This is a genomic window from Parafannyhessea umbonata (assembly GCF_900111255.1).
GTDB lineage: Bacteria > Actinomycetota > Coriobacteriia > Coriobacteriales > Atopobiaceae > Olsenella_J > Olsenella_J umbonata_A.
Genome location: NZ_FOGP01000001.1, coordinates 1 through 56,008, shown reverse-complemented (window position 1 = coordinate 56,008; position 56,008 = coordinate 1). Strand labels below are relative to the sequence as shown.

Annotated in this window: 56 protein-coding genes and 1 riboswitch (1 of these 57 cut by a window edge); of the genes, 25 read left to right on the top strand and 31 right to left on the bottom strand. The window is 63.9% G+C overall.

Annotation, left to right across the window (positions count from 1 at the left end):
- Positions 1-450: the 5' end (the start) of an aminotransferase class I/II-fold pyridoxal phosphate-dependent enzyme gene (locus BMY31_RS00280; RefSeq protein ID WP_091007269.1), read on the bottom strand. Its footprint begins 837 nt before the window's first position; 450 of the gene's 1,287 nt are visible here — the first part of the coding sequence; its start codon is at positions 448-450; its stop codon lies beyond the left edge, outside the window.
- A 242-nt stretch (positions 451-692) separates the two neighbouring features.
- On the opposite strand from BMY31_RS00280, the gene BMY31_RS00275 reads away from it, so the two are divergent.
- Complete coding sequence (locus BMY31_RS00275; protein WP_078686296.1) at positions 693-971, top strand: hypothetical protein; 279 nt, start codon at positions 693-695, stop codon at positions 969-971.
- Positions 972-1,046: 75 nt separating this feature from the next.
- Here BMY31_RS00275 and nhaA read toward each other — a convergent pair whose 3' ends face one another.
- Entirely contained in the window at positions 1,047-2,555 is a 1,509-nt protein-coding gene (gene nhaA, locus BMY31_RS00270) for a Na+/H+ antiporter NhaA (RefSeq protein WP_078686716.1), read from the bottom strand.
- Between the two features lie 334 nt (positions 2,556-2,889).
- On the opposite strand from nhaA, the gene BMY31_RS00265 reads away from it, so the two are divergent.
- Positions 2,890-3,759: a DegV family protein gene (locus tag BMY31_RS00265; protein ID WP_091007266.1), complete on the top strand. Its 870-nt coding sequence runs from the start codon at positions 2,890-2,892 to the stop codon at positions 3,757-3,759.
- Positions 3,760-3,851: 92 nt separating this feature from the next.
- Here BMY31_RS00265 and BMY31_RS00260 read toward each other — a convergent pair whose 3' ends face one another.
- From BMY31_RS00260 to BMY31_RS00245, 4 genes are read right to left on the bottom strand one after another with little or no spacing between them, the layout of a single operon-like run.
- On the bottom strand, positions 3,852-4,343 hold the full coding sequence (locus BMY31_RS00260) for an S-ribosylhomocysteine lyase (protein ID WP_078686294.1): 492 nt from the start codon (positions 4,341-4,343) through the stop codon (positions 3,852-3,854).
- Positions 4,344-4,394: 51 nt separating this feature from the next.
- Positions 4,395-5,114 carry a 5'-methylthioadenosine/adenosylhomocysteine nucleosidase gene (locus tag BMY31_RS00255; RefSeq protein ID WP_091007262.1) on the bottom strand — a complete coding sequence of 240 codons (720 nt, stop codon included), beginning with the start codon at positions 5,112-5,114 and terminating at the stop codon, positions 4,395-4,397.
- A gap of 57 nt (positions 5,115-5,171) precedes the next feature.
- Positions 5,172-5,942, bottom strand: coding sequence for a mechanosensitive ion channel family protein (locus BMY31_RS00250; RefSeq protein WP_091007259.1), 771 nt, complete (start codon positions 5,940-5,942; stop codon positions 5,172-5,174).
- Between the two features lie 10 nt (positions 5,943-5,952).
- Positions 5,953-8,619: an ATP-dependent helicase gene (locus BMY31_RS00245; protein ID WP_091007256.1), complete on the bottom strand. Its 2,667-nt coding sequence runs from the start codon at positions 8,617-8,619 to the stop codon at positions 5,953-5,955.
- Positions 8,620-8,818: 199 nt separating this feature from the next.
- Here BMY31_RS00245 and BMY31_RS00240 point away from each other — a divergent pair, with 199 nt between their 5' ends.
- Together BMY31_RS00240 and BMY31_RS00235 are read left to right on the top strand one after the other, a co-directional pair.
- Positions 8,819-9,994: a cation diffusion facilitator family transporter gene (locus tag BMY31_RS00240; RefSeq protein WP_078686290.1), complete on the top strand. Its 1,176-nt coding sequence runs from the start codon at positions 8,819-8,821 to the stop codon at positions 9,992-9,994.
- A 185-nt stretch (positions 9,995-10,179) separates the two neighbouring features.
- A complete protein-coding gene (locus BMY31_RS00235; RefSeq protein WP_091007254.1) occupies positions 10,180-10,683 on the top strand; it encodes a DUF2798 domain-containing protein in 504 nt (167 codons plus the stop codon).
- A 115-nt stretch (positions 10,684-10,798) separates the two neighbouring features.
- Here BMY31_RS00235 and BMY31_RS00230 read toward each other — a convergent pair whose 3' ends face one another.
- The 4 genes from BMY31_RS00230 to BMY31_RS00215 form a co-directional block, all read right to left on the bottom strand.
- Positions 10,799-11,314, bottom strand: coding sequence for a low molecular weight protein-tyrosine-phosphatase (locus BMY31_RS00230; RefSeq protein ID WP_078686288.1), 516 nt, complete (start codon positions 11,312-11,314; stop codon positions 10,799-10,801).
- Between the two features lie 18 nt (positions 11,315-11,332).
- Positions 11,333-11,734 (bottom strand): hypothetical protein, encoded by a 402-nt coding sequence (locus BMY31_RS00225; protein ID WP_143802903.1) that lies wholly within the window; start codon positions 11,732-11,734, stop codon positions 11,333-11,335.
- A 46-nt stretch (positions 11,735-11,780) separates the two neighbouring features.
- Positions 11,781-12,308: an NUDIX hydrolase gene (locus BMY31_RS00220; RefSeq protein WP_091007250.1), complete on the bottom strand. Its 528-nt coding sequence runs from the start codon at positions 12,306-12,308 to the stop codon at positions 11,781-11,783.
- A gap of 112 nt (positions 12,309-12,420) precedes the next feature.
- Positions 12,421-13,362 carry an undecaprenyl-diphosphate phosphatase gene (locus tag BMY31_RS00215; RefSeq protein ID WP_078686285.1) on the bottom strand — a complete coding sequence of 314 codons (942 nt, stop codon included), beginning with the start codon at positions 13,360-13,362 and terminating at the stop codon, positions 12,421-12,423.
- Positions 13,363-13,634: 272 nt separating this feature from the next.
- Between BMY31_RS00215 and BMY31_RS00210 the strand changes: the two genes are divergently transcribed.
- Positions 13,635-14,084, top strand: coding sequence for a universal stress protein (locus tag BMY31_RS00210; protein ID WP_078686284.1), 450 nt, complete (start codon positions 13,635-13,637; stop codon positions 14,082-14,084).
- Between the two features lie 124 nt (positions 14,085-14,208).
- Here BMY31_RS00210 and BMY31_RS00205 read toward each other — a convergent pair whose 3' ends face one another.
- Positions 14,209-15,207 carry a DMT family transporter gene (locus tag BMY31_RS00205; RefSeq protein WP_257612281.1) on the bottom strand — a complete coding sequence of 333 codons (999 nt, stop codon included), beginning with the start codon at positions 15,205-15,207 and terminating at the stop codon, positions 14,209-14,211.
- Between the two features lie 179 nt (positions 15,208-15,386).
- Here BMY31_RS00205 and BMY31_RS00200 point away from each other — a divergent pair, with 179 nt between their 5' ends.
- The gene (locus tag BMY31_RS00200; RefSeq protein ID WP_091007247.1) at positions 15,387-18,350 is read left to right on the top strand and encodes an insulinase family protein; all 2,964 of its coding nucleotides are present in this window, start codon (positions 15,387-15,389) and stop codon (positions 18,348-18,350) included.
- Positions 18,351-18,392: 42 nt separating this feature from the next.
- Here BMY31_RS00200 and BMY31_RS00195 read toward each other — a convergent pair whose 3' ends face one another.
- Complete coding sequence (locus tag BMY31_RS00195) at positions 18,393-18,647, bottom strand: DUF1653 domain-containing protein (protein ID WP_078686282.1); 255 nt, start codon at positions 18,645-18,647, stop codon at positions 18,393-18,395.
- 181 nt (positions 18,648-18,828) lie between these two features.
- On the opposite strand from BMY31_RS00195, the gene eno reads away from it, so the two are divergent.
- Entirely contained in the window at positions 18,829-20,118 is a 1,290-nt protein-coding gene (gene eno / locus BMY31_RS00190; protein ID WP_091007244.1) for a phosphopyruvate hydratase, read from the top strand.
- A gap of 40 nt (positions 20,119-20,158) precedes the next feature.
- Here eno and BMY31_RS00185 read toward each other — a convergent pair whose 3' ends face one another.
- The 4 genes from BMY31_RS00185 to BMY31_RS00170 all read right to left on the bottom strand — a co-directional run bounded on the left by BMY31_RS00185 (position 20,159) and on the right by BMY31_RS00170 (position 22,988).
- Positions 20,159-20,923, bottom strand: a complete 765-nt coding sequence (locus tag BMY31_RS00185) for an SGNH/GDSL hydrolase family protein (protein WP_180363862.1) — start codon at positions 20,921-20,923, stop codon at positions 20,159-20,161.
- 52 nt (positions 20,924-20,975) lie between these two features.
- Entirely contained in the window at positions 20,976-21,455 is a 480-nt protein-coding gene (locus tag BMY31_RS00180; protein WP_078686280.1) for a deoxycytidylate deaminase, read from the bottom strand.
- Between the two features lie 162 nt (positions 21,456-21,617).
- Positions 21,618-21,848, bottom strand: coding sequence for a hypothetical protein (locus BMY31_RS00175; RefSeq protein WP_078686279.1), 231 nt, complete (start codon positions 21,846-21,848; stop codon positions 21,618-21,620).
- A gap of 210 nt (positions 21,849-22,058) precedes the next feature.
- Entirely contained in the window at positions 22,059-22,988 is a 930-nt protein-coding gene (locus BMY31_RS00170; RefSeq protein WP_091007241.1) for a putative ABC transporter permease, read from the bottom strand.
- A gap of 204 nt (positions 22,989-23,192) precedes the next feature.
- Here BMY31_RS00170 and BMY31_RS00165 point away from each other — a divergent pair, with 204 nt between their 5' ends.
- Together BMY31_RS00165 and BMY31_RS00160 are read left to right on the top strand one after the other, a co-directional pair.
- Positions 23,193-23,792, top strand: coding sequence for a GNAT family N-acetyltransferase (locus tag BMY31_RS00165; protein WP_078686277.1), 600 nt, complete (start codon positions 23,193-23,195; stop codon positions 23,790-23,792).
- A 28-nt stretch (positions 23,793-23,820) separates the two neighbouring features.
- Positions 23,821-24,621, top strand: coding sequence for a CPBP family intramembrane glutamic endopeptidase (locus tag BMY31_RS00160; protein WP_091007238.1), 801 nt, complete (start codon positions 23,821-23,823; stop codon positions 24,619-24,621).
- Here the strand turns inward: BMY31_RS00160 and BMY31_RS00155 are convergent.
- From BMY31_RS00155 to BMY31_RS00145, 3 genes are all read right to left on the bottom strand, one after another.
- Positions 24,618-24,998: a winged helix-turn-helix transcriptional regulator gene (locus BMY31_RS00155; protein WP_078686275.1), complete on the bottom strand. Its 381-nt coding sequence runs from the start codon at positions 24,996-24,998 to the stop codon at positions 24,618-24,620. The genes BMY31_RS00160 and BMY31_RS00155 overlap by 4 nt on opposite strands.
- A gap of 132 nt (positions 24,999-25,130) precedes the next feature.
- Positions 25,131-25,718, bottom strand: a complete 588-nt coding sequence (locus BMY31_RS00150) for a GNAT family N-acetyltransferase (protein ID WP_078686274.1) — start codon at positions 25,716-25,718, stop codon at positions 25,131-25,133.
- A 27-nt stretch (positions 25,719-25,745) separates the two neighbouring features.
- A complete protein-coding gene (locus BMY31_RS00145; protein ID WP_180371309.1) occupies positions 25,746-27,197 on the bottom strand; it encodes an alpha/beta hydrolase-fold protein in 1,452 nt (483 codons plus the stop codon).
- A gap of 156 nt (positions 27,198-27,353) precedes the next feature.
- Between BMY31_RS00145 and BMY31_RS00140 the strand changes: the two genes are divergently transcribed.
- Entirely contained in the window at positions 27,354-28,292 is a 939-nt protein-coding gene (locus BMY31_RS00140) for an HAD-IIB family hydrolase (protein WP_159443944.1), read from the top strand.
- Positions 28,293-28,325: 33 nt separating this feature from the next.
- On the opposite strand, the gene BMY31_RS00135 is transcribed toward BMY31_RS00140, so the two are convergent.
- Positions 28,326-29,324 carry a threonine ammonia-lyase gene (locus BMY31_RS00135; RefSeq protein WP_078686271.1) on the bottom strand — a complete coding sequence of 333 codons (999 nt, stop codon included), beginning with the start codon at positions 29,322-29,324 and terminating at the stop codon, positions 28,326-28,328.
- A gap of 480 nt (positions 29,325-29,804) precedes the next feature.
- Here BMY31_RS00135 and BMY31_RS00130 point away from each other — a divergent pair, with 480 nt between their 5' ends.
- On the top strand, positions 29,805-30,146 hold the full coding sequence (locus BMY31_RS00130; protein ID WP_078686270.1) for an arsenate reductase family protein: 342 nt from the start codon (positions 29,805-29,807) through the stop codon (positions 30,144-30,146).
- Between the two features lie 8 nt (positions 30,147-30,154).
- On the opposite strand, the gene BMY31_RS00125 is transcribed toward BMY31_RS00130, so the two are convergent.
- Positions 30,155-30,787 (bottom strand): flavodoxin family protein, encoded by a 633-nt coding sequence (locus BMY31_RS00125; protein WP_078686269.1) that lies wholly within the window; start codon positions 30,785-30,787, stop codon positions 30,155-30,157.
- 261 nt (positions 30,788-31,048) lie between these two features.
- Here BMY31_RS00125 and BMY31_RS00120 point away from each other — a divergent pair, with 261 nt between their 5' ends.
- A complete protein-coding gene (locus BMY31_RS00120; RefSeq protein WP_078686268.1) occupies positions 31,049-31,825 on the top strand; it encodes a hydrolase in 777 nt (258 codons plus the stop codon).
- A gap of 123 nt (positions 31,826-31,948) precedes the next feature.
- Here BMY31_RS00120 and BMY31_RS00115 read toward each other — a convergent pair whose 3' ends face one another.
- The 4 genes from BMY31_RS00115 to pepI form a co-directional block, all read right to left on the bottom strand.
- Positions 31,949-33,592 (bottom strand): aminotransferase class I/II-fold pyridoxal phosphate-dependent enzyme, encoded by a 1,644-nt coding sequence (locus BMY31_RS00115; protein ID WP_091007232.1) that lies wholly within the window; start codon positions 33,590-33,592, stop codon positions 31,949-31,951.
- A gap of 520 nt (positions 33,593-34,112) precedes the next feature.
- Positions 34,113-34,892, bottom strand: a complete 780-nt coding sequence (locus BMY31_RS00110) for an alpha/beta hydrolase family protein (protein ID WP_180371308.1) — start codon at positions 34,890-34,892, stop codon at positions 34,113-34,115.
- Positions 34,893-35,433: 541 nt separating this feature from the next.
- Positions 35,434-35,853, bottom strand: coding sequence for a peptide deformylase (locus tag BMY31_RS00105; RefSeq protein WP_078686265.1), 420 nt, complete (start codon positions 35,851-35,853; stop codon positions 35,434-35,436).
- Positions 35,854-35,960: 107 nt separating this feature from the next.
- The gene (gene pepI, locus BMY31_RS00100) at positions 35,961-36,848 is read right to left on the bottom strand and encodes a proline iminopeptidase (protein WP_257612278.1); all 888 of its coding nucleotides are present in this window, start codon (positions 36,846-36,848) and stop codon (positions 35,961-35,963) included.
- Between the two features lie 123 nt (positions 36,849-36,971).
- On the opposite strand from pepI, the gene BMY31_RS00095 reads away from it, so the two are divergent.
- Positions 36,972-37,610, top strand: coding sequence for a tRNA (cytidine(34)-2'-O)-methyltransferase (locus tag BMY31_RS00095; protein ID WP_180371307.1), 639 nt, complete (start codon positions 36,972-36,974; stop codon positions 37,608-37,610).
- 31 nt (positions 37,611-37,641) lie between these two features.
- Here the strand turns inward: BMY31_RS00095 and BMY31_RS00090 are convergent, their stop codons facing one another.
- Positions 37,642-39,621: an elongation factor G gene (locus BMY31_RS00090; RefSeq protein ID WP_257612276.1), complete on the bottom strand. Its 1,980-nt coding sequence runs from the start codon at positions 39,619-39,621 to the stop codon at positions 37,642-37,644.
- A gap of 194 nt (positions 39,622-39,815) precedes the next feature.
- On the opposite strand from BMY31_RS00090, the gene BMY31_RS00085 reads away from it, so the two are divergent.
- On the top strand, positions 39,816-40,577 hold the full coding sequence (locus tag BMY31_RS00085) for an alpha/beta hydrolase-fold protein (RefSeq protein WP_143802902.1): 762 nt from the start codon (positions 39,816-39,818) through the stop codon (positions 40,575-40,577).
- 2 nt (positions 40,578-40,579) lie between these two features.
- Here BMY31_RS00085 and BMY31_RS00080 read toward each other — a convergent pair whose 3' ends face one another.
- On the bottom strand, positions 40,580-41,221 hold the full coding sequence (locus BMY31_RS00080; protein WP_180371306.1) for a metal-dependent hydrolase: 642 nt from the start codon (positions 41,219-41,221) through the stop codon (positions 40,580-40,582).
- Between the two features lie 201 nt (positions 41,222-41,422).
- A riboswitch (ZMP/ZTP riboswitch) is annotated at positions 41,423-41,507 on the top strand.
- 68 nt (positions 41,508-41,575) lie between these two features.
- Here BMY31_RS00080 and BMY31_RS00075 point away from each other — a divergent pair.
- The gene (locus tag BMY31_RS00075; RefSeq protein ID WP_091007221.1) at positions 41,576-42,217 is read left to right on the top strand and encodes an IMP cyclohydrolase; all 642 of its coding nucleotides are present in this window, start codon (positions 41,576-41,578) and stop codon (positions 42,215-42,217) included.
- A gap of 19 nt (positions 42,218-42,236) precedes the next feature.
- Entirely contained in the window at positions 42,237-43,418 is a 1,182-nt protein-coding gene (locus BMY31_RS00070; protein WP_219334841.1) for a phosphoribosylaminoimidazolecarboxamide formyltransferase, read from the top strand.
- Positions 43,419-43,494: 76 nt separating this feature from the next.
- Here BMY31_RS00070 and BMY31_RS00065 read toward each other — a convergent pair whose 3' ends face one another.
- Complete coding sequence (locus BMY31_RS00065) at positions 43,495-44,532, bottom strand: Gfo/Idh/MocA family oxidoreductase (RefSeq protein ID WP_180363860.1); 1,038 nt, start codon at positions 44,530-44,532, stop codon at positions 43,495-43,497.
- 240 nt (positions 44,533-44,772) lie between these two features.
- On the opposite strand from BMY31_RS00065, the gene BMY31_RS00060 reads away from it, so the two are divergent.
- Positions 44,773-46,170 (top strand): MATE family efflux transporter, encoded by a 1,398-nt coding sequence (locus BMY31_RS00060; protein WP_091007218.1) that lies wholly within the window; start codon positions 44,773-44,775, stop codon positions 46,168-46,170.
- Positions 46,171-46,198: 28 nt separating this feature from the next.
- Here BMY31_RS00060 and BMY31_RS00055 read toward each other — a convergent pair whose 3' ends face one another.
- The 3 genes from BMY31_RS00055 to BMY31_RS00045 form a co-directional block, all read right to left on the bottom strand.
- Positions 46,199-47,152 (bottom strand): L-lactate dehydrogenase, encoded by a 954-nt coding sequence (locus BMY31_RS00055; protein ID WP_091007215.1) that lies wholly within the window; start codon positions 47,150-47,152, stop codon positions 46,199-46,201.
- 78 nt (positions 47,153-47,230) lie between these two features.
- Entirely contained in the window at positions 47,231-47,968 is a 738-nt protein-coding gene (locus BMY31_RS00050) for a ZIP family metal transporter (protein WP_078686257.1), read from the bottom strand.
- Between the two features lie 27 nt (positions 47,969-47,995).
- Complete coding sequence (locus tag BMY31_RS00045) at positions 47,996-48,394, bottom strand: ArsR/SmtB family transcription factor (RefSeq protein WP_091007212.1); 399 nt, start codon at positions 48,392-48,394, stop codon at positions 47,996-47,998.
- A gap of 199 nt (positions 48,395-48,593) precedes the next feature.
- Between BMY31_RS00045 and BMY31_RS00040 the strand changes: the two genes are divergently transcribed.
- From BMY31_RS00040 to BMY31_RS00005, 8 genes are all read left to right on the top strand, one after another.
- Positions 48,594-49,739, top strand: coding sequence for a CobW family GTP-binding protein (locus tag BMY31_RS00040; RefSeq protein ID WP_091007209.1), 1,146 nt, complete (start codon positions 48,594-48,596; stop codon positions 49,737-49,739).
- Between the two features lie 116 nt (positions 49,740-49,855).
- Complete coding sequence (locus tag BMY31_RS00035) at positions 49,856-50,485, top strand: lactate utilization protein (RefSeq protein WP_091007207.1); 630 nt, start codon at positions 49,856-49,858, stop codon at positions 50,483-50,485.
- A 240-nt stretch (positions 50,486-50,725) separates the two neighbouring features.
- Positions 50,726-50,929 carry a helix-turn-helix transcriptional regulator gene (locus tag BMY31_RS00030; protein WP_255375249.1) on the top strand — a complete coding sequence of 68 codons (204 nt, stop codon included), beginning with the start codon at positions 50,726-50,728 and terminating at the stop codon, positions 50,927-50,929.
- A gap of 4 nt (positions 50,930-50,933) precedes the next feature.
- The gene (locus tag BMY31_RS00025) at positions 50,934-51,500 is read left to right on the top strand and encodes a hypothetical protein (RefSeq protein WP_078686253.1); all 567 of its coding nucleotides are present in this window, start codon (positions 50,934-50,936) and stop codon (positions 51,498-51,500) included.
- Positions 51,501-51,627: 127 nt separating this feature from the next.
- Positions 51,628-52,365 (top strand): Crp/Fnr family transcriptional regulator, encoded by a 738-nt coding sequence (locus BMY31_RS00020; RefSeq protein WP_257612273.1) that lies wholly within the window; start codon positions 51,628-51,630, stop codon positions 52,363-52,365.
- Between the two features lie 253 nt (positions 52,366-52,618).
- Positions 52,619-53,350, top strand: a complete 732-nt coding sequence (gene pflA, locus BMY31_RS00015) for a pyruvate formate-lyase-activating protein (protein WP_078686252.1) — start codon at positions 52,619-52,621, stop codon at positions 53,348-53,350.
- A gap of 30 nt (positions 53,351-53,380) precedes the next feature.
- Positions 53,381-55,654, top strand: coding sequence for a formate C-acetyltransferase (gene pflB, locus BMY31_RS00010; protein ID WP_078686251.1), 2,274 nt, complete (start codon positions 53,381-53,383; stop codon positions 55,652-55,654).
- A gap of 105 nt (positions 55,655-55,759) precedes the next feature.
- On the top strand, positions 55,760-56,008 hold a 249-nt coding region (locus BMY31_RS00005; protein WP_143802901.1), incomplete at its 3' end, for a helix-turn-helix domain-containing protein.

The following is a 56,008-nucleotide window of genomic DNA, read 5'->3' as shown; positions in this document are numbered from 1 at the left end:
CAGGTGGGCCGTCACGGTGAAGTGGCGGTCATAGCCGGGGGCCGGGCACAGCCACTTGACCTGGCCCTGCTGGCACCAGGGCTTGTTGCCGGCGACGCCGTTCGTGAAACCATGGGTCACGACGTCGTGCATGAGGTTGAGGCTGGACGAGCCTGAAACCACGATGTTCGCGGGTTCGACGCCCAGAATCTGGGCCGCAAGGGCACGGGCAGAGGGAAGTCCGTCGGGCGTTCCGTAGTTGTCGACGATGGCCGCGCCGTCTTCCAGCTTGGTCTCGGAGGTCAGGAGGTCGAGCATCGGACGTGCGAGCGCCGTCTGCTCTGCCGACGGCTTGCCGCGAGCCATATCGAGCGAGACGTTCTGCGCGCGAATCTCGTCAGCCTGCTTTTGAAGGTGCTCGATCTCGGCATCGAGCGCCTCAGTCGTCATGTCTTCGTACACGTTAGCCATGCTACCTCCCGATTACATAGTTGTATGAGTGAGTATATCCCCATACCCGCGCGAACAAACATACGGTAATCAGATGGCAAGGCATCAAGGTGCATATGCAACACGCCGGTGCGCAGCATCAGGAAAGCTCGCATTCAGCCGCCGCGCCCAGCCCGCGCGCGGCGGCTCGTGGCCCCATGCGGGCAGGCACGTAGCCGCAGACCCGCTACAATCGAATGCGTACCCAGAGAGATTGGAAAGCCATGGCCACCAGGACACCCGCACCCTCGGGCAGCACGCCCGCGCCCGAGTACGGCGACCTTCAGACGCTCGTGAACGAGCTCTACGCACGCAAGCCCTCGGGCTACGTCACCAAGCTCGAAGCCATCGAGCGCGCAGAGATCGACGACCTCAACGACGACCTGCGCGAGGTGATCGACCTCCTGCCCGGCGGCAAATACAAGCGCGCCACCCTGTGCGACCAGATGAACTCGATCATCACGGCTCACGGATGGGCCTACGTCTACGGAACCGTAGAGTGAGGGGCCGCGGGCAAGACAAGAACGCGGGATAGGAAAAGAGGGCGAGAAGGACGCATGTCCTTCTCGCCCTCTTCGCTATTCGTCGAAGAAGTCGTCGTTCGGGGAAAGGTCGACCTCCTTGCGCGCGGGCAGCTCGGTCTGCTTGGCCGCGGCCCCCTCGCCGGAAGCCTCCTTCTGGGCCCGCCCCTTCGGCGTCGCGCCAACCTTTATGAGGTCATGCACGCGTACGAACAGGATGCCCAGGAGGGCCGCCGTGAAGGAGCCCGCAAGGATGGCGCACTTGGCAGCCATGACCTCGGCCGGGTTGGGGAACGCGAGCCCCGCGATGAGGATGGACATGGTGAAGCCCATGCCTCCCATGATGCCCACCGCGATGATCTGGTCCCAGGTGACGTGTCTCGGGAGCTTGGCAAAGCCGATCTTCACCAGCAGCAGCGTCACCAGGATGATGCCGATGGGCTTGCCGACCACCGCGCCGAGGTAAGCGCCCTGGGTGACGGGGTCGTGCACGATCATGCCCAGGTCGGCGCCAACCAGACGAACCTGTGCGTTCACGAAGGCGAACACCGGGAGGATGAAGAAGTTGACCATGGTCGCGATGTAGCGCTCGACGCGCTGCAGGGGCGGCGTCACGTGATGCATCACGCGCTCGACCTGGTTGGCCGCCTCAGTGAAGTCGTGCTGGCCCAGGACGTGCGCCGTGTCGTCGTAGTCGTCCTCGAGGTCGCGCGCCTTGCTGTTGAGCCAGTCGCGCAGGTTGCTCAGGCGCACGTCGGACTTCGCAGGCAGGAAGAACGCCAGGATGACGCCGGCAAGCGTGGCGTGGATGCCCGAATTGTACATGCAGAACCACAGCACCAGACCGATGAGCACGTAGTACTTTGCCGTGTAGACGCGGGCGCGATGGATTCCGGCAAGCACCAGGATCACGAGCAGGGAGAGCGCGCACCACGCAACGTTGGGGCTCTGCCCGTAGAAGACCGCCAGGACCACGATGGCCAGGATGTCGTCGGCGATTGCCAGGGTCTGGAAGAACACCTTGGTCTCGGGGGCAACACGGTCGCCCAGAAGGGACATAACGCCCAGGGCGAAGGCGATGTCGGTGGCGATGGGGATGGCCCAGCCGTTGGCGGCTCCGGCATGGTTGAAGAACAGGAAGATGAGGGCGGGAACGGCGACGCCGCCGACCGCCGCGAGCATGGGCAGCGCGGCCTGGCGAGGCTTGCGCAGCTGGCCCACGGTCATCTCGTACTTGAGCTCGATGCCCACCAGCAGGAAGAAGATGGACATCAGAAAGTCGTTCACGAAGCCCTCGAGCGAGATTCCCATGTGGACGGAACCGATGTCGAGGCCGAGCGGCATCGACAGGAAATGGTGCACCGGCTCAAAGAGAGGCGAGTTCGCAACCACCACCGCAAGGAGAGCGGCCCCCACCATTACGGCCGCGGATATGGTGCCGTTCGACGTGACGGTCGACACGACGCTCCTGACCGCAAGCCTGCTGACGACGGCGTCCTCGCGAATGATCGCGGACTTCTTCGTCTGCTTGGAGCTGCGACGGCCATACCGCCTGCGCTTGCCCATCTTCTTTTTTCGTACCTCGCTCATGCTACGATGCTCTCCTCCCAGCTCGCGGCCAGGTCCCCAAGTGACCTGCTGGGCCGCGGCACTTTTGTCCTACTAAGAGAATACGGCATGGGCATGGTCAATGCGGTGTTCCGTCGCCCAAACAACGCCTCCTTCGCAAAGGGGACCAGACCACCCGGGGAAGCGTTGCGCTCGAGCCCTGGCCAGGCGCTGTGCGACATGCTTTTTGCGACGCTGGCCCCTCGGAGGTGTGGCCCGGATGCTTTTGGGGTACCAATACCTCAGGCGTCGCCGCACGCGATCACGGATGAGACGGCTTCGGAGGGGAAGCATGAACGACCAGCGCATTGCCATCATCACCGATTCGGGTACCGACCTTGACCGCGAGTACTGCGTCGAGCACGACATCCGCGTCGTGCCGCTGCGCATCAACTACTCGGACGGCTCGTCGTTCCAAAGCGGTGTGGACATCACGGCGGACGAGGTCGTCGCTCGCTTCGAGGAGGAGATCCCCCGCACTTCTCTCCCCTCGCCCGAGCAGATCAAGAACGCGCTCGAGCAGGCACGTGAGGACGGCTACCAGAGGGCCGTCATCGTCACCATCGCATCCGCGCTATCGGCAACCAACCAGACCGCCCAGATGATCGCCGACCAGATGACGGATGTCATCCCCACCTTGGTAGTCGACACCCGCTCGATCGGCCTCGTCGCAGGCATGGTGGTCGAGCGCGCAGTCGACTACATCGAGCGGGGAGTCCCCTTCGAGGAGCTCGACGCGCGCCTCCAGGTCGTGGTCGCCCAGACCGACATCTACTTCGGCGTCAGGTCGCTGGACAACCTGTACAGGGGCGGGCGCATCAACAAGCACATCTATCGCATCGGCAACGCGCTCAACATCAAGCCCGTCCTCACCTGCAACGAGGAGGGCTACTACACCATCGCCAAGAAGGCCCGCGGATGGGACCGCTGCCTCGACACGATTGTCAAGCTCGTCGCCGACAACGCCGCCCAATACGAGTCCGTGCGCATCGGCCTGTGCTGCTCCACCGCGACCAAGGCCCTCTACAAGCCGCTCGAGCAGCGCCTGCGCGAGGCGATTCCGCACGTGGCCCAGATGTTCACCCGCGACATCAAGGCAGACCTCGTCGTCCACACCGGCCCCAACATCGTGGGCGTCGGCGTGCAGAACGCCGCCGTCTAGCCAACGGGCCCCATCGCCCGCAAGCAGAGCGCCGCTCGTCACTGTCGACGGGCGGCGCCCCCTAGCTTGCGCTTGCGTGAATGCGAGGCGACCTAGTCCTTGGTCGGATAGGTCATGTGTGCCTCGTCGATGCCGTAGAGCGTGCTGTCCAGGTAGCGACGGGCAAGCCAGTTTGCCATGCCCAGGTTCTGGTCGAGGTAGTTCCCGCACTCGTCAGGCTTGGCGCCGGGAATCTCGCCCTCAAAGTCGCGCACGAACTCGAACATGCGCGTCACCAGACCAATGACGTCCTTGGACTCGTACTGGCCGAAGAGCACGAGGTAGCAGCCAGTACGGCAGCCCATGGGACCAAAGTAAACCACACGGCTCGACCACTCCTCGTCGTTGCGGAGGAACGTCGCGCAGAGGTGCTCGATGGTATGCAGCTCGGCGGTGTTCATGACCGGCTCGCGGTTGGGAGCGGTCATGCGCAGGTCGAAGGTGGTCACGACGGCACCGGTCGCCGCATCCTTGTCGATGCGGCTCACGTAGACGCCAGGCTCGAGCTTGATGTGGTCGATAGTGAAGCTTGCGATCTTCTCCATGGATGACCCTTTCTTCTGGAAGACGAAACGCCGGGCGAGAAGAGCATGCGTCTAGCGCCGGACGAACTTCGCGAGCATGTGCTCGACGATCTGCGCGCAGTGGCGCGCCGCGACCTTCTCGAACGTGGGGTAGTCGACGCTCGAGCTGCCATCGGCCTTGTCGGAGATGGCGCGAACGATTACGAACGGGACGCCGTTGAGGTAGCAGGCATGGGCGATGGAGGCACCCTCCATCTCGCAGCAGCGGCCGCCGAAGACGCTGACGATGCGACGCTTTTCCTCGTCGGTGTGAACGAACTGGTCCCCCGACGCGACGCGGCCCTCGAACACGCCGATCTCGGGAGCCGCGCTGCGCACCGCCTCGACGGCGGCCGCACGGAGCTCGGGGTCGGCCGGGAACGCCAGTACGTCGATGTCAGGCACCTGGCCCGGCTCGTAGCCCACGTTGGTCAGGTCAAAGTCGTGGTGAACGGCATCGACAGACACGACCACGTCGCCGATGTTGATGGCACTGTCGAGCGAGCCCGCAACGCCCGTGTTGATGACGTGCGTGACGTCATACAGGTCGCAGAGAACCTGCGCGCAGATGCCGGCATTGATCTTGCCGATGCCGCACTTGACCACGACGACGGGGACGCCGCCGAGGACGCCCTCGTTGAACTCCATGTTGGCGCGCTTGGTGACCCTAACGTCCTCAAGCTGCTCCTTGAGGTATTCGACCTCGACCTCCATGGCGCCGATGATGCCGATCTTGGTATGCGTGAACCTCATGGTCCTCCTTACGTCTATCCCGCGCCGGCCGAGCCAGTCGCGACGATTGTGGACGCGCTATTCCTCTTCGAGGGCAAGCGTAGCCGATGCCAGCCAGCTGCTTCCGGCAAGCGCGCGCACCAGCTTGTCCCTTTGCGCGTCAAGGCCGACACCGCCCTTGACGTGCAGGTGTACCGTACAACGAATGCCCATCGAGGTGAGCTCGGTAAAGTAGACCTCCACCGTGTGTCCAGGAACCAAGACGTCGCGCAGCGCCTTGTGGGCTTTGCTGTGGATGGTGCGCTCGACCTCGGCGAGGTCCGCGTCGGCGCACACGACCAGCTTGACCGCGCAGTCACTTGCGTCCCACGGTACGAGCTTGGTGACGGCGTTCTTGTTGAGCACCGAGTTGGGGATTACGACGGTGGTGCCTCCGCGCGTGCGCACGACCGTGGCGCGCCAGTTGACGTCGGTCACCACGCCCGACACCCCGTTGACGCTCACGACGTCGTCAGGCACGACGGCCTTGCTGACCATCAGATTGAGTCCGCCAACCACGTTGGAGACCGTGTCCTGCAGGCCAAACGAGATCACGACGGACGAGACGCCCAGGGCGGTCACGAAGGCGGTCGGCTGGACGCCGAAGACGGGCTGGAGCACCGCCAGGAGCGCGAAGGCCCACACGACGCCCTTCGCCAGGTTGACGAAGATGGACGCCGAGGGCACCCGTGACGCGTCGAGCATGCGCCTGAGCATCCTCGAGAGCAGGCGGGCGGCCAGCGCTGCCGCAACCGCGACGACTGCCAGAAACGCGCACTTCCAGACGATCTCTGAGCCTAGGAAGTCCATGCACTTCTCCCTACTGGACCTTGACGATGGGGGCAAAGCCCTTCATGAGCTTCTTGGTCTTGCCCGTGCGCGTGAAGTAGACCTCGATGGTGTCGCCCGAGGCCGCCTTGACCACGCCGGGACCGAACGTCTTGTGCGAGACGCGGTCCCCCGCCGAGAAGGACTCGGCCTCCTTGCTGCGGTCGCGCTTGACGGGCGCACTCGCCGCGCCCGAGGCGCCGGCGGAGGGACGGGTGGCCGTGGAGCCGGTGGGCCTTCCCGGCCAGGAGGGGAACCCCGTTCCCGTCGAGGCGGGACGACCGGCACTTGGGCGAGCGCCTCCGGTGGAGCGCGTGCGGCTGCCAAAGACGTGGCCACCGTAGACCTCCGAGCCGCGACCCGAGCCATAGGTGCCGTGGCGGTCACCGCGCTTTTCCCAGCCGACGCCCGAGAAGCCCGACGACCCGACGCCGATGGCGTTGATCTCCTGCTCGGGAATCTCGTTCACGAAGCGACTGCGCGGGTTGGCCTGGGCCGACCCGAACATGCGGCGCGTGACCGCGTAGGTGAGGTAGAGCTTCTTTTCGGCGCGCGTGATGGCGACGTAGGCCAGGCGCCTTTCCTCCTCGATCGAGGCGGGGTCCTCCTCGTGCGCACGGTGCGGGAAGATGCCCTCCTCCATACCGGCGACGAAGACGACGGGGAACTCGAGGCCCTTGGCGGAGTGGATGGTCATCATCGTGATGGCGCTCGACTGGCCCGCAAGGGAGTCGAGGTCGGAACGCAGGGCGAGCCACTCCATGAAGGCGGGGAGCTTCTCGGCGGCGACCTCCGGGCGCGCCATCTCGGGCGTGGCGAGGCTCGCCTGGGCGCCCGGGGCCGCGGGAGGAGTCACCAGCGCGTCGGCAAAGTAGCCCTGGGGCACGGAGACCTCGGGGACCTCGTCCGCCTGGGCGTCGGCCATGCCGGCCTCGCGCAGCTGTCGCAGACTCTCGAGCGTCTCGGCCACGTCGTCGTGCGTCTCGTCGAACTCCTGCGCGACGCTGAAGAACTCTCGGATGTTCTCGACGCGGCTGTCCGCCTCGACCGAGTTTTCCGCCTGGAGCGACCTGATGAGGCCGGTGCGGTCGATGATGGCCTCGACCACGCGCGAGAGCTCGCCGTCCATGTGGCGTGCGGTCTCGATGGTGTTGGTGAACTCGACAAGCGCGTTGCGGCACTTGGTCGAGAGGATCCCCGACTCGGTCGCGCAGGCCTGGGCGGCCGAGAAGAACGAGATTCCCGCCTGGGCGGCGTAGTCTCGGATCTTGTTGACGCTGGTGGTGCCGATGCCGCGGCGCGGGGTGTTGATGACGCGCAGCGCGCTCACGTCGTCGTCAGGGTTGACGACCAGCTTGAGGTAGGCCGTCACGTCACGGATCTCCGCGCGGTCGAAGAATCGCGTGCCGCCCACGATCTTGTAGGGGACGCCCGCGCGCAGGAACATGTCTTCGAGCGTACGGGACTGCGCGTTGGTGCGGTAGAAGACCGCGATGTCGTCATAGCTGGTGCCCGCGTCGTGCAGCTTCTCGATCTCGGAGCCAATCCAGCGCCCCTCGTCGCGCTCGTCCGCCGCCTGGAAGAGCTGGACCTTCTCGCCGTCTCCCCTATCGGTGAACAGGCGCTTCGCCTCGCGGCGCATGTTGTGGCGCACGACCGCGTTGGCCGCGTTGAGGATGTGGCCGGTCGAGCGGTAGTTCTGCTCGAGCTTGACCACCGTCGCGTTGGGATAGTCCTTGCGGAAGCTCAGGATGTTCTTGATGTCGGCGCCACGCCAGCTGTAGATGGACTGGTCGTCATCGCCGACGACCATGAGGTTCTGGTGCTTGCGCGCGAGCAGGTTGGTGATGGCGTACTGAACGCCGTTGGTGTCCTGGTACTCGTCGACGCTGATCTGGCGGAAGCGCTCCTGGTAGTGGTCAAGCACCTCCGGGTACTTGGAGAGAAGTTCATACGTCTTGACCAGCAGGTCGTCGAAGTCCATGGCGTTGGCGCGCTCGAGGCGCTGCTGGAGGGCACGGTAGACGCGCGCGGCAGCGTGCTCGACGGGCGACTTGGCGGAGCCCTCCATCTCGTCCGGATAGACGAGGCCGTTCTTGGCCTGGCTGATCTTGGAGCGGATCGAGTTGATGGGGCACTGCTTCTGGTCGATGTTGAGGTCGCTCATGATGGACTTGACCAGGCGCTTCGAGTCATCGTCATCGTAGATGGTGAAGTTGCCCTGGTAGCCCAAAAGCTCGCCGTCCTCGCGCAGCATCCTCACGCACATGGCGTGGAAGGTGCATATCCACATGCCGCGCGTGCCGTCGGGAAGGATCTTGCCCAGACGCTCGCGCATCTCGGCCGCGGCCTTGTTGGTGAAGGTGATGGCCAGGATCTGCCAGGGACGGACGCCCTCGTCGTTGATCATGTGCGCGATGCGGTAGGTGAGCACGCGGGTCTTGCCTGAGCCGGCGCCCGCCAAGACCAGCAGCGGCCCGTGCGTGCACTCGGCCGCCTGGCGCTGGGCCGGGTTGAGCGTGGTGAGGTCCACCACGGGCGCGGCCGCAGGCGCGGCTTCGGGTTCGACGGCGGGAGCCGCGGGCACAGTCGCGACCTGAGGCTCGCGGTCCTGAGCAGGGGTGCCGAACGAGAACAGTTGCTGCTGGTCAGATTGCATGTACTTCTCCCTGGGCTTGTGTTTGACTACAAGAGTCTAGCGCGGGTTTCCGACACTTACTCGCTCGCGGGGAGAGTTCCAGAGGATGAGTGCAAGCACCCAAAAGTGGGTAGACTCAACCCCACTAGTGGTTTTCCCCTAGCGGCATTTGAACATCGCCAATGGGTCCGCCGAGGACCCGCCCGAAGGAAGTCTTCGTATGCTCGAGGCATTCATTCGCACGTTCGTCCCAAACGCGGACCAGACCGAGCTGCCCGCCGTGCGCAACTCGTACGGCACCTTCGCCAGCATCGTCTGCATCGTCTGCAACGTCTTGCTGTGCGTCGGCAAGGGGGTCGTCGGCGTGCTGTCCGGCTCGGTCTCCATCGTAGCCGACGCCGTCAACAACCTGTCGGACGCCTCCAGCAACATCATCAGCCTGATTGGGTTTCGCCTGGCCAGCAAGCCCGCAGACGAGGAGCACCCCTATGGCCACGGGCGCATAGAGTACCTTGCCGGCGTGGCAGTGAGCGTGCTGATCATGTTCATCGGCATCGAGCTGATCAAGACGTCGGCCCAGAAGATTGCCGAGCCGTCGCCAACGGACTTCTCCCCCGTCATTGTTGGGATCCTCATTGGGTCGATGCTGGTAAAGCTTTGGATGGCTCACTTCAACCACGTGCTCGCCCAACGCATTGACTCCGTCGCGCTCGAGGCGACGTCGGTCGACTCGCGCAACGACGTCATCACCACGGCGGCGGTCCTGGGGGCGGCCGTCGTCTCGGCGCTGACGGGATTCGACCTCGATGGCTGGGCCGGTCTGGTGGTCGGCGCCTTCATCGTCGCAAGCGGCGTGGGGCTGGTTCGCGACACGCTGAACCCGCTGCTGGGCGAGGCCCCGGACCCGGCGCTCGTCAGGCACATCCACGACAAGATCCTGAGCTACCCCGGCGTGCTGGGAACCCATGACCTCATGGTCCACGACTACGGACCCGGTCGCCAGTTCGCCAGCGCCCACGTCGAGATGGCTGCGGAGGTCGACCCCATGGAGAGTCACGACACCATCGACAACATCGAGCAGGAATTCCTCTCGCAGGACAACCTGCATGTCGTCCTCCACTATGACCCCATCGTAACGGACGACCCCAAGGTCACGAATCTCAGGAACTGGATCGCCCAGCAGGTGACGATGATTCACCCCAAACTCACGATCCACGACCTGCGCACCGTCCCCGGTCCCACGCACACCAACGTTATCTTCGACTGCGTCCGACCCCACGAGCTCGAGATGTCCGACGACGAGCTGCGCGGCACCATCAACGGCATGGTCCGCGAGAAGCACCCCACATACAACTGCGTGATTACCATCGACCAAAGCTACGTCAGCTCGAAATAGGCCTTTGAGGCGCCGGCACTTATCGCGTATTTGTGAACGCGCTTACGAAGACGCGCACTTCTCTGCTAGGGTTTCCTTCAATTATTGGTAGTCGCAGACAGCTTGGCTGATCGAGATGAAAGATTCTCGGTCAGCCATTTTTTGTGTCCAGGCTCCATGCGACAAAAGAAAGGACTGCTCAAGCAATGCCGAAGAACAAATTCGAAAACGCAGTATTCACCGCGCTCATGGCACTCCTGATGGTGTACGGCATGATCTGCTACAACATCGCCCTCAACCTTGGCGCCATGACCAACGAGGTGTTCGTCGTGGCCCTGGGAGAGCTCAAGATCATGTGGCCCGTCGCCTTCGTGCTGGAGCTCTTCGTCGTGGGACGCATCGCCCCCGTGCTCGCCTTCTCGTTCATGCGTCCGTCCGACCGAACGCAGTTCATCACCTACGCGATCTCGTTCTGCATCTGCTCGCTCATGTGCCCCCTCATGAGCCTCATCGCGACGTTCCTGTTCAAGCAGCCCAGCCTGGCGACCTTCGCGCAGACCTGGGCCATGAACCTGCCCGCCGCATTCCTCTGGCAGTTCGTGGTGTGCGGCCCCGTAGTCAGGCTCGCGTTCCGCCTGGCCTTCCGCAGGGTAGAGGCCCCGCAGGAGGAACCGACGGCCGACGTGCAGGCCGCCGCAAGCAAGGCGTAACGACAGCGCGACCATCAATAGAGGGCCTCCCCCGAATTAGTCCGTGTGGAGGCTCCCTGCATTTGGCATCTGTTGCGGGCACAGTCGAAGCCACCGCTCCTACTTCGTTACGCTCCTAATTCGTTATCTCCTTCAGCAATGCGGTGCAGCCCAGAAGCACGTCGTCGTAGGTAACGTCGAAGTTGCCCGTATACCACGGATCGGCAACGTCTCGGTCGACCCCCGCCCACGAGAGAAGACGCGAGACCTTCTCCTCGGGATCGGCACGAGAGATCTCGGCGCCGGACACCGGATCCCAGCTCCATCCGTAGCCCTTCTCGCCCAGGAGGAGACGGTAGATGCCATCCATGTTGTCCTGGTCCATGCCCACGATGTAGTCGAACGACTCGTAGTCTGCCGGCCCCATCTGTCGGGAGACATGGTGGCCACAGGGAACTCCCATCTGGCCGAGCTTGCCGCGCGTGCCGGGGTGCACGTCGTTCCCCAACTCCTCTTTGCTGGTCGCCGCGGAGTCGACGCGAATGGAGTCGGCAAGACCAGCCTGCTCGACAAGGTGCCTCATGACGAACTCCGCCATGGTCGAGCGGCAGATGTTGCCGTGGCAGACGAACAGAATGCTGGTACAACCCATGGTGTTCCCCCTCATGTGCTACGAACGCTCCCCCGTCACCCAGGCGTTGTAGGCAGACCGCTCGACAGTCTGGTGGTCAAGGCTTCGATACGACTCGACGGAGGAAGCCAGCTTTGCCTCATAGGTCGCCAAACAGGATAGGAGTCCCTTCGCGTGCCCGCGGTGCCACTCCGCGCAAACATGAACCGAGCCGTTGCCTCGGTCGATGTACACGAGGTACTCGTGGCTGCCCCAGGGGTCGTGCGTGATGCCGCGCTCGAGGATGTCTCCGCTGTAGAACGTGAGCTCTCTGCTGACGTAGTCGGAGTATTCCTCCCGGGCAGCCCTAGCGCGCCTGACCGTACTGCCCATGATCAGGTACATGGCGGCAACGGCGAGACCCGCCGCAAGAATGACCACCATGGGCAGATATGCTTCCATCAACCAAATCCTCGCTCGCGTCCATCGACGCCGGCAACCGCCGGCACTACGCGCGCGCAGCCTCCCTCTCGGCAGCCAGCGCATCTTGCAACCGTCGATAATGGAGGAATATTCCCTGTTGGTCAAGCTGCGCAATCTCGTCCCATGTCACAAGTCGCGCGTCGATGGCCTCGCGCGCCTGCAGGCTAACGTCGGCTAGCGAGAAGTCAAAGCGCAGGTGATAGATATCGACAAAGTAGTTGTCGCCCCGCGGGAGATCGATGTTCTTGTAGCCGTGTATGGGCTTTTTGACGAGATCGTCCACGCTCAGGCCAACCTCCTCGCGCACCTCGCGCGCAATGGCCTGGGCCGAGGTCTCGCCGGCACTCACGCCGCCGCCGGTGACCTCCCACCAGCCGGCGGCCCACTTCTTGTCCAGCGTGCGACGTGTTATGAGCACGCGTCCGTCGAGGTCCTCAAGGATGGCAAGCACATAGAGCATGTACTGCCCCTCGCCCAGGAAGGCGCCCTTTCGCTCGACGCGCTCGCCCGTAGGCTGGCGGTTGTCGTCGTAGATGTCTATGAGCTCGGCCATCTGTGTTCTTCTCCACTCATTGGTTTGTGAGAGTATATCGCCGCACGCGGACTCGCAGGGGTCTGCGGGCCAGAGTGCGGCGAAGGCGTAACAAGGCCATGCGCTGCGGTCCCTAGGCGATGGGATTCAGGGCGAAGTAGACGATGACCGCGATGCCCAGGAGGATTCGGTACCAGCCGAAGGGCTTAAAGTCATGCTTCTTGATGAAGCCCATGAGGAAGCGGACGGCGGCAATCGAGACCAGGAAGGCCACCAGGCAGCCGACGCCCAGAATGGCAGCCTCGGCCCCCGTGAATGAATTGCCCTTGAGGAAGAACTTGACCAGGCGAAGTCCGCTGGCGCCGACCATGACGGGGACGGCGAGGTAGAAGGTGAACTCGGCCGCAACCGTGCGCGAACAGCCCAGAATCAGGCCGCCGATGATAGTCGAGCCGGAGCGCGAGGTGCCCGGGACCATCGAGAGCACCTGGAAGAGGCCGATGCCGATGGCGGTCTTCCAGTCGAGCTCCGATATGTCCTGCACGCGCGCGTCGGTGTCGGCAAGCTCTGCCAGGGAGCGTTCCGGCGCGGCGGAGCTCACGCTCATGTGCCTGGGGGCAGCCGCGGAAGAGATCTCCTGCGCCACCCTCCGGGCCCTGCGGGAGCGCAGGTTTTCGATAACGACGAACGCCACGCCGTAGGCGATCAGCGTCGTCGCGATGACGAGGGGGCCGCCCAGGTGGTCCTCCATCCAGTCATCCAGCGGGATGCCGATGGCGGCGGCGGGAAGGCACGCGACGACGATCTTCGCCCACAGCCCCCAGGTGCCCCTGCGCTCGTCCGGCGTCTTCCCGGGCGAGAGGGGATTCAGCTGGTAGAAGAACAACACGCACACGGCGAGGATGGCGCCCAGCTGTATGACCACCAGGAACATATCCCAGAAGTCCTTGCTGACGTCCAGAGTGACGAAGGGCTTCAGCAGCAGCATGTGACCGGTGCTCGAGATGGGCAGCCACTCGGTTATGCCCTCGACCAGGCCGTACAGGGCGGCCTTGAGCAGCTCGACGAGTTCCAAAACAAAAACCTCCTAGCGAGCGGACGGCCATCGCGGTGCGACGGCCGGACGACAGCGTGCTTGCGATTCGGTGCTTGCATCATTATGCGAGCGTCCGCCATCACGGGGGCTCGGCCCACAAGAAAACCGTCGCAGGCGCGGGGCAATCGCGCGCAACGCTCGCGTGAGAAACCGTTCACAAAAAGATAAAGCGCTGCTCATCTACGTCGCCAGAGTCATGGGTAGACTCAAACCAAGCCGGTGACCCTACATCCGAAACAGGAGGTGTCCCCATGACAAGCTTTCAGGACCTGGGATACGACAAGATCTTCGTCGCCCTCGACGGAACCGACGCGCAGCATGAGGTTCTTGACCGCGCAATCATCGTTGCCGCCAACAACAACGCGGAGCTCTACGTCGGACACGTGATTGACTCCACGGCCCTCGAGACCGCCGGCACCTACCCCATGGACCTTGTCGCCTCGCTCGAGAAGGACTTCCGCGCCTCGATTGAGGACCAGATCTCCAGGGCAGAGGCAACGGGCAAGATTCCCAAGATCGAGGTGGTCGTCAAGGCGGGCCGCATTCGCGAGACCCTGAAGGACGAGATGATCGATGAGATCAAGCCCGAGCTCATCATCTGCGGAGCGCGCGGGCTATCGTCCATCAAGTACGCACTTCTGGGGTCCATCTCGACCTTCCTCACGCGCAACGCCAAGTGCGACACGCTGGTACTCAAGTAGCGACGCAGCTCGTAGCGCCTTGTCCATGCATGACGAAGGGCGGCCCGCTGGGGTCGCCCTTCTCGTTTAGCGTATGTTTGCCGGCCTCACGTGCCCGACATCTGCGGGGCGGACGGAGCGGGGGCTATGCGGTGAGGAACACCATCACGATGATCATCGCAAATCCAAGGAGGTCGGCAGGGCTGAACACCGCACCCAACCAGACGATCGAGCTCAGCGTCGCCATCATGGGCTCGGTGGTCGCCAGCATAGAGCCGCGGACGGACCCTACCATCTTGGTCCCCTGCAGAAACAGCGCATAGGCGCCGAAGGTCCCCATCAGGATGGAGCAGCACAAAAGGGCGATGCCCGTGGGATCGATCTGGGGCACGTTGGCCCATGGCTGGACAAACGCCGCAAGAATCAGGCCGGAGAACAGGAAGGCCAGGCCGTTTACGGTGAAGTTGCCCCATCGGTCGATCATGCGGATGGGCTGGATGGCCAAAACGGCAGCCGCAGCGGCGCAGCCCAAGCCCCACGCCAGTCCCTCGACCGGAAGCTGGAGTTTGCTGGGGTCTCCGCCCGTCGCAACGAGGAAGGTTCCGGCGAGCGCCAGCATCAGGCCGGCGATCTCCCTCTTTCGCGGGCTTCGGCGGTTGACGAGGCACACGTAGACCATGACCAGCACGACCTCGAGGCTCTGCAGGATGGTCGCCGTCGCCGAGTTGGTCCAGTGGATGGCCTCAAGATAGGCAACCTGCGAGAAGAGGATCGAGAATAGCGCGATGCTCAGAATCGACAGGAGCGACCGGCCGTCGGAGAGGGCGCCCCTGAGGCGATTGGGCGAGTGGACTCCCGCCGCGATCAGAAAGAGCCAGCACGCCGAGAGCTCGCGCACGCAGGCGAGCCACAGCGGGGCCACGCCGTAGCCGTCCATCAGGACCTTTGAGATCGTCCCGTTCATGCCCCACATCGCACCGCCCAGGACCGTGAAGACGATGCCACGCACCAGGCCGTCGGACACCTTCCTAGGCTTTTCGGCAGACTCTGCCGCAGGCGTGCCTTCGGCCTCGCCCAAGACATCCGAAGATGCATCAATATCTTTGTCGACTTCGGTCTTCCCGACGATGGCGGTTTCGCTCACTCTTACCCAACTCTCCTGTCCATCCGCAGTTGGATGGGTCGTTCTGTGGACTTGTACGATGTGTCATGCACAGAGCATTGAATCACACAAGACGGGTAAAGTTAGCGTCAGAAACGAATCGACACGAGGCACAGAATCTGGTGCCTGGAACATGACACCACCGCCCCAAAGGAGCGCACATGAGCGACACCCCACAGACCGTTCCCTACACCGCAGCAGACCCCGCGCTTGCCGTCGGCACGCACCATGCCGGCTTCACCGTGACCAAGGTCGAGCCTCTGCCCGAGCTCTCCGGCATGGCCTATGTCATGCGCCACGACGCGACGGGGGCCCGCGCGCTGTGGCTCGCCATCGACGACAACAACAAGTCCTTCTCGATAGCCTTCAAGACTCCCCCGGCGGATAACACCGGCGTGTTCCACATCCTCGAGCACTCGGTGCTCTGCGGAAGTGAGCGCTTCCCGGTCAAGGAGCCATTCGTGAACCTGCTGAAGACCTCGATGCAGACCTTCCTGAACGCCCTGACCTTCCCCGACAAGACAATGTATCCCGTGGCGTCGACGAACACGGCCGACCTCGAGAACCTCATGGACGTCTACCTCGACGCCGTCCTGCAGCCCGCCATCTACAAGCGCCCGCGCATCTTCGAGCAGGAGGGCTGGCACCTTGAGCTCGCCCCCGCAGAGGAGGGAGCGGACGAGAAGTACGGTCCCCTGAGCTACAACGGCGTCGTCTTCAACGAGATGAAGGGCGCCCTGAGCGATCCCGACGACGTGCTGTTCCAGGCAATCGGCTCCCAGCTGTTCCCGGACAGCGCATACGGCTTCGAGTCAGGCGGTAACCCACGTGCCATTCCCACGCTGAGCTACGAGGGCTTCCTCGACGCGCATGCGCGCCACTACAACCTGGCGAACAGCTACACCATCCTGTACGGCAACCTGGACATCGACCGGGAGCTCGCCTTTATCGGCGAGCGCTTCGCACAGGCGCCCGTCCGTACGGCGGGCGCGCCCAACCCTCTGGTCCTGCAGCGCCCCGTCACGCCCGCGCTCAAGCGGATCGAGATGGCGACCGCGCCGGAGAACGCCAGCGTCGGGCTCGCCTATGTCATCGGCACCGCAGACCAGCGCGAGCGCGTGCTTGCCACCGACGTCCTTCTGGACACGCTTGCCGGCTCCAACGAGTCTCCCCTCAAGCGCGTCGTGCTCGACTCCGGCCTGGGCGACGACTTCAGCGCGACGTTGATCGACAGCGAGCTTCAGCCGCAGGTCCTGTTCGTCCTCAAGGGCGCCAAGCCCGGCGTCGCGCAGCGGTTCCGCGAGCTTGTCGAGTCGGCCTGCGCCCAGATGGCAGACTCGGGCATCGACCGCGAGCGCCTGAGCGCGTCGCTCGCGCAGTGCGAGTTCAACCTGCGCGAGAACGACTGGGGCTCGTACGGAGACGGCGTTGCCCTCTCGATGCAGTCGCTGGCCAGCTGGCTCTACGACGACGAACGCCCCGTCGACTACCTGCGCTACGAGGACGCGATGGACTCAATGCGCGCCGGGCTCGACGACGGGTACTTCGAGAGGCTCCTGCGCGAGCTCGTTTGCGAGAGCTCCCACAACGCCCTCGTCGACCTGGTGCCCGTCCAGGAGGGCTCCGCGACGGAAGAGGCGGCCGAGCTTGCCGAGCTCAGGTCGCACATGAGCGAGGCCGAGCTCGACCACGTCGCGAGCGAGGTCGCGGCGCTTCGCGCGGAGCAGGAGACCCCCGACTCTCCCGAGGACCTCGCCAAGCTCCCCCAGCTCACGGTCGCCGACATCGAGGACGCACCCGAGGAGGCGCACGCGACGAAGGTCGAGGCACCTCTCCCCTGCCTCTACCACGCCCTGCCCACGCACAAGATCGACTATGTCTACCACTACTTCGGACTGGACGACCTCGCCTTCGAGGACCTTCCCTACGTCGGCGTCCTCTCGGCGCTGCTGGGCAACCTGGACACCGCAACCCGCAGCGCCGCAGAGCTCGACACCCTGGTCGAGAAGAACCTGGGCAACCTCGACTTCTTCAGCGAGACCTACGCCGTAGACGATGACCTGGATGACGCCCGTCCCTATCTCGTGGTCGGCACCAGCGCGCTTTCGGAGCGCATCGGCTCCGCGGCGACCATTCCTAGCGAGGTCTGGTCGAGCACGCAGTTCTCAGACACCGATCGCATGCTTGCCCTGCTGACCCAGAAGCGCATCGCCCTCTCGCAGTATTTCGTCGGCTCCGGGCACGCGGCCGCCATGAAGCGCCTGACCGCGCACTACGCGAAGTCGGCCGTCGTGGCCGAGGCGCTTGGTGGCATCGACTTCTACTTCTTCCTGAAGGACCTGCTCGCCAACTGGGACGCGCGCAAGGACGATCTGCGCGCAAGGCTCGACGACCTCTCGAGGCGCATCTTCACCAGCGACCACGTGCTGGTCAGCTTCACCGGGTCGCGCGAGGACCTCGAGGCGTTCTGGAAGTCCGCGGGCGCGCTGGGCCTCAAGTCCTTCCAGGGGCAGAGGCGCTCGCTCCAGGTTCCCGAGCCCGTCGCCGACGACGAGGCGTTCGTCATCCCCTCGAACGTGAGCTACGTGGCCGAGGGCGCCGGCGCACGGCCCAAGGTGGCCAGCGTGGGCACTTGGCAGGTCGCGGCGCGCGCCCTCTCGTTCGACTACCTGTGGAACGAGGTTCGCGTCAAGGGCGGCGCCTACGGCACGGGCTTCCGTCACACCGTCTCGCAGCTCGACCAGTTCTGGTCGTATCGCGACCCCAACGTCGACGCGACGCTCGACCGCTACGAGGCCGCCGAGTCCTACCTCAGGGACTGGAATCCCTCGCCGGCGGAGCTTGACGGCTACGTCGTGTCCGTTGTCGCGGCGCACGACGCACCGGCCAAGAGCCGAGCCATCGCCCGCAGGCAGGACGGCGAGCACTTCATCGGAAGGCCCGCGACCTGGCGCGCCGACGTTCGCGACCAGGAGCTTGCGGTGAGCGCCGAGGACGTTCGCGGTGCCGCGGCCTCCCTAGCGGGTCTGCACGACTCCCGCTCGCTGGTGGTCTTCGGGCCGCGCGAGGCGATCGAGGCGTCGGGCACGAAGTTCCTCGTTCGAGACATGATGGACTCCGAGTAGCCCAGATCAGACCATGGGGGCCGGCCGCAAGACCGGCCCCAACTAATGTCCCGCGACGCTCGGGATCTCCTGGAGCTCGAAGCGGTAGCGCTGCCTGGCGTCCGGGTACTTCTGGCGATCGACCTCACCCATGAACATCTGCCTGGGGCGCACCCAGAGCGAGCAGTCGCCGTAAAGCTTTCGGTAGATCACCAGCTCCTCGCCGGTCTCGCTGTGCCGCGCAACTCCCTCTACCAGGTAGTGGTCTCCCTTGAAATGCCGGTAGATCTTGCCCACCTGCAGCTCTCGCTCAGCCATCGCGCCTCCCCAACCTCGCACGGTACGTCCTTCTCCATTGTCTACCGCAACGTGGTCATTGGGTCGCGCGGGACGCATTTCTCTCCATGCGCGCGAAAGGAAGTTAGCTTGGGTATACTTATGTAAGTAAACCGTGGCTTACTTAAAGCGAGCCATGCCAAGCATCCGAAAGGGGCATCACATGAGCAAGATCGCAAGCGTCTATGCGCGAGAGGTACTGGACTCCCGCGCCAACCCCACCGTCGAGGTCGAGGTAACCCTGGAAGACGGCTCCTTCGGCCGTGCCATCGTTCCCTCCGGCGCGTCCACCGGAGAGTTCGAGGCCGTCGAGCTGCGCGACGACGACGCAAAGCGCTATCAGGGCAAGGGCGTCCAGACCGCCGTCGGCCACGTCAACAACGAGATCCGCGAGCTTCTGGTGGGTCGCGAGGCCGCCGACCAGCGAGGTGCCGACTACGCAATGATCGCCGCCGACGGCACCCCCAACAAGGGCAACTTCGGCGCCAACGCCATCCTGGGCGCCTCCCTCGCCGTCGCGCGCGCCGGCGCCCAGAGCGCAGGCCAGCCCCTCTACGCGTACCTTGGCGGCGTGGGCGGCCACACCCTTCCCGTCCCCATGATGAACGTCCTCAACGGCGGCGTTCACGCCGACAACAACGTGGACTTCCAGGAGTTCATGATCATGCCCGTCGGCGCACCCGACTTCAGCACCGCGCTGCGCTGGTGCTCGCAGGTCTACCACACGCTCAAGGGCGTCCTCAAGGCGGCCGGCCTCAACACCGGCGTCGGTGACGAGGGTGGCTTCGCCCCTGACCTCAAGACCAACGCTGAGCCGTTCGAGTACCTCATGAAGGCCGTCAGGGAGGCCGGGTTCGAGCCAGGCGTCGACTTCATGTTCGCCATGGACCCCGCGACCTCCGAGGTCTACAACAAGGAGACCGGCATGTACGAGCTCAAGGGAGAAGGACGCACCCTCTCGAGCGAACAGATGGTCGACTACTGGGATAAGCTCGTCTCCACCTACCCCATCATCTCCATCGAAGACGGCCTCGCAGAGGAGGACTGGGACGGTTGGGTGAAGCTCACCCAACGCATTGGCAAGAAGGTCCAGCTCGTGGGCGACGACCTCTTCGTCACCAACACCAAGCGCCTTGCCAAGGGCATCCAGCTGGGCGCCGCAAACGCCATCCTGATCAAGGTCAACCAGATTGGCTCGCTCACCGAGACCCTCGAGGCCATCGAGATGGCAAAGCGCGCTGGCTACACCGCCATCGTCTCGCACCGCTCCGGCGAGACCGAGGACACCACCATCGCCGACCTCGCCGTCGCGACCAACGCCGGACAGATCAAGACCGGCGCCCCCGCCCGCACCGACCGCGTGGCGAAGTACAACCAGCTCCTCCGCATCGAGGATGGGCTCGGCGACTCCTCCGAGTACCTCGGGAAGAACGCCTTCTACAACCTCGCCTAGCCCCGACGCAACGCGCCAGGCGCCAAAGCGGGCCGTCGCATCACCTGGTGCGGCGGCCCCTCTTAACGTTTAGCGGCTCCGAAGCCCCTTGGGACAGCCCCCCAGACGCCGGCGGGTTGCGCCATGCGCCGGCAATCGCACGCGCGATCACGTCCGCGGCAAGAAGTGCCCCCACCTCGCTGGGATGGACCCCATCGGACGAATAGGGCGAACCGACGCCATGGTACTCGACAAACGCAGAGCCAACGTCTGCCAGCACCGCCCCGCCCTCACGCGCGGCCGCAGCGAAGGCCCTGTGCATCAGCCCGTGCATCCCCATGCAGGGCGCAAAGCCGTCCGTGACGCCAGGCCCCTCACGGCGGACGTCGCTATGGGGGCAGTGGATGCAGGCTCGCCCGCAGGCCTCCGGATGCCTTTCCACCAGCCTCGCGAGCGCCGCAGAATCCCTCTCGTAGGCCCAGGTGCCATAGATGACGGGACGCGCACCCGCAGATCGCGCCAGCTCGCACAGCCCGGACGCCGCGCGCAGATATGCCTCGGGCGTCGTCGCCGGGGCATGCGACATCTCCTGGAGCACCACGAAGTCAAGGCCAGCCTGCCGCTCGCCGCACAGCCGACCGAGCGCGCGAAGCGTACGCGCCCCGTTTTTGGTCTTCGGGTTGAGGTGCTCGGACAGCCTCGCTCCCCCGCGCGCGTGGACGACGACCTCCACCTTGGCGCCGCAGCGCTCTGACAGTCGTGCCAAGAGCAGCCGAGGCAGGTCATGGGCGGTCGTCAGGCTGTTGCCCAGCATCAGCACGCGCATGATAGCACCTCGCCCCTCACCTGCACCGAGGCCGCAAACGGAAGAAGGGTCCCTAGCCAAGGCCGTGGGTCATCTCGACCTTGCGATAGTTGACGCCGCAGGAATCGAGAACGCGCTTGCTGATCTGGTTGTCGACCGTTCCGTCGTACTTGTCATCCAGGTAGACGACCTCGCCGATTCCCACCTGAACCAAGAGCTTCGCGCACTCGTGACAGGGAAACAGCGTGACATAGACCGTCGCGTCCTGCATGTCCTTCAGGCTGCCGCGAAAGTTCAAGATGGCGTTCGCCTCGGCATGGACGACGTAGCTGTGCTTGTCGTTCAGGGGGTCGTCGGTGGTGCCCCAGGGGAACTCGGCGTCCGATATGGCGTGAGGCGTCCCGTTGTAGCCGACCGTGAGGATGCGGTGGTCCGTGTCGGCGATGCAGGCCCCCACCTGCGTGTTGGGATCCTTGCTGCGAAGCTGCGCCGCAATCGCGACACGCATGAAGAACTCGTCCCAAGAGATAACGTCTCTGCGCTCGTCTGCCATGAAAGCTCGCTCCTTATTGCTGACGCGCCATACGCGCGAGCGCACGCCGCCTGGCGGAGGCAGTCGATTCGCACGCGCCGGTTTCGCAGCTAACCATAATACAAAACGCGGACTGGGCGGCAGGCGCCCAGTCCGTAGACAGTCAAAGCATGGGGCCAACGGCTAGAAGGACTCGCCCTCCGCCTTGGTCAGGGGACGAATGTCCTCCTGGGGATACGGAGAATCGGGACCGCCGACACCGTCGATAAAGTACAGGCCGCCCTTGGTCTTGTACAGCGTCTCCTCATAGCCGGCCGGATCGCCGAACTCTCCGAAGCAGCGGTTTCCGACGGCCTCGGCCTTGGCGGTATCGTACACGTGACGCTTGCCCTCGAAAGTCTTAGTCTTGCGCATACTCAATCCACTCCTCGCTACACGGCGAGCGGATCGTGGGGCGTCCACTCGCACACTCCGATATGAAAATAGTAGCCAAATTGCAGCTCGCGGGTCACTTGAGTCTTGGGCGCGCGCCTAAATGGAAACGTTTTTTAACATATGTCAAAACTACGGCATCGGCAGAGACAACTCGCAGAAACCGTCCCGGGGCACGAGGGGGACATCCGACTAGTCCTCGCCCTCTATGACCATGTTCTCGAAGCGGTTGCTCATGAACTCGTTCGAGTAGTGCGTGTCTATCCATACCTCAAACCCGTTGGCCGGCGGGATGCCGTGATCTCGTGCCGCGCGCCTCGCAAAGCACGCCGTGGTCATAAACACGTCCAGACCCAGGTAGACGGCAAGAATCAGCACGAACACCACCTGGCGCCTCGTCGTCGGCTCGCCAATCAGGTCAAGCAGCCACGGCGTCACGACGTCGGCCCAGATCAGCCCCAGGATTCCCCAGAACAACAGGAACGGCACCGCCACCCACTTGGTGATGGCGCCCGGCACGGCCGAGTAGTCCCACGAGACGGCGCCCATGAGGGTCTCCATTCCCCATCCCGTGATCTGCTCCAGAAGCCCGCCGACGATCATCGCGGCAAGAAACGTCTGCCACCACGTCGCGTTCCTGCGGCGCAGCTTGAGCGAGATGATGGTCAGCAGCGCGCAGCCCACTCCGTACAAAGGCGAGAAGGGCCCCCACACAAGACCGTAGCGCCCCTCGGTGAGGCCCGTCGTGATGAACATCCAGACCTCTTCCAGGGCGAGGCCCGCGACCGATCCCACCAGAAACAGTATGACAAGCTGGTACCAGCCTATCATCATGTGGTTCACGCGGTCGTTTCGGACCAGGCGCTCGGCCCTGGCAATGACCTTCAGTTGCGCGCGCGTAAGCCTGGTGGGCTTGCCAATCTCTTCTCGGTATCCCTTGAGGCGGTAGTAGTAGTCGAGTCCGGCGGCCGCCTTGCGAACGTCTTCGGGCAAATCGCGGTTCACGGCGGCGCGCTCGATGGGCTTGCCACGCCCAAGCCACGCGAAGAAAGCCCTTATAAGGCTGTAGATGACCCTAAGGGCCGCAGCCAGGAGCAAGAGACTGACAAGTGACCAAAACATGGGCCCACCTCCCAAGAGAACAAGACGACGTTCATAGCTAACGAACAACATGATGACACAGGTGGGGAGACCGCGCCTGCCGGCACCGCGCACCTCCCGCCCCCCGCCGCACCCGACTCCTTTGTTTCATCCCGACGCGCATCCCCACGAATCTTTCGCTCGTGGCATATCATGTGTAGGTTGCTTATTGTCGATCGGAGAAGAATGCACATCAGAGTCGCCACGGTGGATGACGCGCCGGAGCTCCTAGCGATATATGCGCCCTACGTCGAGGGAACGGCCATCACGGCGGAGTACGAGGTACCCACAGAAGACGAGTTCCGCGGGCGCATCGCCCACACGCTCGAGCGCTATCCCTACCTCGTCGCCGTCTCTGACGAATCTGATCTCGCAGGCGTCGACAGTCAGGGACGCATCCTGGGATACTCCTACGTCAGCCCCCTCAATACCAGGGCGGCGTACGACCAGTCGGTAGAGACCTCGATCTACGTCAGCCGGGATGCACGCGGCAGGGGCGTGGGACGCGCGCTGCACGACAGGCTGGTCAAGATTCTGACCTCGATGAACGTCACCAACATGTGCGCGTGCATCTCTGCCACCCAGGCGCAGGACGACCCATACCTGACCGACGCGAGTATCCGCTTCCACGAGCGCATGGGATACCGCATGGTCGGTCGCTTCGACGGATGCCAGAACAAGTTCGGCCGCTGGTACGACATGGTCTGGATGGAGCGCGTCATCGCACGCCACGTCATTCCCGCGCCCAAGTTCAAGCCGTTCCCGACAATCAAGTCAATCGCATAGGTCCCCAACCATCACCACGGAGAAGTGCATGCGTTCCACGCCCGAACTCAAAAGCCCGGCGCGACTAGCCCGTTATATAGCCACCTCCTTCGCCATAACCTGGTCGTGCTGGGGCCTCAGGGCCATCATCTCGAACCTCGGCGTCGCATCCATAGCAGACCCGCTGCCGAGCACGCTCTGGCTTGTAGGCGGGTTCGGGCCCGCCATCGGCGCAATCGCGGCCCTTCCCTGGCGCGACAAGTCGACGCTTCACAGGCTGTTCTTTAGCGCGCGGCCCAAGACGGCAAACCGCCTCATCATGTTCGCCGTCATCATCGTCGCAACGCTCGCCCTTTCCGCCGGGTTTCGCATCAACCCAAACGTCTCGCCCGCGCTGCTCCCCCTCATCTGGCTCGCGGCGACGGTCTGGGCGGGCGGAAACGAGGAGGTCGGCTGGAGGGCAACCATGCAGCCCCTGCTCGAGCACATAACGGGATCGTGGCTTCTCTCGACCATGGGGACGGGCGCCACCTGGGCAATCTGGCACCTGCCGTTCTGGTTCACGCCAGGGGACCCGCACCTCTCGACGCCCTTCTGGGCGTTCGCCCTCATGGCAATAGCGCTGTCGCTCCCGCTTTGCTCCCTGTACGCGACGACGGGTTCGGCGACCTACTGCGCCATCCTCCACGGCACCATCAACACCTTCATGTCGCTCTTCGGTCTCAACCCCAACGAGATGCTGGCACTGGGCCTGATCGTGTTGGTCGTCACGTCCCTCTGGCTGCTCGGCCACGCCGAGGCGCAGGAGCTCCGGTCGGACACGGCGGCCAACGGCCCGATCGGGAGCTAGTCCCGCAAGGACGACGCGAGGTAGGACTCGCCCCACAAACGCATGCTCTCGATAACGGGCCTGATGCTCTCGCCCGTCTCGGTAAGGAGATACTCGACGCGAGGCGGAACCTCCGGGTACACGCGCCGCGCGACCAGTCCCGCGTCCTCAAGCTCGCGAAGGTTGCCAGTCAGCACCTTCTGCGAGATGCCTGTCACCGACTTGCGCAGCTCGCCGAAGCGCTTCGTACCTTCCAGAAGGTCACGCAGAATGAGGATCTTCCACTTCGTTCCCATCAACTGGGCGCAGACCTGCACAGGACACGAGGGCAGGTCCGCCCTGTTGGGACGATTGCCGTTGCGAAACTCAACGTAGCCTTGCCCGACCGCATCAGCCATGGTCCACCTCTTTCGTTTCCAAAGGGAAGCTGCCTCGCCCTACGATATGTTATCACCTCGAGGGCACTTCTCTCCCCTTAGGGCAAATGCGTCTGTGCGACGGTCAAATGACCGCCCCAAACGGCAGCCCCCCTATCGGCGACCGGATGCATGCATCTCCTCAGGGTGAAGCGTCCAATCCGAGTCCTGGCACGCGAAGGTCGGCCTGTAGAGGCCGCCAGACAGGAGCAGGATGAGCCGGCGCACCCTGTCGGGAGCCAGGTCGGGATCGGTCGAGATCACGCAGTGGAGTCCGTCCGGCTCGATGGTCCTGATGCCGGTGTCTCGCATCCCGTTTCTCCTGAAGAACGCGTTGCGCCTGCGTCGCTGCTCCGAGTTGCGCGCATCCTCGTCGGGCTCCTCGACAATAGCGACCACGGGCTTCTCGCAGGCGATCATCTTGACCTGCGTCATCATCTTCCTGCCAAAGCCCTGCGACCTGCAGGTGTCGCTCACCGCGAGGTAGGGCATGTACATGCCGTCGTCGCAGTTGACCAGGTAGACGAAGCCCACGAACGTCTCGTCCTCGTAGAACGCAAGCAGGAGGACCGAGCTTCGGATGGTGTTGAGCCGCAGCCGCCAGAAGGGCAGCATCTCGGTCGCCGGAAACGACGCCCTCAGCAGGCGGTAGACGTCCCGGAAGCTCCGGGAGACGAGTCGCAGCCTCTTTTGCCTCAGCATCGTCTCTTCCTCACTCGAGCGGGCGCGCTACTTTGCGCCCCTGGCTGCCTTGGGCGAAGCCTTGCCGCCCTTGGCGCCCGAGGTGCCGGTTGTCTTCTTGGTCGTGGCGGCCTTCTTGGCCGCGGGCTTCTTCGAGGCGGCCTTCTTGGCCGCGGGCTTCTTCGTGGCGGCCTTCTTGACCGCGGGCCTCTTCGTGGCGGCCTTCTTGGCCGCGGGCCTCTTCGCGGCGGCGACCTCTGCGTCCGCCTCGGCCCTGACCGCGCTCAGCGCGCTGGCCGCAGCGGCACTCGCCGCCTGGGCCGCTTCGACGGCCGCCTCGCACTCGGCGATCCTCGCCTCTGCGGACAGCCTGTTCTGGGTTGCGTGCTCGACCGCGGCCTTCGCCTCGCCGGCAATCCACTCGGCGTCGGCGCGGTCGTGTGCGGCAGCATCTGCCTGGCCCTGGACGTCACGCGCCTTGCCCTCGGCCTCCGCAAGGAGGGCGGCCACCCGGTCGCGCTCCTCCCAGAGCTTCGCGGCCTTGGCCATCAGGTCGGCCTCGCGCCCGCGCTTCTGCTCGACAGAGGCGTCCTCGCGCTGGACGCGCGCCGCAGTGGCCTCGGCGTCCTTGATGGCAATCTTGAGTGCGTCGCGGGCTGCGGCCAGGCGCTCGCGCGCATCCGTCAGCGCGGCACGGGCATGCTCGTCCTCGTTTGCCGCATATGCGACGCGGGCCGAGACCCTGCGCTCCTCCAGCCCACCCGGGCTCAGGATCGCGGGAAGCAGCTGCCTAGTCTCCTCGAGCCACCAGCCCCAGCTGTGCGAGACGTCATAACCCCAGTACTCGAAGGTCGCCTTGACCCCCTTCTGGGCAAGCGCCTCCTCGAGCGTCTTCTGGGAGGCGATGCCCGACTCGCTCTGCTCCTGACCGCAGACGAACGCCAGGCGAAGCCTCTTGAGCTCCTGAGTCGCCTTGGCGCGCGGTCCAAGAGCGTCCACCAGCGAGAGGGGCGAGACCTTCTCCCAGAGGGCCGAGGGCTCACCGTTCACGAAGGCGCGAACGTCGTAGCTTCCGGAGAGCGCGAGTAGGCCACCAAAGGACGCGGGGTCACGCAGCACGGCGAGCGTCGCATTGAGGGCGCCCATGCCGGCACCAAGCGCGACAGGCGCCGCAGGCGAGGCCGCGTGCGCACGGACGAACGGCACGAGCCCGTCCTTAACGAACGAGAGGTAGCCCTCGATGTTGTCCACGCGGTACTCGTCGATGGCAAAGCGCGAGTACCAGCCAAGGTCGTCGGCGGAGTCGACGCAGAACAGCTGGACCGCGCCGTCGTCCATCAGGCTCGCAAGGCCGTCGATCATGCCTGCCTCCTGCCAGCTGGCAAACGACGAATCCCCCTCCGGGAAGACCAACACGGGCGTGCCCGATTCACCAAACACGGCGACGTCGAAGCTTTTCTGCAGGTCCTTGCTCTCGAGGGTGAACATCTGAGCCTTCATGCGACTCTCCTTTTGCTGGCAGGGGAATTGACGTTTTGACTGACATTTTAATAGTTCTGTCCATGGAGATAGCGCACGCAGGCCGTTGTCGTGAGGCAAAAGTTCATCTTCGCCCATAATGAGCCTCGTCACACCGAAGAAGCAGAGGAGAAGAACGTGATCAAGCTCATCTTGAGCGACCTAGACGAGACCCTCATCCACTTTGGCCTGGAGCACGCGACCGACCACGCGCTAGACGGCATCCACGCGGCACTTGACGCGGGCGTTCACTTCTCGGCGATCACCGGGCGCGTCTTCGCGGGCGTCCTCAGCGCGTTCGACGGAGACGAGCGCTGCTGCGCAACGGCAGCCTTCTCGAACGGCCAGGTCGTGCGCGCGGACGGCAAAATCCTGCATCGCGAGACCCTTGACCCGGCAGGCCTGCAGAAGGTCGCCGACCTCCTGAGGGACGAGCCCGACTTCGTCATGTGCCTCACCTTGGGAGTCGAGCGCGAGCACGCCCAGAGGTTCGTCATCTCCTCCGACCCCACGGACGCGCGCCACGCCGTCTCGCAGGGCGGCGACGAGATAACCGTCTGCACCACGCTGCCCGACGCACCCGTCGTAAAGGCGAACATCCGCGTCCTGGCGGACCCCGAGCGCATGGAGGCCATGCGCCGGCGCCTGAGCGAGCACGTCGGGGGGTTGAGGTTCTTCTCGCCCGGCCCGCAGGTTCCCCTGCTCGACATCGCCCCCGAAAACTGGAGCAAGGCCATGGGCGCCGAGGTCCTGCGCAGGCACCTGGGGCTCGAGCCCGAGGAGGTCGCGGTCTTCGGCGATGCCGAGAACGACCTCGAGCTGATTGACCTGTACCCCAACTCCGTGGCTGTTGCGAACGCGACGGACGAGGTGGCAAGGGCCGCCCGCTGGCACATCGGCGCGTCGGCCGACGACGCCGTGGCCGACGCCATCGCACAGATTGCCCGAGCCACCGCGGACGGCAGGATGCCGGAGTTCATGTGCGAGGAGGAGAACGAGCGCGGTCTGGCCATGCGCAGCCGTCCCACGGGAGACCGAAAGGTCGAAAGCCTTCCCATCTTCACCCCGAGGGGCTAGCCGGCAGTGACGCTCCGTGCGCAGGGAATCCCACTAGGCGTCGGGGAACTCGTTCAGCACGCGCGCGAGGGCATCTCCGTCGATGTTTCCGCCGCTCACGACCAGGGCGACGTTCCTTCCGCCAATCTGTTCGGCATGGTTCATGACTGCAGCCACGGCGAGGCAGCCAGCCCCCTCACATAGGAACTTCTCGCCCCGTGCCATGAACGCGACCGCGCGGCGCACGGTCTCCTCCGGCTCAACGAGTATGCCGTCCAGAAGATCGCGGTCGAGCTCGTAGGCAAGCCTGCCGACGCCGCCAACCGTCGCGTCACAGATGGTCTCGCCAATGGTCGGGTACTCCTCGTACATCACGCCATCGCGATACGATGCCACGAAGGCTGGCGAGGCCTCCGTCTGCACGCCGAAGACGCGCACGCCGGGCCTTGCGTGCTTGGCGGCCGTCGCCACACCCGTGGCCAGGCTTCCGCCACCCATGGGACAGATGATGGTGTCGATGTCGGGGTTCTGCTCCATAATCTCGAGGCCCACCGTGCCCTGCCCGCCGTAGACCTTCGGATCCTCGTCGCACGAGTCAATCAGCGTAAGCCCATGCTCGCGGATGTAGGCGAGCCCCTGAACGTGCGCGCCGTCGTAGTTGTCTCCCATCAGAAGGACGTCGCCGCCGAAGTAGCGAATCTTGTCCAGCTTCGACTGAGGCGTGGTTGAGGGCACGATGATCTTGGGCGCCTTGATGCCCAAGATGGACGCGGCGTATGCGACCGAGCTGCCGTGGTTTCCCGACGAGACCGCAGCCACCCCGCGGCGGACCTCCCCGGGCGTGAGCGTCAGCATCTTGTTCAGGGCACCACGAATCTTGAAGCTCTTCGCGCGCTGAAGGCACTCGAGCTTGAAGAAGTAGCGGCGCCCGGTCTTCGGGAACCTGCCGCCCAGGCCCGTTCCCAGGTAATAGGATTCCTCGAGCGGGGTCTTCCGCACGTAGCCGCGAATGCGCTCGCGAGCCTCCCAAACCTCCTGGAAATCGAACGGCATGCGCCACCACCCCTTAATCCGAGGCTAAAGCCTTTGCCACTAGTATAGGTATCTAGCTGCGACTTTGACGGACGCAACCGCTGGTTGTCAAAAAGTCGGGCCCGGTTGGCGGCGGCAACCGGGCACCGGGAGCTACGTTCGTGTCCAGACGGGAGCCCCGGCGCGCCGGCCCCGCACGACACGGGGATAGTCTGATACGTTTGTAGCAGGCGCGCCGAACAAGGAGTGCATCATGATTCTGGAGCAGGATGACCAAAGCCGCGCGGGCAGGGCATCCACCGAAGCCAACGGCCGGAAGGCAGTGCTCTGAATCGCCGCGACCGCCCTCTGCCTTGGCGTCGACTTCTGCACGGGAGTCTGGGACGCAGCCTGATTATCTGGCTCGTTGCAGCTGCGGCCACGTCGCCCTCGACCAGACGTTCAAGAGCAGGCGCAGGTAGCCGACGCGCGACCGGGTCACAAGACAAGATTGGAGTCACGATGAACGTTCAGATTTTCGGCAGCAAGAAGAGCAACGACTCCAAGAAGGCCGAGCGCTGGTTCAAAGAGCGCCGCATCAAGTTCCAGTACATCGACATGCGCGAAAAGGGGCTCTCGAAGGGAGAGCTGAACTCCGTCGCGTCTGCCGTCGGCGGAATCGCCCAGCTTCTGAACCCACAGTGCAAGGACGGCTATGCACTCGCCCTGGTGCAGCACACGCCGAAGTCCATGCTTGTCGACGTCCTGCTCGAGAACCAGCAGGTCATGCGCACGCCCATCGTACGCAACGGCAAGAAGGCGACCGTGGGGTTCGAGCCCGACGTCTGGAAGACCTGGGAGTAGGCCGGCTCCTACTTGCCATCCATAAAGCTTGTGCTGGGACCAGACAGCCGCTCGGGCACTTGGATGCCCGCGGCGGCCGCAGCCTCCTTCGCCCTCAGCACGTATGCCATGTTCAATCCGATGGCGCGCATCGTGCGCAAGCCCTCTATGTCCTTCTCGACGTCATCGGGAGTGAACCCGTGCGTCTCGTTCCAGTAGCTTCCGGACACGATGAGCATGTTGCTGATTCCGAAGTACTTGTTGAACTGGTCGTACGTGGTCACGCTGCCCGCGCGACGGGAGTTCGAAATGCCGGCGGCAGGCTTCATGTGAAAGCGACGGGGGTCGTTGGACGAATAGAATACTCGATCCATGAACGAGCGCATCTGTCCGGCCATAGAGGCGTAGTAGACGGGCGATCCGAACACGAAGCCGTCGGCGTCGAGGGCGAGCTCGTTGAACTCGTTCACCTTGTCTTCCATGACGCACTTGCCGGCCGTGGAGCAATAGCCACAGGCCTTGCATCCGCCGAGCTCCCTCGAGCCTATCCAGAAGTCAACGACGTCGATGCCGGCATCCTTGAGCGGAACGGCGACCTCCTGCAGCGCGCGAGCGGTGCATCCCCTCCTGTGAGGGCTTCCGTTGACCAAGATGACGTTCATGGGCTCCCCTTCCAAAGCATTTGGACCCGCGCCCGCCATTCGGGCGACGGGACGGCGTCTCCTTCGTTCCTTATACCCCACCCCACACCCGTCGCACGTGCGGCGCACGCCGCGGGCCGCACCGATGGCGTCGCTTCCCACCAGAGCCATTGTGCGTCTGGCACATCGTCGTAAAAGAAGGCTTTACAGCGCCGCCGAATGGGAACTATCATTCTTGGGCCGAAACGAAGCCGTATCCCGCATGTCACTAAGGAGGCCTAAATGGGCACGCCCAACACCGACGACCACATCCCTCGCATCTCCGGCACGCTGCGCGCTCACGCGCTCAGGCTTCCCGAGACCATCTACAAGGCAAAGGGCATGGTCGTCATGGGTCGTCGCATCAAGACGATCATCTTCTCGACCGACGTCGCCATCATCCGCAACTGCAACGCCGACGCGGTCCTGGCCGTCTACCCGTTCACCCCGCAGCAGACCATCTCGCAGGCCGTCATCAACTCCGCCATGGCCCCCGTCTTCGTGGGAGTCGGAGGCGGCGTGACCAAGGGGGTTCGCTCGGCCGTCATCGCGCAGGACGCCGAGGCCCAGGGTGCCTTTGGCGTCGTGGTGAACACGCCCATGAGCAACTCGAACATCCGCCTGATCCGCAGGCTGATCGACATTCCCATCGTCGCGACCGTCGCCGACGAGGGCGAGGACATCCAGGGTCGCCTGGATGCCGGCGTCTCGATCCTCAACGTCGCGGCCGGCGCCAAGACCCCCGAGGTCGTCCGTCAGATTCGTGAGGAGTTCCCCAAGGTCCCCATCATCGCGACGGGCGGCAACTCCGACGAATCGATCCTGGCCACCATCGAAGCCGGCGCGAACTCCATCGTCTACACCCCACCCACCACGGGACAGATCATCGGGGAGTTCATGTCGCAGTACCGCGCGCTCAAGACCAAGAACCCCGAGTTCAACTTCAAGACGACCGACACCGACCAGGATACCCTGCGCGACTTCCTCGAGATTCTGACCGGCGGCGACACGCTGCAGTAGCGCTAGGCACGCCTTCCTGAAATTTTCAAGCCAAACGCGACACGCCCTTCTCCCCCTATTTTGGGGAGAAGGGCGTGCGTTCATTGCCGAGGAACCGCCTTCGCTCTCGCCGTGCGCGAGTCCCTACTGCCTGTAATAGCGCAGGAAGTCCTCAAGGTTGTCCATCGCGTCCTCGAGCGTGTGCATGCGCGGCAGGTAGACCACGCGGAAGTAGCCCGGCGTCATCCAGTTGAACCCCTTGCCGCCCACGATCAGGACGTGCTTCTCTTTGAGGAGATCGAGGGCGAACTGGTCGTCGTCGCGGATGTTGAACTTCTGGGGGTCAAGGCGCGGGAACATGTAGAACGCGGCGTCCGGCTTGTTGACCGTGACGCCCTCCATCTGCGACAGGCGATCGTAGACGTACTCGCGCTGGTCGTAGATGCGACCACCGGGAACCAGATAGTTCTTGGCGCGCTGGATGCCGCCCAGGCAGGTCTGGACGACGGACTGCGCGGGGACGTTAGAGCACAGGCGCATGTTCGACAGCATGTTGATGCCATCGATTAGGTCCCTCGCGATGCGCTTGTTGCCGGAGAGGCTCATCCAGCCGATGCGGTAGCCCGCGATCATGTGGCTCTTGGAGAGGCCATTGAACGTGATGCAGAACAGGTCGGGCGCGAGGCTCGCGATGGAGACGTGCTCCTTGCCGTCCATCACCAGGCGATCGTAGATCTCGTCCGAGAAGATCACCAGCTGGTGCTCGCGCGCCACCTGGACGATCTCCTCGAGGACCTCCTTGGGATACAGGGCGCCCGTGGGGTTGTTAGGATTGATGATGACGATGCCCTTGGTACGCGGGGTGATCTTCGAGCGGATGTCGTCGATGTCGGGGTACCAGTTGGCCTGCTCGTCGCAGACGTAGTGGATCACGCGACCGCCGGCCAGCGTCGCGGAAGCCGTCCACAGCGGGTAGTCGGGGCTGGGAATCAGGATCTCGTCCCCGTCGTCCAGGAATGCCGACATGGCAAGGTTGATGAGCTCGGAGGCGCCGTTTCCGGTGTAGATGTCCTCCACGTCCACGTTGGGGATGCCCTTGAGCTGGTCGTACTGCATGATGGCCTTGCGCGCCGAGAAGAGGCCGCGGCTGTCGGAATAGCCCTCGCAGTCCCTCAGCTGGTCCTGCATGTCCTTTACGACCTCGTCGGGAGTGCGGAAGCCAAAGGGCGCCGGGTTGCCGATGTTCAGCTTGAGCACGTGGACGCCCTGGTCCTCCATGCGATTCGCCTCGTCGAGCACGGGGCCGCGGACGTCGTACAAGACGTTGTCGAGCTTGTGAGACTTGGTGAACATGCGCACGCCGTTCTCCATCTCGGGTTGGCGGGATGCCCTGCGAGAGCGAGAGCGCCTGGGCGCCTGAGGACGCGGCGCGGGAGAAGGACTCGGCTTCGACGTGGCGCCTTCCTGCGAACCCGTGACGGAGTCGGTCTGGGAGGCGTCATCGCCCGCGGACCCCATGGACGGCGTGGCATAGGAGAGCGACGAAGAGGATGCGTAAGACGAGGAGCCGTAGCCATCCCCCGCGAGCCAGTCCTCGCTCACGGAAAGAATGTCGGCCAGCAGCTCCATGATTCCGGGACGCGGCTCGGTCTTTCCGCTTAGGTACTGACTGATCTGGCTTTTTCCGAGCTTCTGCCCACGCTCCTCGGCAAGTCGAATCAGATCGATCTGCTTGAAGCCGTTGGACTCCATCGAACTTCTGAGCCTGTCTGCAAACGTCGTCTCCATGTTCGCCCTCCAAAGGTCGGGAACCGAGATAGTTCAAAGTCAGTTCAAGTTCATTTGAGAATAGCATGCCCAGAGCGCACGGGAGCCCATTGAGTTCAATTGTGTGCAAATGTTCCTTGCGAACGGTCATTTACGATAGGCAGCCTGGCATTGCCTCAGCATCTGTCCACATGCTCGCCGCAGCGATCGTCATAGTGTGCATTTCCGCAGATAACTTAGCTGATTCTAAGTCGTCGCAGGATAAGGCGCATCCAATATCACACCAACGCGCCAACATATACTTGCAGTGAATTTGATTCATACCTCTTGTCACAGTTGCTTCAAACCAAAATTGAACAAATTGAACAAGTTCACTACCATCGCTCGTCGGCGACGTTCTAAAGGCACCACGATTGTTCACATGATGCAGGATGGCAGGACCAGCGATCAAAAGAAGCAGCAGCAGATACAAATATGGCACCCCATGCCGTCGTATGGGGTGCCATATAGATAGCAGTTCAATTTCTTGCGTCAGCAAACGCTATGCAGCGGCGGAAGCCTTCCTGACGCGCGTAGCCTCAATCATGTTCAGGCTCTCCTCGACCACGGTGCGGGCGGCAATGCCGAAGAACCCGTGGGCGACCTTGGAAAGGACCTCGATGCGAGCGTTGGGTAGCAGCCTCGCAGCCTTGTGGGAATAGGCAAACGGCGCAATCTTGTCCCTGTCGCCGTGGAAGATGATCGTGCGCCCCTCGTAGGACTCCATGCCGGCATAGGGATCGTTGCTGATGGCGTCGAGGCCGAAGGCACGACCGGCAACCTGCCAGAGATCGAAGCTCTCGGGAATCTTGCTAGCGGTACCGAATGCCTTGACCATGAGGTCCTGGAGGTTGAAGGTGGGGTAGCAAAGCACCATGCCGCGGATGTCAGCCGCACCAGAGGTGGCGACGCGCGTCGCGGCGACGGCGCCCTCGCCCTGGCCCATCAGATAGATGTTGTCGACGTCGACGTCGCTGCGCATGACAAGAGCGCGCACGACGCTCTCGATGTCCTGCGCCATCGTGGCGACAGAGGCGTTCATGACATCGCCATCGCTGGTGGAGTGAGAGGAGCCACCGCGGAGGTCGATGGAGACCGCGACGTAGCCGTTGCGCGCCATGCTCTCGGCGTAGTCAACAGTGTCACGATAGCTGCCGCCAAAGGCGTGCGCGCAGACGACGACGGGCGCACACCCGTTCATGGCGCGCGGTGCGAAGAGAACGCTGTGAATGCGCTCGCTGCCACGCGCGCACCAGAGGTCCTCCTTGATATATGAGCTCACAGGTCGCTTGCCTAGACCATTCATACCAAAAGCCATGGATGTTCCTCCTGCAAAAAGAAACCCTGCAATAGCGCAGGGTAAATGTCAGAATGCAACCAGCAATTTCAAGCGTCGTGAGAGATTTTTACACGAAAACACGTTACTGTCTCCCTCGAACACGCGACCTACACGTCTCGTCTGCATCTTCGCCACAACTTATCGCTGCAGCTAGCGATAGGTAAACTATCGTGACGATAAATTCTGAAAACGATTTCTTTCGCTGCGTGCACCTCATCTCGCGTTATTCATTAATTCTAATACATATATGACATGTTCTTTTACGTTTAACAACCTATGTAAATAATTGCTACCGTTCACGGATGAAACTGGGGCGCCTCCGTCCATTTCAGCGTTTGACCACCTCATGCCATCGTTTTCCACCACTGCGGCACGTCGCCCCCCCAGGACGGCAGGAGGCCGCACCCCCCCCGCAGCCTTATGCCGCGCGACACAAAAAAGGAGACCCGAAGGCCTCCAAAGGTTCAATCTGTCTGTCTGGTCCTTAGACCAGCTTGCCGCGGCAGTGGTCGCACATGTGCTGGATCATCTGCGCGGTCCAGCCGATGAAGTCACGCTTCTTGCTCTTGAGCTCGCCGTCGACCAGCTCGTCGTAGGCGACCTTCACCTTCGCATAGCGAGTCACCTTGGAGGGCTCGTCCAGGGTCATGCAGCTCTCCTGGACCTTCTGAGCACCCAGGCCCATCATGATCCTGGGGTTGTACATGACGTGCGCCTGCTCGTTCTCGTCCAGGTAGGCGACGACGGCCTTGGCGACGCCAATCTGATTGGCGGCAAGGCAGCCACAATCCTCAAGCGACTTCATGGTGTCCACGAGATCCTGGGCGAGCTCGGCGTCCTCTGCGGTGGCCTTCTCGCACTTCTGGGAGAGGATTGCCTCGTCCTTAACCAGATCCTTGATCATGGGATAGTCCTTTCGACCGGGCCAACTTGTAGGGCCTCAACTCCGCGAGCGCCGCCTTCGCCGGCGCCACGCTCTCTCACGACTGCCCATTATCTGACATGGGCGCCTTAGTCGTGCTTGGAAAGCCAGGCTCCCACAAGTTCCAGATAGCGCGGGTTGTCGTCGGCAAAGCACATGTGGCGGCAGTTTGCCATGAGCTCCCAGCGCGCATGCGGGATGCCGTCGAACATGGTCTTGGCCACAAGCGGTGTGCAGAGGTCGCTCGTGCCGCTGACGATGAGCGTGGGGAGGTCGACCTCGCCCAGGCGGTCGCGATACTCCCAATCGCGCAGGGTGCCGGTCGGCGTCAGCTCGTCCGGTCCCCAGGCCACCAGGTACGACTCGGCCCCCTTCCTGCTCGGGCGGCGCAGGCACTCCGGGGCGTCGTCGGAAGGAACCTGGTCCGCACAGTGCAGCTGCATGTAGTGGGCGATGGCACGACGATAGCCCTCGTCGTCGTAGTCACCGCTCTCGCTGGCGCGCACAAGCGCCTCGTACTCGTCTTCGGGAAGCTCGCGCGCCATGCGCCACCCCTCGTCGCTCCAGAGCCTGGAGGAGGGATGGCCGCTGCTGATGACGATCGAGCGGCAGCGGCACGGGCGCCTCTCGACGGCATATTGGATGGCCATCATGCCACCCCACGACTGGCCCAGCAGGTGGTACTCGCCAAGGCCGAGCGAGTCGATGAGGTTCTCGAGCTCGGAAAGCCAGGTCTGGGCACACCAGAGCTCGGGGTGGCCCTCGAGGTAGGACTCTCCGCATCCCAGCTGGTCGTACGAGATGACGGCGCGTCCGTCGTCGGCAAGCGCGTCCAGCAGCTCAAAGTACGCGCGGGTCGAGCCCGGCCCGCCGTGCAGGCACACGAGCGGGGCCCGCCCGGCCTTCAGGTCACCCACGATGCGATAGTGGGTCCGGTAGTCCATAAAGGGAATGGAGCCCTCGGTCACTTTCCTCACGTAGCCCCCTCGTCTTTTGCGCCGCGCGTCCGGCCCAGCCCGCGTCGCGGCCATTTCATGCAATACTGCATACGATACGTCAGGAGTCGCGCGCGGCGCGCATGTTCTGGAAAGCTGGATAAGTTGTTTAACATCGTCCTCTTCGAGCCCGAGATCCCCTCCAACACCGGTGCCATCGGCCGCACCTGCGTGGTGACCGGGGCCCGCCTGCACCTGATCGAGCCCCTGGGGTTCAGCGTGGACGACAAGAAGCTCAAGCGCGCCGGCCTCGCCTACTGGGAGAGCCTCGACGTGACCACCTACCACAACTGGCAGGACTTCCTCCAGCGCAACGGACTCGCGGACAGGGAAGGCGACGTCTCGGCTGAGGGGGCGCACAGGCTGCACCTACTCACCAAGAAGGCCCGCAAGACCTACGTGCAGGCCCAATACCGCGAGGGTGACTTCCTGGTGTTCGGAAAGGAGAGCGCAGGCCTGCCCGAACGGCTGCTCGCCGACCTGCCCGACAGCTGCGAGCGCATACCCATGCTTCCCGACGACCAGACCCTCACCAACCGCGAGGAGTGGAGCGAGCGAGCCGACGCGCTGGGCGGAGGCTCGAGCGTCCTTCGGCACGACGCCCTGATGCGGCGCGACATCTGTGGCAACTTCGTCGATCCCGACGACTACCGCATCAGCGCGCTCAACCTGGCGAACTCCGCCGGCATCGTGCTGTACGAGGCGCTTCGCCAGATTGGCTTCCCGGGGATGGACGCCGGGTAGGAGCAAGGGGCCAGGCGCTTCTCCGCCGTGGCTATGCGCCGGACGAGAAGAACGCGGCATCCGCCGCGCGCCACGGTCTGAGTCGCGCGGGGTCGATCTGCACGTGGGCGTGTTCGGGCACGTCGCGCCACTTGACGGTGTAGCCCGCCCCATGCGCGCAGAAGACGGAGTCCGGCGTGTTGGGAAGGTCGGCCTCGGGATCGTAGGAGGCCTCCTCGACCACGCGGTCGGCGTCGTGGCACTCGTCGTATCCGTCAAAGGCGAGCGAGAAGTGCCCGCGTCCGCTACTGTAGGCGCTCACCTGGATCGCGTACTCCTGGCACTCCGAGGCGGGGACGCGCCCCTCGAGGGCCGCGAAGCCCCCGCACATCGCGGGCGCCCCGAAGCTCGCGCCCATGCGCTGCAGGTCGGACATGCCCCGCCCCAGCTGGTCCTGCGGCAGCTCGAGAGAGAAGCGGTACCAAGGCTCCAGCAGCACGGACCTTGCGCCCATCAGGGCCTGGCGCACGGCGCGATAGGTCGCCTGTCTGAAGTCGCCTCCCTCGGTGTGCTTGGAGTGGGCCCTGCCTCCCAGCAGCGTGACGCGCACGTCGGTCAGGGGCGAACCCGTAAGGACGCCCAGGTGGGGCCGCTCCATCGCATTGGTCAGGATGAGGCGCTGCCAGTTTCGGTCAAGGTCGTCCTCGCTGGCGCGCGTGCCGAAGACCACGCCCGACCCGCGCGGCAGGGGCTCGATCAGCAGCTGCACCTCCGCGTAGTGGCGCAGCGGCTCGAAGTGGCCCACGCCCCGCACGGCCTCGGCGATCGTCTCGCGGTACATGATGCCGCCAGGCCCAAAGCCCACCTTCATGCCAAAGCGCTCCTCCAGCTCCTGGCGCACCACCTCGAGCTGGATGGGCCCCATGAGCTGCAGACGCACCTCCTGGAGCTGCTCGTTCCAGACGACGCCCAAAAGCGGGTCCTCCTCCGCCAGCCGAGCAAGGGCCTCGTGCACGCGATGGGCCTCGACCTGGCCGGGCTCGACGCTGTAGCTAAGGACCGGCGCGAGCGTCGGCTCGCTCCCCTGGGGCTCCGCACCCAGGGCGTCGCCCGGCAGTGCATGGACCAGGCCGCACGCAGCGCACACCTGACCGGCCCCCACACGGTCCACGGAGTCGAACTTGGCGCCCGAGTAGATCCTGAGCTGGCTGACCTTGTCTGCCCACGATCGCCCGTCGCGACGGCCCACACCTTTTACCAGGTCGCGCGTGCGCAGGCAGCCGCCCGTCACCTTGAGCCACGAGACACGCTCGCCGCGCGCCTCGTGGGTGACCTTGTACACGCGTGCTGCGAACTCCTTGGGGTGCTCCCGCGGCGCGACCAGGCCGCAGAGGCCATCCAGAAACTCGTCAACCCCCTCCAGACGCAGGGCCGACCCGAAGAAGACGGGATGCGCCCTACGCTCGGCCACCAGCCTGCGCACGGTTGCGACCGAGAGCACGCCCGCATCCAGGTACTCGTCAAGCGCGGACTCGTCCAGGATGGCCATCGCCTCCTGCGCCTCGGTATCAAACAGGCAGGCGCAATCCACGCAGCCCTGGCTCAGGCGGTCGCGCAGCAAGACCATGGTCGCCTCGCGGTCCGGGCTCTCCAGATCGCACTTGTTCACGAAGATGACGGTGGGGACGCCGTAGCGCTCGAGCAGACGCCAAAGCGTGAGGGTGTGCCCCCGCACGCCGTCGTTGGCGCCGACCACCAGCACGGCGCAGTCCAACACCTGGAGCGTGCGTTCGGCCTCGGCGCCAAAGTCGACGTGGCCGGGCGTGTCGACCAGCATGAGGTGCACCCCATCGTGGTCAAGCACCGCCTGGGACGAGAAGATCGTGATCCCCCGCTCGCGCTCCATGCTGCTCGCGTCCAGGAACGAGTCGCCATGGTCGACGCGCCCGAGCTTGCGAATGGCGCCCGCCCGGTACAGCAGGGCCTCGGCGAGCGTGGTCTTGCCCGCGTCAACGTGGGCAAGCATGCCCACGACGGCCTGCCTCGAACCCGTTTGGCCCGAAGGCCCCCGTGTCGCAGACTGCCCCACGCCCTTCTCCTCCCGTCATGGCAAACTGCGGCCGCACCCTTGCGCGGACGCCCCAACTAGCACAACCTTATCAGTGATGGACGTGCGGGCGGCCGACACGCCCGCGCAGGCGCAGGCGATTGGGACGGATGATGGCGATGGCAGGCAACGACGTGAGCGACGCGTTTTCGTGCGGGAACAAGACGGTCACGATCAGGCGCTCCGACGCGCCGGGCGTGCCCATCGTCTTCCTGAACGAGTTCGAGGACGATGGTGCCACCGTCTGGAACGCGTGTCGCAGCCCGGCCAAGCCCGGGACCGGGGGCGACCCCCTGCCACGTTGCGCGCCCTTCTCGCTCGTGACCGTCAGCGGACTTACGTGGGATCGCGAGCTCACGCCCTGGCCCGCATCCGCCACGCGTGCGGGGCAGGCCGACTACGGCGGAGAAGCCCGCGACCACCTGAGGCTGCTGACCGAGGACGTAGTCCCGCGCGCGCTCGCGGCCCTCGCCGCGGATTCCGGTGACGGGCCGATGCTGGTGCTCGCCGGCTACTCCCTGGCAGGCCTCTTCGCCACCTGGGCGGCCTTCAACACCAGCCTGTTCAGGCGCACGGCCAGCGTCTCCGGGTCGCTCTGGTACCCGGGCTTCGTCGACTACGTGCGCGACCACGAGCTCGCGTCGACGGTGGAGCGCATGTACTTCTCGGTGGGAAACCGCGAGAGGAAGGTGCCCAATCGCACGATGCGCTCGGTGCAGGACGACACGATCCGCATACGATCGCTCGTCGAGGAGCGCGGCGTGCGGACAACCTTCGACCTCAACTCGGGAAACCACTTCACGGGCTTTGCGCGGCGCATGCGCAAGGCGCTTGCCTGGACGCTGCGCCAGGAAGATGTTCCGGGCCTCCGCGGGGCGTAGGCCTAGCGCAGCCGCAGGCCAGCCAGGCTTCCCAGGGCCCCCGGCAGGATGTCCAGGTGCAGCAGCACCAGCACGAGGCAGACAAGAAAGCCCGCCAGGCACAGCAGCGCGTCGGCGACGCCGCTGGCCTTGCACGCGCCCAGCGAGACGCCGCGGCCCAGGGGCCAGAACAGGCGCTGGTCCTTCTTGTTCAGCAGATCGAGCAGCAGATGGGACGCATATCCCATCGCAAAGGGAGTCGCAAGCAGCGGATAGGCGAGCCTGAGCGCGAGGGTCGACGCCGCGAGCGCCACCACGGAGTGCGAGAAGCCGCGATGGCCCGAGGCACGCCCCAGCGCGAACACGGCCACGAGCGTCGCCAGACCAGCAAGCTGCTCGAGGCCCACGTGCGTGCGGGCGTAGTCGCAGACGCCCGTGCCAAGCACGGCGTCGGCCACGAGCGCGGAGGCCAGGACCACGAACAGTCCCGCCCAGACGCGACGAAGCTCTCGGCTCCCCTCGCTCGTGCCGATGTCGGTGTCCGGCGCCAGGGAGCCCATGACGCCGCCGATCGCAAAGGGGAGACACGAGGCGACGGGCTGCGAGAGCGGCACGAGTGCCAGCGCCGCAGCCGTCCCGACCATAATGTGCGTCTTTCCCGTCATGCAGGCCCTTCTCCTCCGTTTTTGCCTCGCCCCGCGCACCGGCGGAGCCGGAGGCGGGCGGCCCATGCCGTCCTCAAATCCCTGCAAGTATAGCGGGCGCATGGTCGAACGGGCGAAAGCCGCCCGTTCCTGGAGAGCTCGTGGCCGCGCCCTCATTCGGGGGGAGCGGCACGCCGCCGGCGTGCTAAAGTCTTGTTGTTAGGAACGCGCTGTTACTGACGGATAATCGTGGATCACCACGGGGAAGCAGCGTGAGACCATACCGCCGACCGTCTGGGCAAGCGCATCCACAAGAGGTGCCTTGCCTCTTTTTATGCAGGCACTCCTGGAATGCGCCGTCAGGAAAGGGAGACCATGCAGGACCTGATCGAGCTCTTGAGAACCAACCCCTACCCCGGCCGCGGCATCGTCGTCGGCAAGGACCGCGTCTACTACTGGATCATGGGCCGCAGCGCAAACAGCCGCAACCGCGTCTTCACCAAGACCGAGGACGGCATCATGACCGAGGCGCACGACCCCTCAAGGCTCGAGGACCCCTCGCTCATTATCTACCACCCCGTGCGCACCATGGGCGACGCGCTGGTCGTGACCAACGGCGACCAGACCGACACCATCGTCCAGAGGGGCAGTTTCCGCGACGGCTGCATGGCCCGCGAGTACGAGCCCGACGAGCCCAACTGGACGCCGCGCATCAGCGCGATCATCAACGCCGACGGCTCGTTCGAGATCTCCATCCTCAAGAACCAGCACGACGGCTCCAACCGCTGCCAGCGCAACTTCTTCGCCTACGAGGGCGTCGAGAAGGACCGTGGCTACTTCATCAGCACCTACCAGGGAGACGGCAACCCGCTGCCGACCTTCGCCGGCGAGCCCGTCGAGGTGAGCATGCCCGAGCCCGACGAGGTCTGGGCCGCGCTCAACGAGGACAACAAGGTCTCGCTCTACGCCAAGGTCGGCGAAGACGTCCGCATCTACAACAAGAACCTGGGCGACTAGCCCCCACGCGAAAGGAGCCATCGTGAACGAGCTTCAGCTCAAGTACGGATGCAACCCCAACCAGAAGCCCTCCCGCATCTTCATGAAGGACGGCTCCGACCTGCCTGTCACCGTCCTGTCCGGCAAGCCCGGCTACATCAACTTCCTGGACGCCCTCAACTCCTGGCAGCTGGTGCGCGAGCTCAAGGAGGCCACCGGCCTTCCCGCAGCCGCGTCCTTCAAGCACGTCTCGCCCGCCGGCGCCGCAGTCGGCCTGCCCCTGACCGAGACCGACAAGAAGATCTACTTCGTCGACGACGAGGGCGAGCTCTCCCCCATCGCCTGCGCCTACATCCGCGCTCGTGGCGCGGACCGCATGAGTTCCTACGGCGACTGGGCGGCCCTGTCCGACGTCTGCGACGCACGCGTCGCCCGCTACATCAAGCACGAGGTCTCCGACGGCATCATCGCGCCGGGCTACACCGACGAGGCGCTCGAGATCCTGCGCTCCAAGAAGGGCGGCAGGTACAACGTCGTCCAGATCGACCCCGACTACGTCTGCGCCGAGATTGAGACCAAGGATGTCTTCGGCATCACCTTCGAGCAGGGGCATAACTTCTTCAAGATCGACGACGAGCTCCTCTCCAACGTCGTGACCAAGAACAAGGAGATCCCCGAGTCCGCCAAGATCGACATGATCGTGAGCCTCATCACCCTCAAGTACACGCAGTCCAACTCCGTCTGCTACGTGAAGGGCGGCCAGACCATCGGCGTCGGCGCCGGCCAGCAGAGCCGCGTCCACTGCACCCGCCTCGCCGGCAACAAGGCCGACACCTGGTGGCTGCGCCAGCACCCCAAGGTGCTGGGTCTGCAGTTTGTCGACGGCATCCGCCGCGCCAACCGCGACAACTCCATCGACGTCTACATCTCGGAGGAGCACGACGACGTGCTGGCCGAGGGCGAGTGGCAGAAGTGGTTCGCGACCAAGCCCGAGGTCCTCACCATGGACGAGAAGAAGGCCTGGATCGCCAAGCTCGACGACGTCACCCTGGGATCCGACGCGTTCTTCCCCTTCGGCGACAACGTCGAGCGCGCCCACAAGTCCGGCGTCAAGTACATCGCCGAGCCAGGTGGCTCCATCCGCGACGACAACGTGATCGAGACCGCCGACAAGTACGGCATGGCCATGGCCTTCACCGGCATGCGTCTCTTCCACCACTAATCGCGGGCCCGCAGGCCTGAACGGCAGGGGCCTCCCGAAGAGGTCTTCGGGAGGCCCCTTTTTTGGCCCTTCCGCCTTAGCTCAACCGGCTGACGCCGTCTTCCAGGATTCGCATCTGGGCCAAGGTCTCCTCGGGCTTCACGAGCTGCGGGGAACCCTCGACCACGGTCCGGTACAGGGCGTCATACCAGCGCGCATAGCTGCTGCGCACCGTGGGGACGCGCTCCTCGTGGAAGGCCCCCTCGTCGTCGTAGCAGCGGAGCAGACCGTACTGCTCTGGAGCGTCCAAGCCAAAGTCGTCATGGCCAACGGGCAGATAGAAGTGCTTGAGGTCACGCTCCTGCTGGTCTTTCTGAACCTTGATGAAGCAGCCCTTAGTCCCATAGACCTCGAAGCTCGGCCGCTGGATTGCGCTCAGGTAGTTGGAGTGGGCCGTGCACTTGAGGCCCCGGTCGTCGTAGTACAGGTCGAAGTCGAAGTAGTCGTTTGCCATGCCCGCGCCCTGCAGCTGGCGCAGGTCGGCATGGCTGCGGTCTGGAATCCCGAACCAGTCGATGAGCTGGTCGACGCAGTGCGTGGCATGCTCGAAGGCGGCGCTGGTCACCACGTCAAGACGCTGCCCCTCCTTCTGCCAGGGGCGATAGTAGTCGTAGCTCGTCACCACCTCGAAGACGCGCCCCAGCCTGCCCGACGCAACGACCGCCCTCGCCGTGAGGTAGTCCGAGTCGAAGCGGCGGTTCTGATAGCACTGGACCATGAGGCCGCGCTCGCTCGCCAGCTCGAAGAGCTCGGCCGCCTGGTCGTAGCTCGCGGCGAAGGGCTTGTCGACGACGACGCTCTTCCCGGCCTCAAGGACCATCTTCGCCATCTCGTAGTGCAGGGCGGAGGGAGTGGTCACCTCGACTACGTCCACCTCGGGATCGCCCAGGACGTCCTCCACGTTGGTGGTGTAGCGAACGCCAGGCAAGGCATCCCAGGAGGAATGGTCGACGTGCCTGGCCTGAATGGTCTTAATGCGGAACTCGTCGGGCCTGTCCAGGACGAACGGGGCGTGGTAGCGATTGGTGCTCTTCCCGTTGCCGATGTAGGCGAGCGTAACGATTCTGTCTGGCATGACCCGCAACCTCCCGTGGCGAGCGTTTCTTCGCCGCAAAGGCGGCCCTAACCACTAGGGTACCCACCAACCCCGCCACGAGACCCCGTTCCCAAAAAACGCCTCCGCCCCAGAAGCGCGCGGCGGCGCCCACCGGCATTGTGGACGAGAGGTGCATGGCGTTCGCGCCGTAGGCCGCCTCGAACAAGGGTGGTGTATAAGTCGAAGCGAGAGTGAGGCCGGAACAGAACCGAGGGATGCATGCAGAAGTACGGCACCAAGTATCAGGAAATGACCGAGCGACCCGTAAAGCCCCTTGTCATATCGCTTGCGCTTCCCGCCCTTGCGTCAAACCTCGTGACGGCCATCTACAACATCTCCGACACGTTCTTCGTGGGGCACATCAACACGGCCGCCTCGGGCGCCGTCGGGGTCTCCTTCGTGGCCATGACCACGATCCAGGCCGCCGGGTTCTTCCTGGGTCAGGGCACCGGCAACGCCATCTCGCGCTACCTGGGCTCCAAGCAGAACGAGCGTGCGAACGTGATGAGCTCGACGGGCCTGGCCGCGGCACTTCTCCTTGGCCTCCTGATAGCGATTCTTGGCCATGTCTTCCTGGAGCCCCTCTGCCTGATCTCGGGCTCGACCCAGACGATCCTCCCCTACGCGAAGACCTTCATCGGCATCATCCTGATCGGCGCGCCCTGGATGTGCGCGTCGCTCATGCTCAACATGCAGATGCGCTTCGAGGGCGAGGCATCCCACTCCATGTACGCGATCATGACCGGCGCCGTGCTGAACATGCTGCTGACGCCCATCCTCGTGTTCGGTGTGGGCCTGGGCATCGCGGGCAGCGCCCTGTCGACCATCATCTGCGAGTTCATAGGCTTCTGCCTGCTCCTGCGCGCCATGATCAAGAGCGGCCTGACCAAGCTCTCGCCCCGCTACGTGCAGCTCACGCCCGCGCTGGCGCGCGAGGTCTTCAACGGCGGCTTCCCCTCGTTCGTGCGACAGGTCATGCTAGGTGTCGCAACCACCTTGCTCAACAACGCGGCCAAGCCCTTCGGCGACGCGGCCGTAGCGGCAATCGCCATCGTTCAGCGCATCACGGGCTTCGGCAACTACGTCCAGATTGCCATCGGGCAGGGCTTCCAGCCAGTCATCGGCTTCAATCTGGGTGCGAGGAAGTACGACCGCATCCGCGAGGGCTACTTCTTCTCGCTCAAGGTGGCCTTCGGCACGGTGCTGTGCATCGGCACCCTCACCTGCGTCTTTGCGCCCGAGCTCATCTGGTTCTTCCGCAACGACCCCGAGGTCGTCAGGGTGGGAACGCTCACGCTGCGTCTGGTGAGCTTCACCATGCCGCTGACGGGCGCGGCCATGATCACCAACTTCCTGCTCCAGACCTCAGGCAAGATGTGGCGAGCGACCATTCTGGGCGCCTGCAGGCTGGGCCTGGTGCTGGGGCCCGTCGTCCTGGTCCTCTCGCATGCGCTGGGACTCACCGGCGTACAGATCTCCCAGCCAGTGACCGACCTCATCACCGGACTGGTGACCGTACCCATGGCCGCTTCGGTTCTGCACGAGCTAGCGGGAGACGAAAAGAGGCACCTGGCCTTCTTGGAGAAGAGCCAGGCGCCTGAGGCAGAGGCCAAGTAACGAGGCCTCGCGGCCACGTTGTCCACAGCTAGGCGTCGAGCCGGTCGTAGAACGCGCCAAGGAGGTCCGCAGACTTCCTCAGCGCGTCGAGCTCGTCCTTCTCGAGGTCGATCTCAACGATCTCCTTGGCACCCGTGTGGTCGACGATGGTCGGCACAGAAAGGTAGATGCCGTCGATGCCGTACTGGCCCTCGACGTACACCGAGACGGGCACGATGCGGTTCTCGTCGAACAGGATGGTCTTGCAGATGGCCGTCGCGGAGGCCGCGATGCCATAGCAGGTGTTGCCCTTGCGGCTGAAGATGTCCCATCCCGCCTGCACCGTGCGCTTGCGAAGGCCCTCGCGGGTCACGCCGGCGGTGCGGTCGGCGTTGTCGCGCATGACCGCGTCCACGCGCTTGCCGCCGATGGTCGCGCTGTTCCAGCTGACGATCTCGGAGTCGCCGTGCTCGCCCAGGACGTAGGCCTCGACGCTCGCGGGCGCCAGGTCGTACATCTCGGAGAGCGCACGGGAGAGGCGCGCAGTGTCCAGGTAGGTTCCGCTGCCGATGACGCGCTGGGCAGGTAGGCCCGAGACCTTCCACGTGTAATAGGTCATGATGTCGACGGGGTTCGACACCACGAGGAAGATGCCGCCGAAGCCGGATGCCATAACCTTCTGGACCACCTCGCGCACCACGCCCAGAGACGGCTTGAGCATCTCCAGACGGTCGGTCGAGTCCTTGGGCATGGGCGCCGCAGCCGTGATGATGACGATGTCGGCATCGGCGCAGTCGTCGTAGTCACCCGCGTGGACGCTCACGTTGCGGTGCATGAAGAAGATGGAATCGCTCATATCGAGGGCCTCGCCCACGGCATGCTCGCGGTTGACGTCAATCAGGCAGACGTCCTCGCAAAGCCCCTGGCTAATGATGCTAAACGCTGTGGTGGAGCCAACCTTGCCCGCCCCGACGATGACCACCTTGGAATTCCTGTAGCTCATACATACCTTCCTTCGGTTGATGTGCGACACGAAGAAGGTACCACGCAAGCGATTGCGATGCGCGTTCCGTTGCGTTTCCTATGCGATGCGCGTCGCCAGGAAGACGAGGGCGACCCCGACGGTGAGGCTTATGCCCGAAAGCCAGACGGGACGATTCTTGAGCACGCGCGGAAGCAACTCGGCAAGGGCGATGTAGAGGATCATGCCCAGGGCCAGGCAGGTGAGCATGCCCCTGACGGGCTCGGTCATGATGGGGCTCATGAGCGCCATGACGGCCCCGCCCAAGAGCGTCGACAGCATTGCGCCGCTCAGCGCGATGGCCTTCGCGCGGCGCCTTTCGTGGCGAAGCGTCGAGAAAACGAGCATGCCCATGGGCACGTTGTGCAGACCCACGCCCAGCGCATAGGACGCGCCCTGCGCGACGTCGGCGCTCGACAGCGCGTAGATGGTCATGCCCTCGACGAGGTTGTGGATGACCAGGGCGAGGACCGTCATGATGCCGATGTGGATGGCGATGTCGTCCTGCGAGGCATGGCGACTGTGGGCATCCTCGTCGTCGTGGTCGGGAATGAAGCGGTCGAGCGCCAGCAGAAACGCGGCCCCAACGATAACCACCAGAATCGCGGGAACCGCGCCATGGTACGCCGTCGCCTCGATTGCCTCGGGGCCAAGGTCGAGCACCACAAGAGCTCCCATGGCACCAAGCGCGACCGCAACCGACATGTGGCTGACGCGTTCCGGATTGTTCGAGAACTTCACCACGACGGCGCCAACCGCCATAGAGATTCCCGCAAGGAAGGTGATGAGAAGTGCCATGGTATTAGTTCCTCTTTCGTCTTGTCCCTAGATGGCGCGCGGCGCATGGCAGCTGCCGGCAGCATGCTCGAGCCCCAGCTCGATCAGGCGATTCACGTGGTCGTCCGCGCTGAAGTAGTAGACAACGCGCCCTTCTCGCCTGCACGAGATGAGGCGTGCGTCCTTGAGGTTCGCAAGCTGGTGGCTGACGGCGCTCTTGGTCATCCCCAGCAGCGCCGCGACGTCCTGCACGCACATCTCGCGCTGCGAGACGGCAAGCAGGATGCGAATGCGCGTGCGGTCACCCAACACGTTGAAGAGCTGCTCGAGCCCGTCAAGCACCGTGTCGCAGGGCATCGCGGCGCGCACGCAGTCGACGGTCTCGGGATGCACGGGCTGGCAGCATCCCTCCCGCACCAGCCCTCGAACCTCGCTCACCTTGGACATGCGGCTCCCATCCTGATAGTTGAATCGACGCTCAACTATACGAATGGTTGAGCAGGCGTTCAACAAATGCCGTTTACCTCGATACAATCTGCACATCGACAAACGCTGTTAGCGTGTAGAAGCTCCGCCGCGATGACTACGGGAGCGCGATAGGGGCTATATATGTTCGCGGCAATACCATCAAGGCAAAGGAGGGCGCATGCCCAACAGCAAGCAGCCGGTAAAGATCATCATGCTCACCGGCTATCTGGGAGCAGGCAAGACCACGCTCCTCAACAACATCCTCGCCAACGACGAGGGCATCCGCGCTGCAGTGATCGTCAACGACATCGGCGAGGTCAACGTCGACGCCAGCCTGATCGCCGAGGGCGGACTGTCCGAGACCGACTCGCTCATCCCCCTCACCAACGGATGCATCTGCTGCACCCTCTCTGCAGACCTCGCCAATCAGCTCGACGGCATCGCGAAGAGCGGAGACTTCGACTACATCATCATCGAGGCCTCGGGCATCTGCGAGCCAATCCCCATCGCATACACCATCAGCTCGTTCTGCGACCAAAGCAAGAGCGGAGGCCAGGCTCCGCTCGCCCTGGACAACATCGTCGCCGTCGTCGACTGCGCCCGCATGTTCGACGAGTTCCACGGCGGCAAGGACCTCGTCGAGAAGGACGTGGACGAAGACGACATCGAGTCGCTCCTGATCCAGCAGATCGAGTTCTGCACAACCCTCGTCCTCAACAAGACCGACACTGTCACACCGGACCAGATCGCCGAGCTCAAGGCCATCGTCCGCAGCCTTCAGAAGGACGCCGTCATCGTCGAGGCAGAACACGCGCAGGTTCCCATGAGCGAGCTTCTTGACACCGGGCGCTTCGACTTCAACCGTGCCTACAACTCCGCCGCCTGGATGGACGCCATGGAGCACCCGGAGGAGCACGACGACCCCGAGGTACTCGAGTACGGCATCGAGACCTTCATCTACCAGCGTCGCGCCCCGTTTGACCTCGACAAGCTCTCCGACTACGTCAGCACTTGGCCGGAAAGCATCATTCGTTCCAAGGGCATGTGCTGGTTCGAGCAAGACCCGGACATGTGCTACGTCCTGGAGCAGGCGGGCCACCAGGTCCACCTGACGCAGAACGGCCTGTTCGTCGCATCCGCACCCGACGGCGAGCGCGAGAGGATCCTCAGGGAGAACCCCGAGCTCCTGAAGGACTGGGACCCCGAGTGCGGAGACCGCATGACCAAGCTCTGCTTCATCGGCCGCCACATGGACAAGGAGTCGCTCATCAAGGGCCTTGACGACTGCCTGGTCGAGTGGGTGCCCGACGAGGACTTCGAGTAGCGCACCACGTCATGCCCCGGGCTTGCGCCTGGGGCTTTTTTGGGTACAACCAGCGTAGGAAGACGCGGCCCCGCGCCGCCTTGCCCGTCCAACGCGCATCCAAGGGAGAGGAAACCATGGATCAGAACCTGTTCAAGCGCAACGAGCTTTTGGCCCAGACCGTCATCAAGGGCCTCGAGCGCCGAAACATCAGCGGCTTCTACGCCGCCAACCGCCAGGAGGCCCTCAAGAAGGCGCTCGAGCTCATACCCGAGGGAAGCACCATCACCATGGGCGGATGCATGAGCGCACGCGAGATCGGCCTCGTCGACGCGGTCCAAGGCGAGAAGTACCACTTCATCGACCGCGACAAGTACGACGACCCGCGCGAGGCCATGCTCGCAGGCTATGCGGCCGACGTCTTTCTGGCCAGCTGCAACGCCCTCACCAGCGACGGAATCCTGGTCAACATCGACGGCAACTCCAACCGCGTCTCGATGATCGCCCAAGGCCCCAGGAAGGTCGTCTTCGTCGTTGGCATGAACAAGGTCTGCGGCGACCTCGACAGCGCCGTCGCGCGCGCCCGCAACGTCGCCGCCCCCATCAACGCCCAGCGCTTCGACCTCGACACGCCCTGTCGCAAGACCGGAGCCTGTGCCAACTGCAAGTCGGCGGACACCATCTGCTGCAACTTCCTCATCACGCGCCACTCGCGCCACACCGGTCGCATGAACGTCATCTTGGTCAACGACGAGCTGGGCTACTAGCCCGCCCATTGGACCGCTCCCGGGCGGACCTCATAGGCGCAGCCCACGGCCTGCCGACGCCCCCCTGGCGTCGGCAGGCCACGTTCTTTCGAGCGGCATGCCGCGTGCCCCAACCCAAACGCGAGGTCACAAGCGCGACAGACATTCTTTCCATAATGCAAGATATAGTTGACATACACCAATCGATGCAATATATTTCTTACATCACGTAAGATATCAATTGCGTTTGGAGGTGAAGACGTGGAGGGAAAGAAGAACCTGCGCATGAGGGCCGCTCGCGTGGCCAAGGACCTGTCGCAAGCCGACCTCGCCCGTGCCGTCGGCGTCACCAGACAGACCATCGGGCTCATCGAGGCCGGGGGCTACAACCCCACGCTCAAGCTGTGCACGGATATCTGCAAGGCGTTGGACGTCACGCTCAACGACCTGTTTTGGGAGGACTAGAGAAATGATTACCACACTCAAGAGCAAGTGGCGCGCGTACGTGGGACCGACCGACGAGCGCATCAAGGCACACGAGAACGAGGTCTTCGCGAGGATGGGCAAGTTCCTGATGATCGCCAACCTCTGTCTCGCCTACTACGCTCTCCACCTCGAGGGACTCGCCACGCGGACAAACCTCATGAACGACTGGCCACGCGTGTCCCTGGTCCTGATTCCCAGCATGGTCCTTCTGGTCTACACCGGACTATCGGGAGCCTGGGCTTGCTCGCGATTCACCAAGGCCGGCTACGTCGACAGAAACAGGTTCGCCGAGACCGAGACGTTCCCGCGCGCATACTTTGCCCTTCTCGCCCTCCTGTCCGCAATCGCCTTCTTCGCGCTCCTGACCCTGTCCGAAGCCGCGGCAGAGTTCCAGGTCGTTGGATGGGAGAAAATCGCCTGGGCAGACATCGCCTCGACGGCCGCCTTCCTGTCGGCATTCGTGGGCGTCATGAGCTACATCGCAATGTATCTCGAGTACCTCAAGGCCCGTCGCAGCCGAAGGGCTCGCCTTGGCGAGATGGAAGGCTAGTCGCGCGAAGCCGGCCGAATACGAGATGTCCCAACAGAGCCGACGTGGAAGGCACGCACCCCACGTCGGCTCCGCTATCATTAGAAACTGTGGCAGCCTGCATAACGCGCTGCCGCAGGGAGGGTTGATGGCGATGACGAAATCCGCTTCGACAATGCATCACTGCGCAGAGAGCACGCACTGCCCGTTCGCCGTGGACGCAACGGCGTGCATGGGCAACATCCGCCTGTTCGCCGGCCTCCCTCTCGAGGCGAAGCACGAGCTCATCTCCAACGCGCGCCGCTCCACGCACCCCAATGGCTCCATCCTGGTCCGCGAGGGTGATCCCATCGAGTCGATACTCATCCTGCGCTCCGGTCGCATCAAGACCTTCCACATCGACGCGACCGGCGAGGAACACGTGCTCGACGTGCTCCACGAGGGGCAGGCCATCTGGCACGGCATGTTCCTCAAGGACCACAGCTACCACTACTCCGTGGCCTGCCTGAGCAAGGTCGAGCTCTGCAGCATCCATCGCACCGACTTCGAGGCCATGATCGCCAGTCATCCCGACGTCGCCATGGGACTCATCCGCATGATCGAGACCGAGCTCGACGACGCCGAGGAGAAGATCACGATGCTCAGCATCCGCGATCCCAAGCAACGCCTTGCCGAGTACCTCCTCCACCGCGACGCCCGCTGCATCGGCTCGGAGATCATGCTCAAGCTCGACGACATCGCGCGCTCCATCGGGCTCAGGCCCGAGACGGTCTCGCGCAACTTCAGCGCACTGGAGCAGGAGGGCTATGTCACCCGCCTTGGACGCGGGCGCCTCAAAGTCGTCGACCGAGAGGGGCTCAAGTCCATCTCGATGCTCGGCGATTAGTCACCGAGAAGAGCCAGGAATTGCCTGTTGAGAGCGATTGCGGACGCATCGCGCAGTACTGACGATTCATACTAGAAATGCAAGTATGATTTCGGCAGACGGCAAACCCTCAGCGCCTTCCTCACAAAGGGCACCCCATCTGAGCTGCTCGTTCAAGAATCGTTAGCGTTACTTGATTCTAATCAATGAACTACCCGTCACCTCAGGCTAGATTGACCAATGGAAATTGATCGGCCCGAAAGAGGTGACGCCCATGCTCGGTAGGATCCATTCGACAGAGTCGTTCGGCTCGGCCGATGGCCCCGGCGTTCGCTACCTCATCTTCCTGCAGGGCTGCCCCATGCGCTGCCGCTACTGCCACAACGTCGACAGCTGGGGCTTCAACAAGGGTGACATGAAGAGCGCCGACGAGCTGCTCGATGCGGCCGAGCGCTATCGCAACTACTGGGGCAGCGAGGGCGGCATCACCGTCAGCGGCGGCGAGGCCCTCATGCAGATCGACTTCGTGCTCGAGCTCTTCTCAAAGGCCCAAGAGCGCGGAATCAACACCTGCCTCGACAGCTCGCTTGCCCCCTTCACGCGCGAGGGCACGTTCTTCTCGAAGTTCGAGCGGCTCATGGAGGTCACCGACCTCATCCTGGCAGACATCAAGCACATCGACCCCGCAGAGCACAAGGCACTCACCGGCCACGACAACGCCAACATCCTTGACTGCCTGCGCTACCTCTCTTCCATCAAGAAGCCTGTCTGGATCAGGCACGTGCTCGTTCCCGGCATCACCGACGTCGACGAGTACCTGCACCGAACCAGGGACTTCATAGCAGGGCTCGAGAACGTCGAGCGCATCGAGGTCCTGCCATACCACACGCTGGGCGTCTACAAGTGGGAGGAGCTGGGCATCCCCTACACGCTGGAAGATGTCGAGCCCCCCACCGCAGATAGAGTGAAAAACGCGGAGGCAATTCTGCGCGGCTGCGCAGACTAGTTCCGCATGACAAGTGCCAAGGAGGCATGCATGGATCTACGTGATGAGTGGAACGGCTTTGTTGGTGGGCACTGGGTCGACGACATCAATGTCCGAGACTTCATCCAGAGGAACTACACCGCCTATGACGGCGACGACTCCTTCCTGGCCGGTCCCACTGAGGCAACCGACAAGCTCTGGGGTAAGGTGCAGGAGCTCCAGGCCCAGGAGCGCGCAAAGGGCGGCGTCCTGGACTGTGAGACCGAGGTCGTTTCTGGCCTGACCGCCTATGGCCCCGGCTACATTGACGAGTCGATGAAGGACCTCGAGAAGGTCGTCGGCCTCCAGACCGACAAGCCCCTCAAGCGCGCGTTCATGCCCTATGGCGGCATCAAGATGGCCCAACAGGCTGCCGAGAACTACGGCTATCACGTCAACGACAAGTTCAACCAGATCTTCAACGAGTACCACAAGACGCACAACCAGGCCGTCTTCGATGCGTACACGCCCGAGATGCGCGCCGCCCGTCACTCCCACATCATCACCGGCCTCCCCGACACCTACGGCCGTGGCCGCATCGTTGGCGACTATCGTCGCGTTGCCCTCTACGGCATCGATCGTCTGATTGCCCAGAAGCAGCAGGACAAGCTCAACTGCGGCGACGGCACCATGACCGACGACGTCATTCGCCTGCGCGAGGAGATCGCCGAGCAGATCCGCGCCCTTCAGGGCATGAAGGCCATGGCCGAGGTCTACGGCTACGACATCTCCAAGCCTGCGACCAACGCGCACGAGGCCTTCCAGTGGCTGTACTTCGGCTACCTTGCCGCAATCAAGACGCAGAACGGCGCCGCAATGTCCGTCGGCCGCATCTCCACCTTCCTCGACATCTACATCGAGCGTGACCTCAAGGCCGGCAAGATTACCGAGACCGAGGCCCAGGAGCTCGTCGACCACATGGTCCTGAAGTTCCGCATGGTCAAGTTCGCGCGCATTCCCTCCTACAACGAGCTCTTCTCCGGCGACCCCGTCTGGGCAACGCTCGAGGTCGCTGGCCTTGGCCAGGACGGCCGTCACATGGTCACCAAGAACGACTACCGCTTCCTGCACACGCTCGAGAACATGGGTCCCTCTCCCGAGCCCAACCTCACGGTTCTCTACAGCAAGCGCCTGCCCAAGAACTTCCGCGACTACGCCGCCAAGATCTCCATCGACACGTCTTCCATCCAGTACGAGAACGACGACGTCATGCGTCCCGTCTGGGGTGACGACTACAGCATCTGCTGCTGCGTCTCCGCAACGCAGACCGGCAAGGAGATGCAGTTCTTCGGCGCTCGCGCCAACCTGGCCAAGTGCCTCCTCTACGCCATCAACGGCGGCCGTGACGCGAAGTTCAAGGACAAGAAGACCGGCCTCCCCATGCAGGTTGGTCCCGAGTTTGCCCCCATCACCTCCGAGTACCTCGACTACGACGAGGTCATGCACAAGTTCGACCTCATGATGGACTGGCTGGCTGACCTCTACGTCAACATCCTCAACCTCATCCAGTACATGCACGACAAGTACTACTACGAGGCTGCCGAGATGGCCCTCATCGACACCGACGTCCGTCGCACCTTCGCCACGGGCATCGCGGGCTTCAGCCACGTCGTCGACTCCCTGAGCGCCATCAAGTACGCCAAGGTCAAGTGCATCCGCGACGAGTACGGCATCGCTGGCGAGTTCGAGACCGAGGGTGACTTCCCCCGCTATGGAAACGACGACGACCGTGCCGACGAGATTGCGGTCTGGCTGCTGAAGACCTTCATGAGCAAGATCAAGAAGCACCACACCTATCGCAACTCCGAGCCGACCACCTCGATCCTGACCATCACCTCCAACGTGGTCTACGGCAAGGCAACCGCCGGCATGCCCGACGGCCGCAAGCCCTTCACCCCGTTCGCCCCTGGTGCCAACCCCGCCTACGGAGCCGAGAAGAACGGCCTGCTCGCCAGCCTCAACTCCGTGGCCAAGCTCCCCTATGAGTACGCGCTCGACGGCATCTCCAACACGCAGACCATCAACCCCAGCGCCCTGGGCAACGACGAGGACCAGCGCGTCACCAACCTGGTCAACGTCATGGACGGCTACTTCGCCAATGGTGCCCACCACCTCAACGTCAACGTCTTCGGCATCGAGAAGCTCAAGGACGCGATGGAGCACCCCGAGAAGCCCGAGTACGCCAACTTCACAATCCGCGTCTCCGGCTACGCCGTGAAGTTCATCGACCTCACGCACGAGCAGCAGCTTGACGTCATCGCCCGTACCTGCCACGACCGCATGTAAGGAACCAGGCGCCATCGCCTGACCTCACAGACGGCAACGGCTCAGCCCCCCTCCCCTTTGAACCGCCTCCCTTTTCTTGGACATGAGAAAAGGGAGGCTTCTTTCATGACCCGAAGAACTTTGTACGACGCCGCCACGAGGTCGAAAGCCGCCGAGCTCTACGACGCGGGGAACGGTGTCAAAGCCATCTCCAGCCTGATCGGTGTTCCCTACGAGGCCGTGAGAAAATGGATCGACACGTACAGATCCGTCGGCATCGAGGGGCTGACAGACATGGGAAAGAAATACGCCGTCTACTCATATGAGACCAAGGTCGCCGCCGCGCGCGCCGTCGTCGACGAGGGCATGACGAAG

Excerpts from the sequence above, each read along its gene's own strand:
- BMY31_RS00275 (WP_078686296.1), top strand. The coding sequence starts at position 693 with ATGGCCACCAGGACACCCGCACCCTCGGGCAGCACGCCCGCGCCCGAG.
- nhaA (WP_078686716.1), bottom strand. The coding sequence starts at position 2,555 with ATGGGCAAGCGCAGGCGGTATGGCCGTCGCAGCTCCAAGCAGACGAAG.
- BMY31_RS00265 (WP_091007266.1), top strand. The coding sequence starts at position 2,890 with ATGAACGACCAGCGCATTGCCATCATCACCGATTCGGGTACCGACCTT.
- BMY31_RS00260 (WP_078686294.1), bottom strand. The coding sequence starts at position 4,343 with ATGGAGAAGATCGCAAGCTTCACTATCGACCACATCAAGCTCGAGCCT.
- BMY31_RS00255 (WP_091007262.1), bottom strand. The coding sequence starts at position 5,114 with ATGAGGTTCACGCATACCAAGATCGGCATCATCGGCGCCATGGAGGTC.
- BMY31_RS00250 (WP_091007259.1), bottom strand. The coding sequence starts at position 5,942 with ATGGACTTCCTAGGCTCAGAGATCGTCTGGAAGTGCGCGTTTCTGGCA.
- BMY31_RS00245 (WP_091007256.1), bottom strand. The coding sequence starts at position 8,619 with ATGCAATCTGACCAGCAGCAACTGTTCTCGTTCGGCACCCCTGCTCAG.
- BMY31_RS00240 (WP_078686290.1), top strand. The coding sequence starts at position 8,819 with ATGCTCGAGGCATTCATTCGCACGTTCGTCCCAAACGCGGACCAGACC.
- BMY31_RS00235 (WP_091007254.1), top strand. The coding sequence starts at position 10,180 with ATGCCGAAGAACAAATTCGAAAACGCAGTATTCACCGCGCTCATGGCA.
- BMY31_RS00230 (WP_078686288.1), bottom strand. The coding sequence starts at position 11,314 with ATGGGTTGTACCAGCATTCTGTTCGTCTGCCACGGCAACATCTGCCGC.
- BMY31_RS00225 (WP_143802903.1), bottom strand. The coding sequence starts at position 11,734 with ATGGAAGCATATCTGCCCATGGTGGTCATTCTTGCGGCGGGTCTCGCC.
- BMY31_RS00220 (WP_091007250.1), bottom strand. The coding sequence starts at position 12,308 with ATGGCCGAGCTCATAGACATCTACGACGACAACCGCCAGCCTACGGGC.
- BMY31_RS00210 (WP_078686284.1), top strand. The coding sequence starts at position 13,635 with ATGACAAGCTTTCAGGACCTGGGATACGACAAGATCTTCGTCGCCCTC.
- BMY31_RS00200 (WP_091007247.1), top strand. The coding sequence starts at position 15,387 with ATGAGCGACACCCCACAGACCGTTCCCTACACCGCAGCAGACCCCGCG.
- BMY31_RS00195 (WP_078686282.1), bottom strand. The coding sequence starts at position 18,647 with ATGGCTGAGCGAGAGCTGCAGGTGGGCAAGATCTACCGGCATTTCAAG.
- eno (WP_091007244.1), top strand. The coding sequence starts at position 18,829 with ATGAGCAAGATCGCAAGCGTCTATGCGCGAGAGGTACTGGACTCCCGC.
- BMY31_RS00185 (WP_180363862.1), bottom strand. The coding sequence starts at position 20,923 with ATGCGCGTGCTGATGCTGGGCAACAGCCTGACGACCGCCCATGACCTG.
- BMY31_RS00180 (WP_078686280.1), bottom strand. The coding sequence starts at position 21,455 with ATGGCAGACGAGCGCAGAGACGTTATCTCTTGGGACGAGTTCTTCATG.
- BMY31_RS00175 (WP_078686279.1), bottom strand. The coding sequence starts at position 21,848 with ATGCGCAAGACTAAGACTTTCGAGGGCAAGCGTCACGTGTACGATACC.
- BMY31_RS00170 (WP_091007241.1), bottom strand. The coding sequence starts at position 22,988 with ATGTTTTGGTCACTTGTCAGTCTCTTGCTCCTGGCTGCGGCCCTTAGG.
- BMY31_RS00165 (WP_078686277.1), top strand. The coding sequence starts at position 23,193 with ATGCACATCAGAGTCGCCACGGTGGATGACGCGCCGGAGCTCCTAGCG.
- BMY31_RS00160 (WP_091007238.1), top strand. The coding sequence starts at position 23,821 with ATGCGTTCCACGCCCGAACTCAAAAGCCCGGCGCGACTAGCCCGTTAT.
- BMY31_RS00155 (WP_078686275.1), bottom strand. The coding sequence starts at position 24,998 with ATGGCTGATGCGGTCGGGCAAGGCTACGTTGAGTTTCGCAACGGCAAT.
- BMY31_RS00150 (WP_078686274.1), bottom strand. The coding sequence starts at position 25,718 with ATGCTGAGGCAAAAGAGGCTGCGACTCGTCTCCCGGAGCTTCCGGGAC.
- BMY31_RS00145 (WP_180371309.1), bottom strand. The coding sequence starts at position 27,197 with ATGAAGGCTCAGATGTTCACCCTCGAGAGCAAGGACCTGCAGAAAAGC.
- BMY31_RS00135 (WP_078686271.1), bottom strand. The coding sequence starts at position 29,324 with ATGCCGTTCGATTTCCAGGAGGTTTGGGAGGCTCGCGAGCGCATTCGC.
- BMY31_RS00130 (WP_078686270.1), top strand. The coding sequence starts at position 29,805 with ATGAACGTTCAGATTTTCGGCAGCAAGAAGAGCAACGACTCCAAGAAG.
- BMY31_RS00125 (WP_078686269.1), bottom strand. The coding sequence starts at position 30,787 with ATGAACGTCATCTTGGTCAACGGAAGCCCTCACAGGAGGGGATGCACC.
- BMY31_RS00120 (WP_078686268.1), top strand. The coding sequence starts at position 31,049 with ATGGGCACGCCCAACACCGACGACCACATCCCTCGCATCTCCGGCACG.
- BMY31_RS00115 (WP_091007232.1), bottom strand. The coding sequence starts at position 33,592 with ATGGAGACGACGTTTGCAGACAGGCTCAGAAGTTCGATGGAGTCCAAC.
- BMY31_RS00105 (WP_078686265.1), bottom strand. The coding sequence starts at position 35,853 with ATGATCAAGGATCTGGTTAAGGACGAGGCAATCCTCTCCCAGAAGTGC.
- BMY31_RS00085 (WP_143802902.1), top strand. The coding sequence starts at position 39,816 with ATGGCAGGCAACGACGTGAGCGACGCGTTTTCGTGCGGGAACAAGACG.
- BMY31_RS00080 (WP_180371306.1), bottom strand. The coding sequence starts at position 41,221 with ATGACGGGAAAGACGCACATTATGGTCGGGACGGCTGCGGCGCTGGCA.
- BMY31_RS00075 (WP_091007221.1), top strand. The coding sequence starts at position 41,576 with ATGCAGGACCTGATCGAGCTCTTGAGAACCAACCCCTACCCCGGCCGC.
- BMY31_RS00065 (WP_180363860.1), bottom strand. The coding sequence starts at position 44,532 with ATGCCAGACAGAATCGTTACGCTCGCCTACATCGGCAACGGGAAGAGC.
- BMY31_RS00060 (WP_091007218.1), top strand. The coding sequence starts at position 44,773 with ATGCAGAAGTACGGCACCAAGTATCAGGAAATGACCGAGCGACCCGTA.
- BMY31_RS00055 (WP_091007215.1), bottom strand. The coding sequence starts at position 47,152 with ATGAGCTACAGGAATTCCAAGGTGGTCATCGTCGGGGCGGGCAAGGTT.
- BMY31_RS00050 (WP_078686257.1), bottom strand. The coding sequence starts at position 47,968 with ATGGCACTTCTCATCACCTTCCTTGCGGGAATCTCTATGGCGGTTGGC.
- BMY31_RS00045 (WP_091007212.1), bottom strand. The coding sequence starts at position 48,394 with ATGTCCAAGGTGAGCGAGGTTCGAGGGCTGGTGCGGGAGGGATGCTGC.
- BMY31_RS00040 (WP_091007209.1), top strand. The coding sequence starts at position 48,594 with ATGCCCAACAGCAAGCAGCCGGTAAAGATCATCATGCTCACCGGCTAT.
- BMY31_RS00035 (WP_091007207.1), top strand. The coding sequence starts at position 49,856 with ATGGATCAGAACCTGTTCAAGCGCAACGAGCTTTTGGCCCAGACCGTC.
- BMY31_RS00025 (WP_078686253.1), top strand. The coding sequence starts at position 50,934 with ATGATTACCACACTCAAGAGCAAGTGGCGCGCGTACGTGGGACCGACC.
- BMY31_RS00020 (WP_257612273.1), top strand. The coding sequence starts at position 51,628 with ATGGCGATGACGAAATCCGCTTCGACAATGCATCACTGCGCAGAGAGC.
- pflA (WP_078686252.1), top strand. The coding sequence starts at position 52,619 with ATGCTCGGTAGGATCCATTCGACAGAGTCGTTCGGCTCGGCCGATGGC.
- pflB (WP_078686251.1), top strand. The coding sequence starts at position 53,381 with ATGGATCTACGTGATGAGTGGAACGGCTTTGTTGGTGGGCACTGGGTC.